This is a genomic window from Coleofasciculus sp. G3-WIS-01 (assembly GCF_040223135.1).
GTDB lineage: Bacteria > Cyanobacteriota > Cyanobacteriia > Cyanobacteriales > Coleofasciculaceae > Coleofasciculus.
Genome location: NZ_JAVJZI010000251.1, coordinates 1 through 42,340 on the forward strand (window position 1 = coordinate 1; position 42,340 = coordinate 42,340).

General features: G+C 45.3%; 33 protein-coding genes and 1 pseudogene. 21 read left to right on the forward strand and 13 right to left on the reverse strand.

Annotation, left to right across the window (positions count from 1 at the left end; all coding sequences use genetic code 11):
- The first annotated feature begins 565 nt into the window (after positions 1-565).
- The 4 genes from RIM23_RS26470 to RIM23_RS26485 all read left to right on the forward strand — a co-directional run bounded on the left by RIM23_RS26470 (position 566) and on the right by RIM23_RS26485 (position 5,050).
- On the forward strand, positions 566-1,351 hold the full coding sequence (locus tag RIM23_RS26470; protein WP_446370865.1) for an SGNH/GDSL hydrolase family protein: 786 nt from the start codon (positions 566-568) through the stop codon (positions 1,349-1,351).
- A gap of 309 nt (positions 1,352-1,660) precedes the next feature.
- Positions 1,661-2,968: an RNA-guided endonuclease IscB gene (iscB, locus tag RIM23_RS26475; protein WP_446370867.1), complete on the forward strand. Its 1,308-nt coding sequence runs from the start codon at positions 1,661-1,663 to the stop codon at positions 2,966-2,968.
- 467 nt (positions 2,969-3,435) lie between these two features.
- A complete protein-coding gene (locus tag RIM23_RS26480) occupies positions 3,436-4,746 on the forward strand; it encodes a Glu/Leu/Phe/Val family dehydrogenase (protein ID WP_446370869.1) in 1,311 nt (436 codons plus the stop codon).
- Between the two features lie 88 nt (positions 4,747-4,834).
- Entirely contained in the window at positions 4,835-5,050 is a 216-nt protein-coding gene (locus RIM23_RS26485) for a hypothetical protein (RefSeq protein WP_446370871.1), read from the forward strand.
- A 398-nt stretch (positions 5,051-5,448) separates the two neighbouring features.
- Here the strand turns inward: RIM23_RS26485 and aroF are convergent, their stop codons facing one another.
- On the reverse strand, positions 5,449-6,291 hold the full coding sequence (aroF, locus tag RIM23_RS26490; protein ID WP_446370873.1) for a 3-deoxy-7-phosphoheptulonate synthase: 843 nt from the start codon (positions 6,289-6,291) through the stop codon (positions 5,449-5,451).
- Positions 6,292-7,144: 853 nt separating this feature from the next.
- On the opposite strand from aroF, the gene RIM23_RS26495 reads away from it, so the two are divergent.
- The 8 genes from RIM23_RS26495 to RIM23_RS26530 all read left to right on the forward strand — a co-directional run bounded on the left by RIM23_RS26495 (position 7,145) and on the right by RIM23_RS26530 (position 17,846).
- A complete protein-coding gene (locus RIM23_RS26495; RefSeq protein WP_446370875.1) occupies positions 7,145-7,342 on the forward strand; it encodes a hypothetical protein in 198 nt (65 codons plus the stop codon).
- A 227-nt stretch (positions 7,343-7,569) separates the two neighbouring features.
- Positions 7,570-8,592, forward strand: coding sequence for a type I glyceraldehyde-3-phosphate dehydrogenase (gene gap / locus RIM23_RS26500; protein WP_446339387.1), 1,023 nt, complete (start codon positions 7,570-7,572; stop codon positions 8,590-8,592).
- Positions 8,593-8,876: 284 nt separating this feature from the next.
- The gene (locus RIM23_RS26505) at positions 8,877-12,299 is read left to right on the forward strand and encodes a PAS domain S-box protein (RefSeq protein ID WP_446370877.1); all 3,423 of its coding nucleotides are present in this window, start codon (positions 8,877-8,879) and stop codon (positions 12,297-12,299) included.
- A gap of 31 nt (positions 12,300-12,330) precedes the next feature.
- Positions 12,331-12,723 (forward strand): response regulator, encoded by a 393-nt coding sequence (locus RIM23_RS26510; protein ID WP_446370879.1) that lies wholly within the window; start codon positions 12,331-12,333, stop codon positions 12,721-12,723.
- Between the two features lie 249 nt (positions 12,724-12,972).
- Positions 12,973-13,284 (forward strand): hypothetical protein, encoded by a 312-nt coding sequence (locus RIM23_RS26515; RefSeq protein WP_446370881.1) that lies wholly within the window; start codon positions 12,973-12,975, stop codon positions 13,282-13,284.
- 41 nt (positions 13,285-13,325) lie between these two features.
- Complete coding sequence (locus RIM23_RS26520; RefSeq protein ID WP_446370883.1) at positions 13,326-13,601, forward strand: hypothetical protein; 276 nt, start codon at positions 13,326-13,328, stop codon at positions 13,599-13,601.
- 155 nt (positions 13,602-13,756) lie between these two features.
- On the forward strand, positions 13,757-14,329 hold the full coding sequence (locus tag RIM23_RS26525; protein WP_446370885.1) for a zinc-ribbon domain-containing protein: 573 nt from the start codon (positions 13,757-13,759) through the stop codon (positions 14,327-14,329).
- A 364-nt stretch (positions 14,330-14,693) separates the two neighbouring features.
- The gene (locus RIM23_RS26530) at positions 14,694-17,846 is read left to right on the forward strand and encodes a transglutaminase family protein (protein WP_446370887.1); all 3,153 of its coding nucleotides are present in this window, start codon (positions 14,694-14,696) and stop codon (positions 17,844-17,846) included.
- 194 nt (positions 17,847-18,040) lie between these two features.
- On the opposite strand, the gene RIM23_RS26535 is transcribed toward RIM23_RS26530, so the two are convergent.
- From RIM23_RS26535 to RIM23_RS26560, 6 genes are all read right to left on the reverse strand, one after another.
- Entirely contained in the window at positions 18,041-18,799 is a 759-nt protein-coding gene (locus RIM23_RS26535) for a YbjN domain-containing protein (RefSeq protein ID WP_446370889.1), read from the reverse strand.
- 316 nt (positions 18,800-19,115) lie between these two features.
- Positions 19,116-23,891, reverse strand: a complete 4,776-nt coding sequence (locus RIM23_RS26540) for a hypothetical protein (protein WP_446370891.1) — start codon at positions 23,889-23,891, stop codon at positions 19,116-19,118.
- A 257-nt stretch (positions 23,892-24,148) separates the two neighbouring features.
- Entirely contained in the window at positions 24,149-24,565 is a 417-nt protein-coding gene (locus tag RIM23_RS26545) for a secondary thiamine-phosphate synthase enzyme YjbQ (RefSeq protein ID WP_446370913.1), read from the reverse strand.
- Between the two features lie 45 nt (positions 24,566-24,610).
- Complete coding sequence (locus tag RIM23_RS26550; protein ID WP_446370893.1) at positions 24,611-25,198, reverse strand: hypothetical protein; 588 nt, start codon at positions 25,196-25,198, stop codon at positions 24,611-24,613.
- A gap of 11 nt (positions 25,199-25,209) precedes the next feature.
- Entirely contained in the window at positions 25,210-26,034 is an 825-nt protein-coding gene (locus RIM23_RS26555) for a hypothetical protein (RefSeq protein WP_446370895.1), read from the reverse strand.
- Entirely contained in the window at positions 26,031-27,137 is a 1,107-nt protein-coding gene (locus RIM23_RS26560; RefSeq protein ID WP_446370897.1) for a glycosyl transferase, read from the reverse strand. The genes RIM23_RS26555 and RIM23_RS26560 overlap by 4 nt, the downstream gene beginning before the upstream one ends.
- 167 nt (positions 27,138-27,304) lie before the next feature.
- On the opposite strand from RIM23_RS26560, the gene RIM23_RS26565 reads away from it, so the two are divergent.
- The gene (locus tag RIM23_RS26565; protein WP_446370899.1) at positions 27,305-28,930 is read left to right on the forward strand and encodes a hypothetical protein; all 1,626 of its coding nucleotides are present in this window, start codon (positions 27,305-27,307) and stop codon (positions 28,928-28,930) included.
- Between the two features lie 133 nt (positions 28,931-29,063).
- Entirely contained in the window at positions 29,064-29,471 is a 408-nt protein-coding gene (locus RIM23_RS26570; RefSeq protein ID WP_446334830.1) for a hypothetical protein, read from the forward strand.
- A 34-nt stretch (positions 29,472-29,505) separates the two neighbouring features.
- On the opposite strand, the gene RIM23_RS26575 is transcribed toward RIM23_RS26570, so the two are convergent.
- Positions 29,506-31,023: a diguanylate cyclase domain-containing protein gene (locus tag RIM23_RS26575; protein ID WP_446370901.1), complete on the reverse strand. Its 1,518-nt coding sequence runs from the start codon at positions 31,021-31,023 to the stop codon at positions 29,506-29,508.
- Positions 31,024-31,768: 745 nt separating this feature from the next.
- Here RIM23_RS26575 and RIM23_RS26580 point away from each other — a divergent pair.
- The gene (locus RIM23_RS26580) at positions 31,769-31,912 is read left to right on the forward strand and encodes a hypothetical protein (protein ID WP_446370903.1); all 144 of its coding nucleotides are present in this window, start codon (positions 31,769-31,771) and stop codon (positions 31,910-31,912) included.
- A 5-nt stretch (positions 31,913-31,917) separates the two neighbouring features.
- Here RIM23_RS26580 and RIM23_RS26585 read toward each other — a convergent pair whose 3' ends face one another.
- The 3 genes from RIM23_RS26585 to RIM23_RS26595 form a co-directional block, all read right to left on the reverse strand.
- Positions 31,918-32,997, reverse strand: a complete 1,080-nt coding sequence (locus tag RIM23_RS26585) for an MraY family glycosyltransferase (RefSeq protein WP_446370915.1) — start codon at positions 32,995-32,997, stop codon at positions 31,918-31,920.
- Positions 32,998-33,200: 203 nt separating this feature from the next.
- Positions 33,201-33,464 carry a regulatory protein SipA gene (gene sipA / locus RIM23_RS26590; protein ID WP_446370905.1) on the reverse strand — a complete coding sequence of 88 codons (264 nt, stop codon included), beginning with the start codon at positions 33,462-33,464 and terminating at the stop codon, positions 33,201-33,203.
- Positions 33,465-33,729: 265 nt separating this feature from the next.
- Positions 33,730-34,752 (reverse strand): sirohydrochlorin chelatase, encoded by a 1,023-nt coding sequence (locus tag RIM23_RS26595; RefSeq protein WP_446334833.1) that lies wholly within the window; start codon positions 34,750-34,752, stop codon positions 33,730-33,732.
- Between the two features lie 442 nt (positions 34,753-35,194).
- Here RIM23_RS26595 and RIM23_RS26600 point away from each other — a divergent pair, with 442 nt between their 5' ends.
- Positions 35,195-36,022, forward strand: a complete 828-nt coding sequence (locus RIM23_RS26600; RefSeq protein WP_446370907.1) for a Uma2 family endonuclease — start codon at positions 35,195-35,197, stop codon at positions 36,020-36,022.
- Positions 36,023-36,537: 515 nt separating this feature from the next.
- On the opposite strand, the gene RIM23_RS26605 is transcribed toward RIM23_RS26600, so the two are convergent.
- Both RIM23_RS26605 and RIM23_RS26610 read right to left on the reverse strand, forming a co-directional pair.
- Positions 36,538-37,128 (reverse strand): PEP-CTERM sorting domain-containing protein, encoded by a 591-nt coding sequence (locus RIM23_RS26605; RefSeq protein ID WP_446370909.1) that lies wholly within the window; start codon positions 37,126-37,128, stop codon positions 36,538-36,540.
- A gap of 1,170 nt (positions 37,129-38,298) precedes the next feature.
- Complete coding sequence (locus RIM23_RS26610; RefSeq protein ID WP_446338281.1) at positions 38,299-38,598, reverse strand: RNA recognition motif domain-containing protein; 300 nt, start codon at positions 38,596-38,598, stop codon at positions 38,299-38,301.
- 269 nt (positions 38,599-38,867) lie between these two features.
- Between RIM23_RS26610 and gcvT the strand changes: the two genes are divergently transcribed.
- The 5 genes and pseudogenes from gcvT to RIM23_RS26635 all read left to right on the forward strand — a co-directional run.
- Positions 38,868-39,989 (forward strand): glycine cleavage system aminomethyltransferase GcvT, encoded by a 1,122-nt coding sequence (gene gcvT / locus RIM23_RS26615; RefSeq protein ID WP_446370917.1) that lies wholly within the window; start codon positions 38,868-38,870, stop codon positions 39,987-39,989.
- A gap of 117 nt (positions 39,990-40,106) precedes the next feature.
- Positions 40,107-40,523: a XisH family protein gene (locus RIM23_RS26620; protein WP_446370919.1), complete on the forward strand. Its 417-nt coding sequence runs from the start codon at positions 40,107-40,109 to the stop codon at positions 40,521-40,523.
- The gene (locus RIM23_RS26625; RefSeq protein ID WP_446354967.1) at positions 40,511-40,846 is read left to right on the forward strand and encodes an element excision factor XisI family protein; all 336 of its coding nucleotides are present in this window, start codon (positions 40,511-40,513) and stop codon (positions 40,844-40,846) included. Before RIM23_RS26620 ends, RIM23_RS26625 begins: the two co-directional genes overlap by 13 nt.
- Positions 40,847-41,187: 341 nt before the next feature.
- On the forward strand, positions 41,188-41,778 hold the full coding sequence (locus RIM23_RS26630) for an IS607 family transposase (RefSeq protein WP_446370911.1): 591 nt from the start codon (positions 41,188-41,190) through the stop codon (positions 41,776-41,778).
- A pseudogene (locus tag RIM23_RS26635) lies at positions 41,769-42,340 on the forward strand (RNA-guided endonuclease TnpB family protein); the annotation flags it as partial. The gene RIM23_RS26630 and the pseudogene RIM23_RS26635, both read left to right, overlap by 10 nt.

Consider the following 42,340-nt stretch of genomic DNA (forward strand, 5'->3'; position numbering starts at 1 on the left):
ACTGACTACGTTATCGGCAAGTGTTCAAGAGATGGTGCGTAGATGCTCCCGCTAGTCTACTGCTCTAGAACCGAAAAGTTAAACAGTTTTAAGGTCACTGAAACAGTGCTTTTTGGATAGTTACCGACCGATAACATTGGCGAAGCTAACTTTACCCCAGAAATGGGAGACAATTGGAGGGGCAACCATACCCCTTCACCCCCTAAAAAAGTATGCTTCTTAAACCGCTACCGCGTGTTCCTCCCTGGTCTGAAGACACGGGGTTTCCCACAACGGAGGAGTTCTAATGAAATTCATTGATTAGCACAAGTGCAACCCTTAGTTATTGCCGAAGCGATCTGGGTGTGGGTGGATTTAGTTACGATGCGCCCACAGGGAATTCCTAAAGAAATTTTGAAGGGTTTCGAGCCAATCCAGCCCGATAATAAGCTTTCAAACACTTGATTTGAATGGTACTAACTTAAGCTTAAGCCCAAGATTCAAGTTTTGGTATTATTCAGTAAAGTTTAATTGCCTTTATCTTTAAGTTTTAAATATAGTTACATGGTTTTAATTCTTTGCCAAGATGCAGAAACGACAGCGGTTATTTAGGTTAACGTTTTTATTGAGTTTGGTCGCATTGGTTCTATCGTTGGTTATTAATATATTTCTATTATCCCAAGCAAAATCATACTACCTACAGCTAAATAAAACCAATCTCGATCCCTTCGGACTACAAACATTTAATAACGATTCATTGCCCGATAGTTCATTAACTACATCCCCAGTAACCGTCGTCTTCTTTGGGGATTCGCGAGCGGCTATGTGGGTTTCTCCAGCAAAGCTCAATGGCTTTTCTTTTATTAATCGCGGCATTGGCAATCAAACCTCAACTCAGGTATTGGGACGTTTTGAGCAACATATTTTACCCTTAAAAACCGATATTATCGTTGTCCAAGTGGGAATTAACGACTTAAAAGCAATCCCACTATTTCCTCACCAAAAAGCCACCATTATCAGCAACTGCAAGGCTAATATTAAACAGATTGTCGCTCGTTCCCTAAGCCGTGATGCAACTGTGATATTAACAACCATTTTTCCCATTGGTCCGGTTCCGCTGATTCGTCAACCCTTTTGGTCACCTGATGTCGCCCAAGCGGTTAAAGAAGTCAATGCTTACCTCTACTCGCTAAAAGCCAAAAATGTCTTAATTTTAGATGCCTATTCGCTCCTGGGTGAGAATCAGCAAGTGCAAAGCCAATACGTTTACGATACTTTGCATATCAACCGCAGGGGGTATAAGGTGCTTAATCAGGAGTTGACAAAGATGCTATCGACTTGGTTGATAGATAACAGTATTAATAATTCATAAGTTAATTGTCGGCACAGGTTTAGCTACTGTAGGGACTCTCTCAATTGATCAAGAAAGCAAATCTGACCTGCTCACCTTGAGGATTGGCTTTGATTAGAGAATGGGTAGATCTATCTACGGGCAGATAGCCAGTCTAAGCAAACGCTACGTTATTAGGGTCATGGAATCTATAAGTGCTTGCCAGCTCATAGTCTAAAAGCCGTCTTTCGTTTAAACAGGTGATTTAGGTATAGCCAGTGACGCGAGGATAAACAAGCCTTAATAACATTGACGAGGCACAATTTACCCTAGCAATAGGAGTTTCGTATTATGCGAGTTTTCGTAATTAGTCAAAACCAGGAACCGCTCAACAGTTGTCATCCCGCTAAAGCCAGAAAGCTTCTTTCTTCTGGTAGGGCGGCTGTGTGGAAACGGTATCCCTTCACCATTATTTTGAAACAGGAGGTAAAAAAGCCCATTGTTACGGAACATCGACTAAAAATTGATCCGGGCTCCCGAGTAACTGGACTAGCCATTTTAGAAGGAAACCGAGTCGCATTTGCGGCTGAACTAAGCCATAGAGGAATTGCCATTCAATTGGCTTTGTCCAGTCGAAGTGCGATTCGTCGTAGCCGCCGCAATCGTCATACTCGATACCGACGCCCTAGATTCAACCGCAAACGTCCCGCAGGTTGGTTGGCTCCTAGTCTCCAACATCGGGTAGACACCACTCTAACTTGGGTAAATCGGTTGAGAAAGTTGGCTCCAATTTCCAGTATTTCAATAGAGCTGGTACGGTTTGATACTCAGCGACTCAATAACCCGGAAATAACTGGTATTGAGTATCAGCAAGGAGAACTTTTTGGTTACGAAGTCCGGGAGTATCTATTGGACAAATGGAACCGCAAGTGTGCTTACTGTGGAGTTTCCGGTGTTCCCTTACAGATTGAACATATCTACCCCAAATCCAAAGGAGGCAGCAATCGAATCTCTAATTTATGTCTAGCTTGTGAGTCATGTAACCTGAAAAAAGGAACCCAATCTGTAGAGCAGTTTCTCAAAAAGAAACCGGATGTTCTCCAACGAATATTAGCTCAAGCCAAACGTCCCCTTAAGGATACTGCTGCCGTCAACTCTACCCGATGGGCGTTGCAAGAACAGCTAAGGGCTACGGGTTTGCCTGTTGAAACGGGGACAGGTGGCAGGACAAAGTTTAATCGTACCCGCCTAGGTTTACCGAAAACCCATTGGCTGGATGCTGCAAGCGTAGGACAATCAACAAGAGAGAATTTAATAACTCGCAACATTAATCCTTTGGTAATCAAGGCAACGGGACATGGGCATCGGAAAATGGCACAAATCAATAAATTTGGTTTCCCACGCCGAAAAAAAGATGGCAGTCATAGCGTTAGAACTCGCACCAAAGAGTTTCATGGATTTAAGACAGGTGATATTGTTCGCGCCATTGTCCCCACCGGGAAAAATCAAGGAACGCACATTGGGCGAGTGACAGTGAGAGCTTATCGGGTCTTTGACTTGACTACAGTCAAAGGAAAACTGCAAAGCATCAACTGGAAGTATTTTGAGTCAATCTGGAAAACAGATGGTTATGCTTATGTCCATACATTCCAGAAATGAGAGAGTGAATTAGCGATTAGAGGAATAGCGATCGCGCTGATATTATAAGTCGGAGCTATATACCAGCTTTCGACAGCGCAACTACAAACCGACTAAATGTTAACTTTATCTTAAAAAAGTAACAAAAACTACACTTTATTAACAATTTAATCAAGTCTCGTGAAATAATCATAGTAAGGACAAATCACATCGGCTTTAATCTTTCCTCGAAAAAGGAGAGATTAAAACGCTGCTTTGTTCATCTGTAAGCGCTATCGCTCGCGTCTAATATAAGTTTTGCTTAATCCAAACCAAAAATTACCCCACTGGCGCTGGAGTCTGATCATCAGGAACTTCAATCGTCAACAATGCTGAGGCTAACGCTGGTGATTGAGTTCCCCAGTTCAACCCAACCCCAGGGGGGATTTGCCTTGCTGTGAAATTCTCTCGCGTCGTCAACCCAATAGTCCAATAGGAGGAACAATGGAATGTCTGATTCATTATTAGCCGATGCTGGCACCAGATTGCAAGCCGCGATGAAACATGTTTTAATTTCTGAGGATGCGATCGCACGCTTAAAGCATCCCAAAATGAGCCTAAGTGTGTCCATCCCGGTTCGCATGGATGATGGCTCATTACAAATGGTACAAGGGTATCGGGTGCGATATGATGACACCAGGGGACCCGGAAAAGGTGGTGTACGCTATCATCCCAACGTGTCCCTGGATGAAGTTCAATCCCTCGCCTTTTGGATGACATTTAAATGTGCCGTCTTAAATCTACCCTTCGGTGGTGCTAAAGGGGGAGTGACAGTAAATCCCAAAACCTTATCCAAGCTAGAACTCGAACGCCTCAGTCGCGGTTACATTGACGCTATAGCAGATTTTATCGGACCCGATGTTGATATTCTCGCCCCTGACGTTTACACCAACGCCATGATTATGGGGTGGATGATGGATCAATATAGTATCATCCGCCGTCAAATTAGTCCCGGTGTCGTCACTGGTAAACCCATCACCATGGGTGGAAGTGTGGGACGCGACGGCGCAACGGCGGCTGGGGCTTACTTTGTGATTGAATCCATAGCGCCTAAACTGGATCTAACTCCCCAATATACCACAATCGCGATTCAGGGATTTGGTAAAGCCGGGGCGGTATTGGCAGAATTGTTGGCAAAAGCCGGGTATAAAGTTGTCGCCATCAGTGATTCTCAAGGCGGAATTTATGCCAAAAAAGGCTTAGATATTCCCAGCATTCGTCAGTATAAAACCTCAAGTCAAAGCCTGCAAGCGGTTTACTGTCAAGACACCGTTTGCAATATTGTTGAACATGAACAGTTAACCAATGCGGAACTCTTAGCCTTAGATGTAGACATTCTGATTCCCGCCGCGTTGGAGAATCAAATTACCCTGGATAATGTCAATGATATCCGCGCCCGATATATCTTTGAAGTGGCAAATGGTCCGATTACCTCCGAAGCCGATAAAGTTTTAGATAGCAAAGGTATTCTCGTCTTTCCTGATATTTTAGTCAATGCGGGAGGGGTGACGGTGAGCTATTTTGAATGGGTGCAGAACCGCAGTGGACTCTATTGGACATTGGCAAAAGTGAATGAGCATCTGAAACAGAAAATTGTGGAGGAAAGCCAACAGATCTGGTCAATTGCTAAGGAGTTAGCTGTTTCCCTGCGAACCGCCGCTTACGTTCATGCGTTGAATCGGTTAGGGGAAGCTCTTAATGCTAAAGGAACCCGAAACTACTATATCAATGGTCACATTCCTGTCGTGAATTCCCGGTAATTCAGGTAGTTATCAGTTATCAGTTATCAGTTATCAGTTATCAGTTATCGATCACTGTTTACTGTTCACTGACCACTATGCTGGAAGCATGAGTGACAACAATCCTCAAATTGCCATTGTCGGGGCGGTGTTGGGAGGAATAGTCACAGCGATTGTCAGTTTCAAACTCACAAGTCGGTTAGTCGCCATTGCGATAACAGTGGCGGGAACTCTAGCGGGGTATGGGTTTGCGTTTCTGGTGGGAACGAGTGCGATCGCGTTTTTAAGTGTGCAAAAGCTGATTTTGGGAGTTGTCTGGAGTTAGCAGTTGCAATCCCTCTATCTCTATTGATGGAGGTTGTCATCTGATTTCCAGACTATCCTAAGCAGTATCTCAGGGTACATCCCTGTTCATTAAATCTTTGAGGCTTAGCTATAATTTATGCAATATAGAACAACGATAGGGTGGTCGCTTTTTACTTCGGGAATCGTAACCCTCTTGCTCAAGAGTTTCCCTGGCAACTCTCTTTGGTGGGGAGTTGGTTTTCTAGTTATGGGAATAGTTATACTTCTTGTGCGGAAAGCAGTTTAGCGAATCCAGCTTCAAGCTGACAAAATGACAACATCCCGGAACGGGTTCCGGGATGAGAAGATCGCATTAACCGAAAACTCAACTAAAAAATTAGATCCCTGTTTAGTTTGCGCGATCGCGAAAATTCAACCTCAAGCTGACACAGCCGCTAAACGGGCGGGAATTTTTCGCCCGACGGCGGCGGCGACGGGGTGTAAGCTGTGAACCAACTGCACCATATCATCTAACGATAACGCTTGACGGGCATCAGATACGGATTTTTCCGGTTCTGGATGACACTCAATGATTAATCCATCCGCACCCACTGCGACAGCCGCTTTCGCTAAGGCGGGAATTAATTCCCGTTTGCCCGTCGCATGGGAAGGATCTACAATCACAGGTAATGAGGTCATCTGCTTGAGTGCCACAACTGCCCCTAAATCCAAGACATTCCGGGTATAGGTATCGAAACTACGAATCCCGCGTTCACACAGCACCACCTGAGAATTCCCATGACTGAGAATATATTCAGCTGCCATGACGAATTCTTCTAGAGTCGCCGCTAGTCCCCGCTTCAGCAGAATCGGTTTATTAACTTCACCCAAGGCTTTGAGTAAATCAAAGTTTTGCATATTACGACTACCCACTTGAAGCATATCAGCATGGGCAGCCACTAACTCGATTTGGGAAATGGACATAACTTCCGTCACCACAGGAATCTGATGACGCGATCGCACCTGAGATAATATCTCTAGTCCCTCTATCCCTAACCCTTGGAACGAGTAAGGAGAAGTACGGGGTTTGAAAGCACCGCCGCGTAACCCTTGAACTGGGGCGCGTTGCAATTGAGTCGCAACCGTTTCCATCTGCGATTGACTCTCAACCGTACAAGGACCAGCAATTATCACCAGTTCCTCACCCCCGAACGCGATACGATCCGAAAGATGAACCAGAGTTTTGCGATCGGATTGAGTGGCAAGTGTAGCATTCAACATCAGACGAATTCCTTTATACAATCAGTGGACAACAAAAAAACCCGGTTCCTTGTGGGTTCCGGGTTCTGACAAAATTTAAACGCAGCATCACCTACCCGGAACTGCTTCCGAACCAAAAAAAGTAAAATAAGGTAAACCAGTTATTCAGGTAGGTTGTCATCAGAACGCCTCCGTTGTGGGAAACCCCGTGTCCCTTCGCTTCACTCGAGGGCAAGCTTCAGACCGGGGATAAACGCGCGGTAGCGGTTTTAACCGCCTCTAATATTGAATTCCCCTTTCGGGGTGGAGGGGTATGGTTGCCCCTCCGGTTTTCACCCATTTCTGGGGTAAAGTTAGCCTCGCCAAGGTTATCGGTCGGTAACTGTCCAAAAAGCACTGTTTCAGTGACCTTAAAACTGTTTAACTTTTCGGTTCTAGAGCAGCAAACTGGCTATCGTATCCGCAGGTAGGTCTTTAACACTTGCCGATAACGTAGTGCGCTTAGCACTTAGGCTGGTAAGCACAGCTTTAACTTATTTGGCTAAAGCTCCGTGTCTTTAGACCGGGGTTGCTTACCGCCAGTATGTTGATTCAGGTATCCTGGTAATATTATGACCAGGAGCTACTCCCTTTCATTATTTTTAAAGATAGCATAATTTAAAGTTTTAATCCAGCATTTTTAGTAACTAAATTTAGAATCCCTTTTTCTACTATTTTCATTTTTTATTCATATTTGTCTCATTTTTATGATTAGATAAATTTGGTTTCTAGCAAGGGATTTAGCCTTTTTTGTGAGGTAACAAGCTCCTCGACCCAACCTACCTATCCCATCCTTTGACTTATGCCAAGCTAGCAACTCTCTTCGAGAAGGATAATGGAGCTACTCAACGGCTCAGGGCAAGCTCATCAATCAAGTTTTTCAATCGTAGAGATAGACACAGGCAACATCCGTCTACACCGGATCAGCTTGACTAAATTTTCAGTATCAGTTTTAGCAGATTTAGGTTCAACGTCCTGGAAAATGATTCTCCAAATGCCAATTGACGAATCTTGCCGAAACCTGCAAGCTTGAAAAGAATTGACAATCCGTCTATAAACAGTAGGAGATACCTAACTCTTGAGCAGGGAGCATTCTAAAGAAAACCTAAAGAAGACACGGGTAGAGTTCATGTCAGATGGTCAGACGAATGCTGCTGAGAACGCTGATATTAGCTGATACTTAGTATGCTCCCCTTTGACGCTGTACCCTAGAGCATACCCTGGCATACTTCAGTACAAATTAACCAAAAGGAGAATTTCATGGCACCTATCAAAGTCGGCATTAATGGATTTGGTCGCATCGGACGCCTAGTTTTCCGGGCTGGACTAGCAAACCCCAATATCGAGTTTTGCTGCATTAACGACCTAGTTCCGCCAGAGAGTATCGCCTATTTGTTAAAGTACGACTCAACCCATGGTCGTTTCAACGGTAAGGTAGAAGCCAAACCCGACGCCATTGTCGTCAACGATAAGGTGATCCCCTGCGTCTCAATCAAGAATCCAGAAGAACTACCGTGGGGTAAATATGGCGCTGAGTATGTGGTTGAGTCCACGGGTCTATTTACCGATTATGCTGGTGCATCCAAGCACCTCACCGCAGGGGCGAAGCGAGTCGTCATCTCGGCTCCCACTAAAGAAAAAGACCCAGAAAAAGTCCCCACCCTCTTGATGGGTGTGAATCACAAAAGCTACGATCCCGACAAGCATACTGTCGTATCCAACGCCAGTTGCACCACAAACTGCCTCGCTCCCATTGCCAAAGTCATTCAAGACAACTTCGGTTTGGCAGAAGGTTTGATGACCACCGTTCACGCCATGACCGCAACCCAACCCACTGTAGACGGACCGAGTAAGAAAGACTTGCGGGGTGGACGCAGTGCGACTCAAAACATTATCCCCGCCTCTACAGGTGCAGCCAAAGCCGTCACTTTAGTTCTACCCGAACTCAAAGGCAAACTTACCGGCATGGCATTCCGTGTACCGACTCCCGATGTCTCGGTGGTTGACCTCACCTTCCGTACCGACAAAGCCACCAGCTATCAAGAAATCTGTGACGCGATGAAGAAAGCCTCGGAAGGGGAACTAAAAGGGATTCTGGGATATACGGACGACTCCGTTGTTTCTACAGACTTCACTACCGATCCCCGTTCTAGCATATTTGATGCTGGGGCAGGTATGGAACTCAACTCCAACTTCTTCAAAGTCGTGGCTTGGTATGACAACGAGTGGGGCTATTCTAATCGCATGATTGACCTAATCCTGTCCATGGCAGCACAAGGGTAAGTAGCGGTAAACATCCTGGACAAAATCTATCTTGGGTAGGGGTACAGCAAAGACAAAGGTCCTGCTTTAATTAAACCAAGTTGCTACCCCCAACAAGGGCGGGTGTGAGTAAAGTTATCGGACATCGACAAAACCTTGCTCTGCTCCCGCCCTGTCCCCCTGTTGACAATTGTTTGACAATTCCGAAACTGATTCCGTAAAATCGTATTTTTTCATAGCGCTGTCGAAGACAACCAACCGGGTTGTCTTTACAATTTTTATAGCCAGATTAAGGATAAAGTGGGATGACAGAACCTTTTGCGGATGTCTTTTGGTTGACCTCGGTGAATCGGCATCAGTTATTATATGTCAATGGGGCGGCTGAGCAGATATGGGGTCACACTCCTGAACAATTATTGAGTCATCCGGGAGGGTATCTACAGTGTATCCTCAATGGGATTGAGCCCAGGGATCGAGAGCGAGTGGCGGCGGCTTGGACTCAACAACCCGCGAGTGAAGTGCCGCAAGAGTATCGAATTGTCAAATCTGATGGCTCAATCCGATGGGTGCGATCGCGCTCTTTTATCATCCCTAATCCCTGGGGGGAAAGCCAAACAGGTGTTTCTCAAGTTCTCCTCGCCACGATTACCGAAGATATTACCGAAGACAAACAGATTGCAGACACGCTCAATCAACGGGAACAGGAATTTCGAGTCCTACTGGATCATTCTCCGGATATCGTCGCTCGCTTTGATCGCAATCTGCGTCATGTCTACGTCAATCCAGTCATTGAACAGGAAACAGGTATACCCTATCAGGACTTTCTGGGGAAAACCCACCGGGAATTAAAATTACCAGACTCTGTTATCCCAGTATGGGAGGAATCCTTACAAACTGTGTTCCAGACGGGTGAGGAAAATGAGAGTGAATTCAGTTTCTTGACCCCCCATGGACAACGGTATTACCAATCGCGTCTGGTGCCCGAATTTGCCCCGGATGGTTCCGTCGAATTCGTCCTCAGCGTTTGCCGCGATATTACCGAAATTCAGCAGGCTCAACAAGCTGTGCGTGACAGTGAAGCGCGTTTCCGCACCGTATTTGAGTTGGCGCCGATTGGGATGGCGATCGCGAATGATCAAGGGCGGGTCATGCATACTAATCGGGCGCTGCAAGATCTACTCGGCTACAGCGCTGATCAATTATTAAATAAGTCATTCCATCTGTTTATCCATGCCGATGATCTGACAGAGTGCTATCAAAACTTACAGAAACTGATCACTGGGGAAATTACTCACCTGAACGCCGAAAAACGCTATATTCACAAGCAAGGTCATCTGGTTTGGGTAAATGTGTCGGTGTCAGCCGTTCGTGGCGCTAATGGCTTCTCGGAGTACACGATTGCTCTGATTCAAGATATTAGCGATCGCAAACAGGCTGAATTTCTCCTGCAACAGGCTCATCTCCAATTGGAACAACGAGTTGGCGAACGAACCGCCGAATTAGAACAAGCGAATATCCGCCTCCAGCAAGAAATTACTCACCGTCAGACGATAGAGATACAATTACAACAAGCCAAGGAGCAACTGCAAGCGGTTTTGGATGCGGTGCCAGGGTGCGTCTCCTGGATGAATCGCCAAGGACAATACCTGGGAGTTAATCAGTATTTGGCAGACATGTTCAACATGTCGCCGATAAATTTTGTTGGTCAACCCCTCGGCTTTCTCAACAATAATCCGACCTTTGTCAGCTATATCGAGCAGTTTATAGAGAGTTCGGCTCAAACTGACCAAAATATTCTTGAAATTAATATTAATGGTTCACGTAGATACCACCTGATTGCTGCTCAGAAATACCAGCAAGGAACAAATATTGTTTGTGTGGGAATTGATGTCACTCAAAGTCAAAAAGCTCAGCAAGAATTGCAAAATCAAAAAGATTTTTTGCAAACAATTATTGACACAAATCCGAATTTAATTCATGTTAAAGACAAAATGGGAAATTATATCTTAGCAAATCGCATGTTTGCCGAGCATTGGGGTATTCCGGTAGAGGAATTGCTGGTAAAAACAACAGCACAACTTCATAATAATGCGGCAGAGGTAGAACGCTTCCTCGCTGAAGACCAAGAGATATTGACGACCTTACAGCCGAAGTTAATTCCCGAAGAATTTTCCTGGAATCACAGGGGTGAAATGCGGTGGTATCAAACCATTAAAACTCCCTTAGTTTCTCCAGATGGACAGGTAAATCAAGTTCTCGGTGTGAGTACAGATATCACCGCCCGTAAACTGGCAGAGGAACTCTTACAGCAAAGTGAAGCCCGCTTACGTCTTGCCCTAGATGCCGCACAAATGGCAAAGTGGGATTGGAATTTGCAAACTGGAACCATCACTTGGTCTCATCGCCTCGAACAACTCTATGGATTGGCATTTGATAGTCCAGAAATTCCCTACGAAAAATTTTTAGAAAAGGTTCACCCGGAAGATAAAGAACGGGTGAAAAAAAATATGCAAAATGCAATTCAAACGGGGGATGATTATGATATTGAATACCGGATTATTTGGCCCGATCAGATTGTGCGTTGGATTCAAAGCAAAGGTCAGATTATTTATGACAAAACAGGTCAGCCTATCTGGACAATTGGACTAAATCTGGATGTGACAGAACGTAAGCTCGCCGAAGAACAGCTACGCCAACGTGAAGAGCAATTACGTTTAGCCCTAGATGCGGCTCGTATGGGATTCTGGGATAGAAATCTGGAGACGGAACAAATTACCTGTTCCTATCATCTGCAACATCTGTATGGGTTAGACGCCAAAACTACGCAGATTAGCTACGAAACGTTCCTGGAAATGGTTCATCCCGAAGATCGCGATCGCGTCAACCAGGCGGATCGACTAGCGATTGATCAGCAGGAAGATTGCTATGATATTGAATTTCGCATTCTCAGAAACGAGGGTAACCTGCGTTGGGTGGAAAGCAAATCTCAGGTATTTTACGATGAAACGGGTCAGCCTGTACGGGTGATGGGAATTAATCTGGATATCACGGAGCGCAAGCAAGCTGAAATCCAAATTCAAGCCTCTCTGCGAGAAAAAGAAGTCTTGCTTCAGGAAATTCACCATCGGGTTAAAAATAATTTGCAGGTGATTTCGAGTCTGTTGGATTTACAATCTCAGTACATTACCGATCCAACGACAGTGGAGTTATTCCAGGAAAGTCAGAATCGGGTTAAGTCAATGGCGCTGGTTCATGAAAAATTATATCAATCTCAAGATTTTGCCCGGATTAACTTTGCCGAGTACATAGAGAATCTGACCAGTTATTTGTTTCAAATTTATATTGTCGAATCCAACCAAGTGAATTTAGAATTTTATATCCATGAGGTTAACTTAACCATTGATACAGCCATTCCCTGTGGTTTGATTATTAGTGAATTAGTCTCCAACGCTCTCAAATATGCGTTTCCGGATGACAGAGAAGGGACGATTGAGGTATTTCTTACCGCAGAATCGGGTGATCGATGTCACCTAACGGTCAAAGATAATGGCGTGGGATTTCCACCAAACCTTGAATTTGCTAAACCTAAATCATTAGGATTACAACTCATTAATGTTCTGACTGAACAATTGGAGGGTGATCTAAGCTTTAACCTGGAAAAGGGAACAGAAGTTAATATTACTTTTCCCATTGGAAGTTGTAATTATAGCAATCGCCATAGCGGTTAGGACGCATCATTTTGTATTTTCAACTAAACAAATGGTCAAAGCCAAAATTTTAGTCGTTGAAGATGAGAGGGTTGTCGCTCTCAGTATTCAAAATCGACTAGAAGCCCTCGGATATATCATAACCGCCAATGTGATATCCGCCGAAGTTGCGCTTACTGGAATCCGGCAAAACCCTCCAGACTTAGTGCTGATGGATATCAAGCTCAAGGGCGACATGGATGGAATTGAAGCGGCGGCTCAAATGCGCCAACAGTTCCAACTACCAATAGTATATCTGAGTGCCTATAATGATGCGGAGACTCTGGAGCGGGCTAAACTCACAGAACCTTATGGTTACTTGCTCAAGCCCTTTGAATCCAAAGATTTAGCGACCACGATTGAAGTAGCGCTCTACAAGCATAAAATGGAGCAACAGCTTCTGTAGCGAGAGCAAAGTAGAAACTCAAGCCCGAGAATTTAATCCCACGCCTTTAGGGTAATCTTGCCCGTGGCGGAATCAGTGGGATGAGGAGTGTGGCACACCCAGAAACCGTAAGGGCGCAAAGGATGGTGTCCGATTTAACCGTAAAATCTCTTCCACAATTTTAGTTGTGTCACACCACTAGATTTAGGTGATTCCGTTTCATTGTACTTTAGCGTAAAATCGAAACATAAGTACACACTTAGAACCAACATGCAACAGGGGCATCTGTCAACGATGGAAAGTAGAAGCACTCAAAGTCAGCCAGATATGAAAAAACCCGAAATGCAAATGAGACGGATTACCAGTTATCAGGCACTGTGGAGACCCCTAGACAATAAAGGTCACTTTTGGTTTACCTATTTTGATGGCGATAGAGAACGCACGGAAGATTTAGATGCAGACAATTTCCGAATCATGCTCGATATTTTAGATACAGATAAGCCGATTTTCGGCGATCACTCCACATCGGCTGTTGCCGTACATTGGCCCGATAACGATATCCAGACTGGAGCCTGGGCGTAAATAGGGAAGATGGGGGAGGTGGGGAAGATGGGGAAGATGGGATGAAACGAATTACCAGCTATCAGGCATTGTGGAAATCTCTGGAAAACAAAGGTCACTTTTGGTTTACCTATGCAGATGGTGAGCAAGAACGCACCGTTGATTTAGATGCCAAAAACTTCCAGATGATTCTGGAAATGCTGGGAACCCAGAAGCCAATTTTCGCCGATCGCACCACCTCAACTGTGGCATTACAGGGGGCAGTTCCCCAGAAACGCCTAGAGGTTCCCCTTAACGATGTTACGTTGTGTAAACCTCCCTCAAACCCTTCCCAATGACAAAGAACATAGAGCCAATGACGATCCTCACCGTTCACTTTAACCCGTGCTGACCTACTGATTGGACTTGATCTAACACAATTGTTAAGAAGTTTCATCAATGTTGCCTTTCCCCTCAATAATGATATAAGAAGAATTTTTGGGGAGAGGTTATTATGGCTTACGTATGCGAGATAGGCACGGGCCACAGAGTTTACCTCGATAATCAAGGAACACAGACGGTTGTCACCACTCTCAGTGGTAGTCCCGGACAGCAGCAACAAGCCAGTAACGGGTTTCAAACGGGAAACTGGACATCACCGCCGGAGATATTCCGCACGCCTAACGGTGTGGTGTTAAAGATTTCGACAGCGCAAGGTGACCATTTTATCCAAGTGCAAGGAAGCAGCATGGGCGTAATCAGTGGAACTCCCTCTGTTGGTAGTTCCCAACAAATGCAAGTGCAGCAAGTCGATAGCACACCCGCTTCATCCATGCCTTCGATGCAGCCGATGCAGCCGATGGAACCGATGAAGCCGATGGAACCGATGAAGCCGATGAATATGGGAGACATGCAAATGAACATGAACCCTATGGAAATGCGGATGGGCAATATGGAGATGCGGATGGGATCACCGAAGCCATCTTCGTCTCCGGCTCAAAGCAGCAAACGCTTTTGCCCTCAATGCGGCTCATCCCTGACTCCTAGCGCTCGCTTTTGTTCAAGTTGCGGACATCAGCTCAATTAAATCTGATAGTGGACACTCTACTACCATTTTTCTGTAATCATGCAACGAATACACCCTCCGGGCTATCGCCAGGGGGGGCGGATATGGCGCAACATCATGGAAAATTGGTATAACGTGTCACACCACTGATTTTAAAGGGAACAGGGGAAGCCGCTCACATTTGTAGGTTGGATTGAACCCAGTGACACTCAACAGATTCTTGTCGGGAGTCGTACCTCGCTCGACCCAACCTACCCCCTTAATTTGTCAATCTGCTTTCACTAACATCCTCCCAGAGCAGAAATTGCATTAAATAATAAATTATCAATTATTAATTATCAATTATCAATTTCCTATTTCCAGACCAATGACAAAAGGATGACCAATGTCCATCAAAGTTAACCTAAATCATCAGCTTGCCTATCACTTCGAGCGCCCCGTTATTCTTGGTCCCCACACCCTAGGATTGCGTCCATCACCTCACTGTCGCACACCTATTCAAAGTTATTCTCTAACCATCCAGCCTCAAGAGCATAGCTTGACCTGGCAAAATGATCCCTACGGGAACCGCCTAGCCCGGTTGAATTTTCCTAAGCCTACCGATACTCTCGCTATTGAAGTCGATATTATTGCCCAACTGCAACCCATTAACCCCTTCAATTTCTTGGTGGAACAGTATGCTGAACGCTATCCCTTTAACTATGATCCCCAGCTACAAAAAGAACTAAGTCCTTTTCAAGAAATCAGCGAATCGGAAAAACTCTTATCAGCTTGGGTAGAAACGAATCGAAAAAGTGATATCTATATTACCGAATTTTTAGGAACGCTTAATCAACAGCTTGCCCAGGATATTTCTCATACCATTCGCTTAGAAGCCGGGATTCAATCCTGTGAAGAAACCCTGACCAAAAAAGTTGGTTCCTGTCGCGATACCGCCTGGTTACTGGTGCAAATCTTGCGGCATTATGGTTTAGCGGCGCGATTTGTATCTGGTTATCTGATTCAACTCAAAGAAGACAACCCCCCTATAGATGGACCTCAAGGTATCGAAGCCGATTGTGCCGATTTTCATGCTTGGGCACAAGTGTATCTTCCTGGTGCCGGTTGGATTGGTTTAGATCCCACATCAGGTTACTTGGCGGCGGAAGGACATATTCCCCTTGTCTGTACTCCCAACCCAGAAGCGGCGTCTCCAGTGAGGGGAACCAGTGAATCTTGCCAGTCTCGATTGGAGTTTGCTGTAACGGTGTCGCGCCATGAGAACATCGCCAGCCCCAGTCAACCCTATACGGAAACCCAATGGCAAGAGATTGATACCTTAGGGAAAGCTGTAGAGGAAACCCTACAAGGTGCAGGTGTGGGCTTAACCATGGGCGGTGAACCCACTTTTGTTTCCATTGACGATTTTGAATCTCCCCAATGGCAAATTGCTGCCCTCGGTGATGAGAAACGGAAAATTGCCGGAGAGTTACTCAAACGCTTAGAAGCCCGGTTTTCTAAGGGAGGTGGATTACTCCATTATGGTTTAGGGAAATGGTATCCCGGCGAGATTTTACCCCGTTGGGCATTGGGATGCTATTGGCGCAGTGATGGTATTCCTATTTGGCGTAATCCAGAGTGGTATGCAGAGGAAGGGAAGAATTACAGTCATACACAAAAGCACGGGGAGACATTTATTCAGGCGTTAGCGAAGCATCTAGGTGTTAATCCAACCTGTATTATTCCAGCTTATGAAAATGAAGGGGACATCGGTGGGTATGTTTTACCGATATTACCGGTATTAAAAGATGAGCAATTGTATTGGAGTACCTGTCATTGGCGATTCCCGGATGAGAAGTTGAATCTTCTGGTTGGCGACTCCCCCGCCGGGTTCCGTTTACCCCTGAATTCCATAGATTGGTCTGCGGAATTGGTACAGGAAGGAATTGTACCGTTGGACGCTAACCCAGCCATACCAAGTCCTGAATTTATTGATTCGCCCGATAATGCAATTCGTATTGCTTTAAGTGTAGAAGCTCGACAAGGAATTCTGCATATCTTTCTACCGCCTCTGACTTCAGCGCGAAGTTTCTTAGATTTAATCACCGCGATTGAACAGACAGCCGCAAAGGTCAAAACCCCGGTGTTAATTGAAGGCTATACGCCTCCCGGTAATGCGGGAATTGAAGGGTTTCAAATTACGCCTGATCCGGGTGTGATTGAGGTGAATATTCATCCGGCAGGAAATTGGCAGGAATTGGTTGATATTACCACAACGCTGTATGAAGAGGCGCGGCTTTGTCGTTTGGGGACAGAAAAATATACGTTAGATGGACGGCGAGTGAGTACGGGGGGCGGTGCTCATATTACGATTGGCGGCAAAACTCCATTAGAGAGTCCTCTATTACGGCGTCCCGATTTATTAAGAAGTTTGATTAGTTATTGGCAAAATCACCCCAGTTTGTCCTATTTGTTTGCTGGGTTATTTGTTGGACCAACCAGTCAGTCACCCCGTGTTGATGAGGCGCGACATGAGAGTTTGTATGAGTTAGAGATTGTCTTTCAAAGGTTACAACCGGGTGAGGAGGTATCGCCGGAATTAGTAGACCGATTGTTACGCAATCTCTTAGTTGATGTGACCGGAAATACCCACCGCACCGCCTTCTGTATTGATAAGCTTTATCCGGTGGAAAATTACCGAAATCAGTTGGGCTTACTTGAGTTTCGGGCGTTTGCGATGCCTCCCCATCTGAGAATGAGTTTACTGCAAATGCTGCTGATTCGGGCCCTGGTGGCGTGGTTCTGGGATCATCCCTATACCCAGAATTTAATTCGCTGGGGGACGATGTTGCACGATCGCTTTCTGTTACCGTACTACATCGGCGAGGATTTGCGGCAGGTAGTCAGCGAGTTACAGGAGGCGGGGTATCCGTTTAAATGGGAGTGGTTTGAGCCGTTTTTTGAGTTCCGTTTCCCGCGCTATGGCGAGATTAGCCGAGAGGGAATTGAGTTAGAATTACGACACGCGATCGAACCCTGGCATGTTTTAGGGGAAGAAACGGGTACTGGCGGAACGGCTCGTTATGTGGATTCTTCCATGGAAAGGATGCAGGTGAGATTGCGGGGAGCGATGGGACATTCGCCAAATCGAGATATTTTTTCATCCCGTTATCAGGTTACTTGTAATGGTTATCCGGTGCCGTTAAAGTCTACAGGGATACCGGGAGATTATGTGGGTGGGGTACGCTTCCGCGCCAGGGAATATGCGGCGTTATTACATCCCTCGATTAATTCTCATTCTCCATTAGTATTTGACATTGTAGATACCTGGATTCAACGGTCAATTGGCGGATGTCGCTATGACGTGAATCCTCCCAATGGCATCGTTTATGATAAATTTCCTGTTAATCACCGGGAAGCGGAGTCACGTATGTTGGAACGGTTTATTCCCCAGGATCATACACCAGGGATAATTTCGATTCCACCATTATCATTGAGTCCGGAGTATCCGTTAACATTAGATTTGCGACGGGTTAATTCGTTTAATCAAGAGACATAACTTGAATGGCACTGAAATAAGCATTTTTGTATCACCGAAACCTTTGATCTACCGTAGGGTGGGCATTGCCCACCAGCTTTAAGTCAGTGGCATTCGACATAACTTGATACAATCCTGTTTGTCGTAGGCGAGAGAAGCGCCTGTGACAAGAGGACTAAAGTCCTCACTACAAACATACCACTTGATTATCGTTCTTATGACAATGGCTGTTCGTTGGTTTCGAGTTGTTTCTCAACCAGCTCAAGCGCATCTTTGGCTGTTAAATTCTGTTCGAGGATAGCCAGAATACCAGGTAGGTATTGATCCATTGTCATGACATTGGTATAGACGAGATTTTGCACCAGGGTAGGGGTGAGCCTGTCTCCCTCAACATCTATGCTGGTTTTATAGCGAATTTCACCATCATCGAAGTCGAGTTCAAAATTGCCGAGAATCATGCCATAGTTGGCACGGGTGATAAATTCGGCAAGGGTTAAGCGTTTATCTTCGGGAACAGCTTCAGGATAAAGGGAGTAAAATACACATTGGTCTTCTGCTTCTCCCGCCTTAGCAAGGCAGTGCCATTGACCATTTTCACCCTGGAAGTTCATGTATAGAATAGGTTCATCTTCATCTTCAACGAGGGGCCAATCGTCAGCTTCAAAGAAGTTGAGCATAGCTTTATAAATGACTTGGTTCCCCGCACCGTCGGGATCAAGTTCCTCGCGAGCCGTTTTTGCCCAGTCTTGAAAGGTGGCTTCGATAGCATCAATGAATTGGCCAGTGGCGTCTTGGGTAATTGCTTCAAATTCAGTGTCTGCTAGTTGCTCAAGGGATTTGGTGATTTCTTCAAGGGTTTCAGTCGAGGTGTCTTCGCTGAGTTCGTTAAAGTCAGGCAGGTTTTCCTTCGCCCAGTTTTCCAGGTAGTTGCGAAGGGTTTGTTGGAGTTCTTCTTCGGAGGGAGGATTTTGCATAGACTATGTCAGTACAATTCAGATTTTACTCTTATGGCGTTCTAGATAGAATTAGCTGTACTTTTAGGATATGCTAGTGCCAATATAAGGGAGCATCCCATTTGGAAAACAACATCACCTAAAACAACAGTATTTCAATGGTTTCAGACCTCCAAAAAGAGCTAACGTGCAAAATGGGGATGCTCCCCAATATAACGCATTACAGCACTTTTCACCTTAATAGAAGACAAAATTGTCTCCACTTGCTTTTCGGATAAAGGATGGTGTGTCGTTAACTAACCTGAAAACCACTGTAATTCAATCATAATTAACGGCTTCACAACTCAAGAGTTGAGATTAAATCAAGTTCAGCTTTCCGTTCTGATTCAAGAATATCTAAAAATTCCTGAGCAGCTTTTACTGTCTTCCCTCTAGGTACATCTAAACGTGCTGAATGCAACTTATTTACAATCGCCTCAATTTCTTTTGTAACATTGTCTCCTTGTTTCTTAAGTTCAGCTATTTCTTTCTTAGATCTTCCTTTACTTTTAAGAGCTTGAGATTGTCTTTGAATAGACTTTAATTTGTTTTGCTGATTCCTTAGAGAACTCAAATGCTTACTAATTTCCCGCCCTAGCTTTTCATTCTCTTCTGCATCACCTATCCAGACATTATCTGGAGCGTTGAATTTGTCACGCAGATATCGCTTACTTGCCGAGACAATTTCTTTATTATAGGCTTTACTAGGTGGATAACCAATCTGCGCTAAGATTTGTTTAGCTTCTTTGTATGGTTTTCCTTCTAACTTTCGTTTTAAATCTTTGACAATAGCTTCAAAAGAGACCTTATGTCTCCTGTGAACTTTATTTTTTTTCTTTAGCTTGGGTTTACCATTTTTAATGTAAAAATATTGACGGTTTTTGGGATTATTGGCTAATTCTCTATCAGTGCTAACTCGCCAATTCGGTCTCCAACCATCAAGGAGGCTAAGGTTTACCTCGCCCTTTTTAGGCTTTCCAGTCCCTTGTACAGGGTCTTTGGATCTAAATATGTATTTATAATCCCAGCTATCGCCACCATCAACTACACTGATTGATTTAAATACTGGATGTTTACGCTTTACTTTTGCGGCAACTTTACGAGCTGATTTCTGATCGACCGTACCATCTTTAGCAACAGATCTGTCTGTGCTTTCAATTGCTGCCAGACCAGCCAACTTATCTTTTTGAGTAAACTTCTTCTTATCTTTTTCTTTTTCCTTATTTTTCTTCCCCTTCTTGCCTTTCTTACCTTTTCCCTTAAACCGCTTCATCAAACTCTTCGCCAAGCCCTTCAGCTTACCTGCCACCTTCCGCGCTGCCTTGGCAATCTTAGCGATGATAAAGTTAGTAATGAAGTCCAGCAACACAATCCCCGATGAAGCCAACAATGCCCCAAACTGAGGACCGGCTGCCCCTGTCTTAATCGCCTTCAAGAACTCGATGAAGCGTCCAAAGGCTTGAATAATCTGACTAACCGTGCCCCAAGCCGCCTGTAATCCCTGGATAATCGCCAATACTGCCCCAGCCGCAGGCACAATCATTGAGACGAGACGCTCCAGCAAAACCCCAATAATAATCGTCGGTAACGCCTGCTTAACCGCCGTCCAAGCCATCTTACCCACTTCTGCCATGGCGATACCGCCTTGGGTCAAGATCTTCCAAACGGCTGAACCTAAACCGAGAACTGCTTCTAATTTTTGATTGAACCAGGTTTGTACCTGTTCTTTGAAAGCACTCCAGAGGTGATTGCGGATACCATCAGATACTGCCGCCCCTAAGTTACTAATCCATTGTCCGGGATTGGCAGCTATATCCTTCGCCAACACCGCAAAAGCACCCAAAGCTTTGGCAATCCCTTCACCCAACTTAATCGCCCCCATGACAACGCCTTGGTAGACGCTGACGACAGCTAACATCCCTTTCTCCAGCAAACCTAGGGCGGCATCTAGGGCGCTACCCAACACATCCAGGGCTTTCTGAATTCCCTGATTCAGGTTTTTGGCTAGCTGATTAACCGCATCTTCTGCCTGCTGAACTTTTTTCGCGATCGCGCTACGCCATTTATCTCGCAATCCGGGCCATTTTGCCAGAAGAGTATCGCCCAAGGCAATCAACGCATCTCCCACCCGACGGATAACTGCCACAATCCCTTGGCGTGCCTTTTCAATCGCGGCGGCTGCCAGCTTTTTAGCGGCTTCAATCGCTTTTCGCATCGCCGCACGAGCCGCTTCAAAGGCTTTTTTGATTGCTTTCTTAATCCCGTCAAAGAAGGCTTTTGCCTTACTCGCTAACCAGCCAAATAACCCACTTGACTCTTCTTCCCCTTTCTGCTTCTCCTCAGCCGCCTTTGCTTCACCCTTGTGACGCTCGGTTTCTGCCTCCGTTTCACCTTTTTCTATTTCCTTAGCCGCTTCAGTATCCCCTTCTGCTTGTTTAGTTTCTACCTCTTGCAATCCTTCACTCACCAGTTTGTCGCCCTCTTGGCGCGACTGGCTGACGAGATCATCCTGTTCTTTGCTCCATTGACCTTGTAACTCAGCCACTTCGCCCTTTGCCTTTGTCCGCTCTTGGGCTTGTTGGGCGATATTGTCTTGTTTGAGTTGTTCAACCTCTTGCTGGGCAGTGGCTTGTTCCTCTGTTACTTTCGTGGCATGGTCTTGTTTCTTCGCCGCTAAATCACTTTGGGCTTGAGCAGCAGCCGCTTGAATTTCGCCCCCTTTCTCTTGTTGGGCAAAGATAGACGCGGCATCTCCCATACCATCTCCCCCGGCTCCGGTTGCCAGGGCAGCCCCAGCCCCAGCAGCACCCCCTGCGGCTCCCCCACCCGCGCCTCCAGTAATCTGCGCTTTCAGGGTCTTTTGCGGTATCGTTGGTTGAATGTTTTCTACGCCCGTGGGTTTAGCCAGTTCTTGCTGCCCTTTGGCTTGGGCTTCCGTTAAACTGGTTTCCAATTCAGCCCGTTGTTCCTGGGCTTTTTGCGGATCAGCATTGCCCTCCAGCGCCAGTTTCGGCGGGGGTCCTGCGGACACTTGATTTGCCCCTGGATCACTGACTGGCAATCGCGTCACTGATGCCTTCATGTTGCTGATATCAGCATCTGACAGTTTGCCTTCTTCATTCCCCTGCACAGTTGGTGCTGGTGTAGATACCTGGGGCGGGGCTTTTTCTGTGGGTAAGGGTTTAGGTTCGGGGACGGGTTTTTCTTGACCCTCGGCTTTTTTGGCAACGGGTTTAGGTTTGTCGCCGCCTGAATCTGCTTTAACTACCGCTGATTTCCCGGTTCCTGGTAAGGTATCGGCGGTAGGCGGATTGGCGGCGAGTTCAGATTTTTGTTTGCCAACATCATTAGACACGGCTGCGGTAACACCCCCCAACGCGGATACCAATTGGGCAGGGGGCAAGCCACTCACCGCACCTAGGGCAGCCGCCGGATCAGCTTGGGAAACATCCGGTGGTGCTGGGGGAGGTGCAGATTCCGCGATCGCACCACCGCCTCCACCGCCTCCCGCCGGGAGACTGCCTGTAGCGGGTTCTTCTCCCAGGGCGGCGAGAGCCACGTCTTTTTCTGCGGATGAGAGCTGCTGACTTTCGGTATTTGTTTCTGGAGCCACTTCAGCCAATCGTTCCTCCATGGCATTGGCTTGGGCATCTTCATCAACAGTCGCGGCTTCAACGTCACCCCCGCCAGCACTGGCTCCCCCTGCTGCTGCGGCGCCACCACCTCCTCCGGCGGCGGCAGCGCTACTGATGACAGCTACGGGGGCGGCAACAGTATTTGTCTTCGTCTCAGGAGATTGAACTGAACCTGCATCAGGTTGGACCGCTGATTCGGGGGCTGCATCTTGTCCCGATTTTTCCGGGCTTGCCCCAGGCGGTGGAGTCGGTGTATCAGCCTTTGTTGATGTTGCCGAGGTTGGGCTGTCTGTTGCTACTTCGGCTGGTGTCGTCTGATCGCTCTCAGCATTGCCTTCCGTTGAGGGTGGGGTTACTGTTTCCATAGATTTGCCCACCGCTTCTGCCTGTGACTTGTCTGAGGGTTGCCCGGAAACGGTTTCATCTGCACCAGCTTCCTTCCCTTGAGAGGGTTCTTGGGGTTGAGAATTAGGAATTCCCCCAGCATCGTTGGCACTAGAGGGAACTCCCTTGGCTTCGGCAGTATCACCACGTTTTATTGAAGGATCATCTTGATCGACTTCACTGGGTTTAAATATCTGCGGTAAGGAAGCAGGTATATTCGTTTTCTGCGATGTGAATGGTTTTTTGACCGTGCCTACCTTTGCGGGTAAGTTCGCGAATTGCTTCGCCTTGGCTAAAGGATTTTTATGATTCTCAACTACCGATGAGGATTGCTGATCACTGTCAACATTCTTGGAAAACTTAGGAGTTTTCTTCGTGTCATCCTGGGATTCTGGAAACAGCTTTCGCCTTAGCTGCGCCTTCGTTTGAGGAGAAAAAGTTTTGGCACCACTGACCGATTTAGGTTTAATTGTCTCTGTCTTCGGTGGTGGAGTTGGCGTCTCTTTATCTTCAGGTTCAGCAATTTCCTGCGGTTGAATCCTCCTACCTGAAATCGGTTGTGTGTCTGATTCCTGTAATCGTTGTACCACCGCCGCTTCTGGCGACGCCTCTTGCTCTTCTAGCTCAGAAACATCTTCAGGTTCTTCTGTCTGCCTTTGACTGAGTTGCTGATCCCGCCACAAATTCAACCGATTCTTTACCGGATCGACTCTCTGAATCGGTGGTGGATTCCACCCGCCAAACTGCCCCACTTTCGTCTGAATCGGTAACTGGGATCTTTCCGGTGCATAAGCGGGGATATTCGCCGCATTATAACCAAATTGCTCTGCTCCTTCCTTTTGTTCTTGTTGTTCTTGAAGAGAATGGGTTTCCTGGGTTTGGGATAAGGCTGGGTTCGGAGAGCCAAAGGGACGTGTCTGTAACGGATTGCCATGAGGTAGCTGGGCATTTCTTGCCTGGATGCCTTTACCGAACCCCCGGGTTCTCAACGGATTGACTGGAGTGGTTTTAGGCTGCAAGGATGCTCTTTTGCGAGCCTGCCGTTGGCTACTCATTGCCCACCTGGTATCAGTTGCTCTAAAATCTGGCGCTTTTATTTTAGCATTTTTTCTGCTTGCTGAATCAAATTAAATGTAACATAATATGACAATTTATTCAGCCGTAAACTATTAAGAATAGTCATCAATAGTTAAAACCCCAAAATAACGCTGCGCCATTACGAATTCAGAGATTCGGTTTATTTGGGTCTGTTCTTTACTGTGATGCCGCAACAGCTAGTTGCAAATGGGAAAAAACTTAGACCATTCCAGAATTAATCTCCAGAAATATGAACCACAACCTCCCGATGATGACTACGCTGGCGATGCTCCCAAATATAAATCCCTTGCCATGTCCCTAACATCAATCTACCATTGCCAATAGGAATCTGTTCTGAGGTTTTGGTTAAAGCCGTCCGGATGTGGGCGGGCATATCATCGGGTCCTTCGGTATCGTGGATGTAGCTGCCATCTTCGGGCACTAATTTGGCAAAGAAATTCAATAAATCAGTTAGAACATCGGGGTCAGCATTTTCTTGAATCACCAGACTGGCTGAAGTGTGGCGCAAAAATACGGTACAAAGTCCGGTGCCAATTCCTGACTCCTCAACGATGTCTTTGACGTTTGAGGTGATTCTGGTGAAGGATTTTCCCGTTGTCTTGATTGTAAATTTCTGTTGATAATGGGTCATCGATTCATCAAATAGGACAGAGGTTCTCAATTGTTGGCTAGAAGGCTAACCCAGTTGCTTGAGTTCGTGTTCTTCGTGTTCTTCATCTTCTGGTAATTCTTCAGCATCCTCCTCATCGTCTTCGCGATCGCCAATTCCCAATTTCTCCGATAAGTGTGCGACTAAAGAGTCCTCCTCATCTACGTTTTCCACTTGATCAGATTCTACTTCCAATGGGTTAATGTTGGGTGCTTCAGGTTCTACCTCGGCGGATTCCACCTTTTCTAAAGCTTCTGTTTCACCGCATTCCTGGTTAAGTTCCCTGGTTTGTGATTTTTCGACGCACTCGGTAACAACTTCTAGACATTGTGTCTCACCCGCTTTATCTTCAACGTCATCCGCTAATTCCTCTAGAGTGTCAGCCATAACCTGTTCGGCGATGTCATCGGTATCCGATACCTCATCGGTATCTAATACCTCAGACTCATCCGCCTGTTCCACCTCAGGATCACGCCAAGGAGAATCATAACGATTCCACGGTAGAATTGGCTTGTTGGGCAGGTTGCGCGTCAACACCGTGATGTTGTCTGGGTCGGGTTCTGGTAAATTTAACTGTTTCCCAGAAGAGTTGTTGTGAACGTGTTGAGAAGTCATAATCGCAAGACCTAGCCAAAACTACTCAGGTCAATCAACGGCACAAAGTAAATCCCTACAACATGCAAGGTAATAACCAAGGCTAACCCCCAGGTCACATAGGCAGAATATTGTAAGGATGATGAGACATCCTCCAATCGCTGCTTGTTTGCATTATAGGTCTCTACTAGGTTAACAATCATTCGCAGTTGATATTCCTCCGGTGACAGGACAAGATAACGTTCCAGAAATTTTTTATCGCCCAAATTGGGGCTAACGGCTAACTGGCGCGGTAAGAAGGCGTTGATCAGCAGAGTGAAATTTATCAGAAATCCTAGAAGTTCGGCAAGGCTAAACCCATTGGGAAAAAATAACAACCGTGATATGGTTAAGCTAGTGAACAGGGCGCCGTTGGTAACAAATAGGATATTTAACTTAGTGGTTAGGGTTTGGCTTTGCTCCCGTTGCTGATCAATGACCAAGCGTACATCATGAGCCGCTAATTCCAGGGTAGACGATGTGGAAATCTCTTTGTTGGGGTCTGAGGGTTTGGTCGTCTTGGTGGCTTTAGTCGTCTTGGTTGTCTTTGTCTTATTCGTTTCAGTCGTTTTGGGGGTTTGAGTCGGTTTGAGAGTTTCGGTGGTTTCTGAACTTTTCGGGTTCTTTGAGGTTTCTGAGGTTTCCGTTGTCTTGGACGTTTTAGCTGTCTTCCCCCTCTCTGCAATCTCTGGCGTTTTCGGCTTGTCTGACGTTTCAGTCAGTTCTGGAGTATTGGTTGTTTTAGGCGTTTCCGGTGTATCTGAGGTTTTCGGGGTAGGTGCGGTTTTGTCTAGCAGAGAATTCACAGTAGCTATCATGTCAGGTTAGGGAACTTTGATGAGTGAGTTTGCAAATAATGGACAACAGCTTGAGCGATCGCGTCAGCCCCATCTTTGGCGATAGGCTGGGATTGTTTGGGAGGATTTGGGGATTGGTGCAAAAAGTCCCAGCTACCTAGGAAAAATTCTTTGGGGGTCACAATTTGATGGTACCCATAATTTTGAATACCTTCCAGTAGGAAGGATGATTCGGCAAAATCTTCGCGGGTGAGAGAGACAATGGGAATGTCTAGGCGTAGCGCTTCTGCAAAGGTACTGTATCCCGGCTTAGACACCACTCGTCCGCACAAGGGCATAATATCTACAGGGCGATAGTCTCGACCCAAAAGTTTCAGTAAATTGGGTAAATTGGGGGCATTGGCGTCAAAGGTGATGAATTGCCAGTCGGGAAACTGGGACAGTGTATTGTAGGGAATTGCTTGTAAACCGAGTCCACCAAAGCTGAGTAATACCGTTTTGTCTGGAGGTGAGGTTAAACCTAACCTTTCCCGCAACTGGCTTTTTGGATAACTGGGTGTCCCACCTGTGAGTCCCACATCGGTAATATGGGGGAATGCTGTCATCGGTTCGTGTAAGGGAAGACGAAACAAGCGATCGCATAAGCTATAACACTCGCCAATCCAATCCGAAATCTCCACAAATTCTCCACCCCACGCCCGGTAAATAAAGTCCCAGCCGAAGTTACTCAGCATCCAACCCGGAATCCCCGCCGTTTGGGCTATTTTCGCAGCTAAGGGTGGAATATCAGCTAGCACAAGTTCTACACGATTGGTTTTGATAAAATTAACTTCACTGGCAATTATTGAATTTTCGGATGCCCGAATTTGCTTGAGTTTTGCCAATGTCGCTGCTTTATCCATGGTCAAGCTATCGGACTGAATCACGCCAATATCAAAGGCGCGGGGGCGATGAATAAAATCTCCGGGAATATAAGAGTCCAACAACCAACGTGGGGCTGTGGTTACCAGCATCAGTAAGATGTCTGGACAGAGCTTTTGGATTGCGGCGGCGACACAAGCCGCACGCACCCCATGACCAAAGCCATGGTTGGTTATCGCAATGTATACAGTAGGTCGAGACATATTCAGGTGTTTAAAAATAAGGAACTCTTAACATGGAACAAGCAATATGTAATTTAGATAAGTCTTCGCTGAATTAATTCCGTTATTTATTTTATGGGTGTTTTTTGTCCTGATCCAGAAAGAAATTTCTGTAGAACAAAACAAAACCCTTGGAAGGATTGAATACTGTGACAGCCGGACTTAACTCGAATGTTCGTCATCAAAATTTACATCCTGCTAATAAATTTTACACAAAGGAACATCAACCTGTTCCGCAAACTTTAGATAAAAGATGCGATAATTGTCTGGATTCATCTCTACAGAATGTTTCCAGCCTTGCCCTCTATACCATAGCGGCAATTGCTGCCCAAGGTTTTCCTCATCCCGCTTGGGCAAAGTCTTCTGTTAAGACGACATATCAGCCAGACATTTTTGCCTTAACCACGATTGAGCCAACTCAAATGCAGTCAGGACAATCGGCAACGTCAGCAACTCATTCTCAAGCCTTGGCATCACCAGAATCTATTGTTGTCCAAGAATTTGCGCCAGAATCCTTTTTGAAGGCAGAGGACAGAGGGCAGAAGGTAGAAGGGAAGGAACAAGGGTTTGATGAACATGACATAACCTCTGATATTCAGGTTGGGTTAGCTGTGCAAGATGATCAGAAAAATAGGGGAGATGGGGGAGATGGGGAGATGGGGAGATGGGGAGAATTTCCTAGTCACCACTCACCAATTACTCATCACCAATCACCAATACAGGAAGATAGGGGAGGGCTTGAGTTTTCTGGGAAATCAGAATTAAGATTGCCAACCCTAGACGCATCTGAGTTGGAGAGTTCCAACCAAATTGTGCCAATCGTGGTTAGTGCTAGACAGACAGAGGAAAATCGCCAACCTAGAGTGAGTATAGATCCACAAGATGACCCTCATGTCAATAGTCTTGCCGTAGATAGGGAAAACAAGGAAGTCAAGGAAAAAATACAATCTGTTGCCATTAATCCGAAAAAGCCGTGTAGTGCGACTCAACAGACGATGTTGGCACAATCACCAAATCAACCGACACAACCAGCACCCTGTCTGGAAGTCAACCGCTTGCAGGAGGAGTTGCGATCGCTAGAAGATATAGACACTCAAGCTCAATTACGTGCATCCCCATCCCTGAGTATTGTCATTCCCACAGCCTATGGCGCTCATCGCAATACGGGGTTTGTCAGCGCCACTTATCAAGAACGCACCCGCTATAGTGATGTTGATGATGGGGCTTTAGGCATTGGCATTGGTTTGGGCGATGCGGAAAAGTCTGTGGGGGTAGAACTTTCATACACACTTGCCAGTTTCGGTTCTAATCGGGATTTTGGCAGTGGCGGTTTTAATGCCAAAGTTCATCGCCGCTTACCCCAAGGTTGGGCGGTTGCGGCGGGTTGGAATGGCTTGATTAACCTGGGTGATGACAATGACTTTGAGCATTCGGTTTATGGCGTGGTGAGTAAGATTATTCGGACGCGAGAGGATATTACTCAGCCGTTTAGTCGTGTGGCAATAACGGCTGGAATTGGCAATGGACAGTTTCGCACGGAGGAGGCGGTAGATGATGATAATGGAACGATTAATGTGTTTGGTAATGTTGCGGTGCGAGTGGCTGAACCGGTGAGTTTAATTGCTGAATGGACTGGACAAGACTTGGGCGTGGGTGTGTCCATTGCTCCCTTTAAAAATATCCCTTTGGTAATTACCCCAGCATTACGAGACATTACGGGGGCTGGAGATGGTACGCGGTTTGTCTTGGGTGCGGGTTTCGCGTTTAAGTTTTGACCCAACGCTAGGCTTAAGGGAACGACGCCTGTTTAGGGGCTCTTTTCACGACTATCATTTCCTTTTCACAACAGATGTAACTCGCGCCCGCCCAGACTAAGTTTTGCATGAATTGAAATGTGGAGTAAATGTGATGAAAGTAAGGCAATGGATGGGTTGGACTATAACTACTGTATTAATGGGTAGTGGTTTGATCGCAATGTCTGCTAATGCTCAACCACCAAACCAGTCAGATATTACCGGAACAAATATCTGGAACAATACTGCACCCATTTTTGATCAGGATGGAAAATTAGATCCAGCTATATTAGAGAATGCCCGTCGTCTTGATCAAGCCTTAGAAGAGGCTTCAGAGCGTTGCTGTGATGCAGTTGCTCCAGTACGTCCGCGTCGATTTGCTAGAGAACCCGGAAATCCTAATCCAGCTTGTGCAGATTGTCTGGAGTTGAATCGTTTGGTTGAGGAAACCGAGATATTTTTGGATGAAGTCAATCGCACTCAGGTAGAGGGAGTCAACGCGAGTCGCAACCGTCTTTGGTAAATTTATAGGTTAGGACTTACGCACCAATCCCCAATCACCAATCAGGGTCAGAGTTAGCTGAGAAAATGCGATCGCGTCCTAAGGCTTTGGCTTTATAGAGAGCGCGATCGGCTTTTTCGACTAACTCAGTGGGTGATAGTTGAACCGATGAAGTCGTCGTGGCGATTCCTAAACTGAGCGTTACCCAAGGATGAATGGGAGATTTGGCATGGGGACGCTTGAGTTTATCCATTTGGTAACGGATTTTTTGAGCAACGACAAAAGCGCCTGCAGTATCTGTATTGGCGAGAATCACGGCAAATTCTTCACCGCCATAGCGAGCAACTAAATCAGTCGGTCGTTGAGCCCCTTGGCAGATCGCTTCAGCAACTTGCTTTAAACAATCATCCCCAACTAAATGACCATAGGTATCGTTGTAGGCTTTAAAAAAGTCAATATCACACAAGATCAAGGATAGCGGATTTAAGTTACGTCGAGAATTGAGTAATTCGTCGGCTAAGACTTGATCGAATCTACGGCGATTGGCAATTTGGGTTAAACTATCTATTTTGACGAGTTGCTGTAGGTGTTGGTTATCTGTTTTTACCTTTTGATAAAGTTCTGACTGTTGAATGGCAATAGCCACCTGTTTGGTTAACTGGTTTAAACAGTCAATTTCCCAAGTTTCCCATTGACGATAATGGGTGCAATGATGAGCGATTATTACACCCCATAATCGATGATAAATAGATTGAGGATTTTTCAGGTCAGACTCACTGTTTTTAATTGGTATGGCAAGAACAGATTGTTCATGAAAGGTGAAGGATTTTGGCTCTAGGTTAGATTCTCTCCTATTATTGCTTAATTGAAGAAAATTATCATTTATAGACATTTTTTTTGGTAAATTAAGAAGTTCATTAATTGCCGCAATATCCGGATAACCATGACTATAATCAGCCGCTTCTAAAAGCAAACTTTTGGATTTTTCTGCCTGATAGCGATAGATAAGAACACGATCTGTTTTCAGGAATTGACGGACTTGGGTTACAGTGGTATGCAAAATTTCTTCGAGATCCAATGAGCGTCGGATCTGCTCAACCATGCGCTCTAAGATCCGCTCTCGTTTAGCCTGCTGTCGAATTGCCTCGCGATCGCGCTCACGTTCAATAGCGTAGCGTATGGCACGCACCAAGCCTTCCCCAGCAAACTGTCCCTTAACTAAATAATCTTGAGCGCCTTTACGAACGACCTCAATCGCCATCTTTTGATCGTTGAGAGAGGTTAACACAACAATAGGAGTAGTTGGCGCTTGTGCTTTGACTTTAACAACAGTATTCAATCCTTGACTATCCGGCAGAGACAAATCTAATAAAATAATGTCAAAGGTAAACTCTAACAAATATTTTAAACCATGGCTTAAGCGCTGAGCGTGAGTTAGAATAAATTCAGTTGTCTTGATCTGTAAAAACAATTCTTTTAGCAATTCGGCTTCAACGACATTATCCTCAACTAACAGTATTTTTATGATTTGATTATCTTGTAAAATACCTGAGCTGCATTTTAATTCATTCATGATTGTGATCCTATTACTTTCTGAAATTTAAATTTTAGCTTAAGGATTAGGTTTTAGTATATTTTTATTAAATTGCTCATTGAGTCGTCTTAAAAGAATTTATTTATTCTAGCTATTAGCTAAATCAAAGCGGCTGTATAGGCACATCAAGCAATTTGAGATATAATTAAATAATTTAGCTAATGCTCATATCTTTCAGACTATTCCAATTAAAAGTTGAGAGATAAAGGTTGGAGCTTCAGTAAACCCCAGCTCCTCAAATACCAGAGTAACATATAAGTTGTATAAATTGTTACTAACTTAAGATATAAATTTGGTAGAAGCTAAGAGGGATTTAAATTACGTATTCTTTGTTCCCTATTCCCTATTCACTGTTCTCTTTGCTCAAATCATGATCGGCAGTTTGAATACCCAACAGCTTAGTGAATGACTGTGATAATTTTCTCCTATCTTTGGGTTGAATTAGTTAAGTTAAGTTCCTGACCTTTAGGTGGATGATCAGATGAGAACACCAGTAAGTGTGCCAGTTCAGTAATATCATTGCTTCCAATACCCTGCTCCCCCAACCAAGGCGGGTGCAGTTAGGGGTTGCTGAATAAGTCTTGTGGTGGGGGTAGGTAGCAGGGGGAGCTCTTGAAGCAGGGGAAGCAGGGGGAGCAGGGGGAGCTACAGTACATTTGCCCTGATAGCGATGCAAGGGTATGAAAAGGTTTGACCCTCTTTCCTTGAAGATTAGCCAATATCAATGCCACTTAAAGCCTTGATAGCTAAGGGTTTCGGCTTTGTGCAGCAATCCCCAGTTAGGGATTATCCCCAAAACATTATCGGTAAAACCCGCCCCGGACAGAACTGGCAAAGAGAACGTCTGGGAAGTGCAGTGAAGGTCTAGTCCAGTCATTTCGTCCGTAGTCTTTGCCAAAGGGTAAAGCCCAGAAGAAACACTATACTACCACTAGTAACAACAATCACCGTTGATGTCATACCTTGGAGTTTCATCGCTAGTCCGTTGGATGCCAACGTAACACCCCAAAGGGTCAAAGCAGCATGACGTTGGGACAAACCCCAAGCTAGTAAGCGGTGATGTAAGTGATCTTTGCCTGGAGTTTTCAGCGGGTTTTTTCCCGCCATGAGTCGTCGGACAAATACCTGAGTTGTATCCAGTACAGGCAATAATAAAAAGAAAGCTGGCGGCACCAGAGCAAATACCGTCGTCACTTTTAGGTTACCTAAAATACTGGTTGCGGCTAGTACATAGCCAAAAAAGTAAGCGCCTGCATCTCCCATAATGATCCGTGAGGGATGAAAGTTGTGCCGCAAAAATCCTAGTGCTGCACCTCCTAAGGCGGCTAAAAGTAAGGTGGCGGCTGCTCTAGTTTCAAACTGCGCCGAAACTGCCAACAAACTCATGGCTGTGATAAAACTGATCCCACCCGCTAAACCATCCATTCCATCCATTAAATTAATGGCATTGGTAATTCCTACCACCCACAACCAAGTCAACACAATTGAGAATATCGGATCAATGGGAGTCCCAAATGGGGTCTCGATACGGATATCGCTGGCAATCAGCAATAGTGCGGTAAGCGTTTGACTAAAGAGGCGTACATAAGGGGGTAGACCAAATTGGTCATCAATAAAGCCTACGAGGACTAAGATTGAACCACCGAGTAAAATCGTCAGCACTTGGGCTAAGACGCCTTCAATCACAATCGGTCTTAATAGAGTAGCCAGGACTAGCGCCGCCACGACTCCGGCGTAAATTGCCAATCCACCAGCATTAGGTAGGGGTTCTTGGTTAAGTCGTCGAGCATTAGGTTGGTCAGCCCAACCCACTTGCAGGGCAAACGCACGTACTGCAGGAATCAAACACCACGTTACCCCCCAAGCTAACCCGAAGGTGAATATAACCGCTAACCAGCCACTGCCATTGGGGTTGGCAATGCCGAGAGACTCTAGGAAGCTGTACAAATCTATCTCCCACTTCACGCTCAGACTGCCAATTATTATTATTCTCAACTGTACAGGAATCAATTCGGTAAAGTGCTACTGCAGTTTTGGATATTGATTCGGTGTAGTAGTACTTACCGGACACCATTGTATTGATCCGGGTTGTTGTAGCTCATACTAAATTCAGGTTAACAAGGCTCCAGGGTAGAAGGCAGAAGGCTCGGAGCCGATTATTCGGGAGAGGATGAGGGCGGATTGGGATCAGAATGCTGATGACTCTCTACTGTCTCAAGGTATTGACTATCCAGTAAAAAAGCGCCCTTAGAAAAGCGAACTCCCCAAAATCCGCCTGGACGTCTATCCAGAATCACGCCTTCTTCACCAATACGCACCACATCAGGGGGTCGCAGCATGGGCATGGGTTCTGCTGTTTTAACATAGCGGGGTAGAGCAATTAGACGAACGCGATCGCCTACTTTAAATTCTTTGGACATATTACTCGGTATGGGTCAGTGCTGATCAGTTCTTAGCTTATGGTAATCAATCTCAAGTTACCCTCCCAGGATCGCGATCGCTCCTCTGATCAACTAAACAAACCTCCGTCATTCTTATGTAGGGGCGACCCGCCTCCACAAATCAACAACTGTATCTACTCAATTGGATCGGGTCGCCCTTTCCTCAACCGTTGGTGTCAAAACATGACCGATCATGAATCATTAGCAAAAACCAATGACATAAGACATAAGACATAAGACCAATTTAAGGAACTTGCCAAATGCGCTGATGGTAAGCTTCGGGATCAGCGTAAGGATCAGGGGGATGCTCCGAGTGATTGTGGTTGTGGTGGTGGTGATGATGATCATGAGTGTGATCATGATCATGAGTGTGACCTGTATTATCCCCCACTGCCGCTAACCGGAACTTACACAGTTCACAATTCATTTTCACCTGTCCCAGTTGCGTTTCGATTTCTCGTTCCCGCAATACTGAAAGCAGTTCAGGTTGAATACCCATTTCCGGTAAACAGGTCATAGAAATGTCCGGATATTGCTCTTGCTGCTGCGCCGTGATATCAAATATCTTTTTCACCAGTACCCCAGTAAATAGGAAGTAAGGCAGAACGATAATCCGCTTAGGCTGGAAAAGTCGAGCGCGATGGAAGCCTTCCTCTAAACGGGGATGAGTAATCCCAATAAAGCAGATTTCAACCGTTTTGTAGCCACTGCCTTCCCAGAGCAGACGCGCTAATTTGTAAACATCACTATTGGCATCGGGATCACTAGAACCGCGACCGACGATGAGTAAAACAGTGTCGCTTCTGTTAATTGAGGAAACCGTTGAACTATCCCCTGATGGTTGATCCAATTTAGCCAGTCGCCGGTGCCATAATTCTAGGATTGCTGGGGTAATGCCAAAATGACGCCCATAATGGAATTGGATTTGGGGATGTCTGGCTTTAGCGCGGTCTAACTCGTTGGTGACATCAAATTTATTATGTCGTGCGGCAAACAGCAAAATCGGCAGGACAGAGAATTCTGTATATCCTTGTGCCACACATTGGTCTACGCCTTCCTGAATACTGGGAGTGGTTAATTCCAGAAAACAAGGTACAACTGGGCGAGAGGAGTCTAACCCTTGATAGGCGTGGGCAAAGTCCAAAAACCCCTGACGCCCGTCCATATCTCGGCTACCGTGACCAATCATTAACAGGGGGCGGTTAAGGGGGAGTGGGGGTAAGGAGAGTGAATCTGGAGTGAAATGAGTAAGTTCTACAGTCGGCATTAAAATTAAGCTCCCTTCCCGTGCAAGGCGGGAATATAGAGTGGATAAGCAACAGCTAGGTATTCTGGCTTAGGTGGAACGTCACCTGGGTTCGTCGTTGCGATGTGAGCGCCATAAACACTCAAGCACCGACGACAAACCCTGAAAGAGTGTGCCATTTCATCCTTGACAGTTGCCGCACAGCCCCGGATTTACACCGGAGTTTCCCCAAGCGGTTGCCATTTATTTGTGCTTTGATATCTTATCCGATCCGATGACGAGTCAAAATCCAGGGTAGGGGGTTTTTCTCGGCTAACCTGAACTGAGATCTGGCAGTAGGGTGGGCAATGCCCACCCTACCTTATCTATCTAATCGATTTGCAGTAGCAGAATTTGAGACAGTATCCCAGCGTTCTAGGCTAACCTAACACTATTATTACAGCCAGCTCAAGGAAATTCTCCTATGTCAACCTCTACAACTGGAGACATACAATCAACTCCTATATCGGCTGTGGACGGGGGAACCCCTGTACCACCAACAAACTTGATTTTTGATGATGGAGAACCTTTGGAAACCAACCGTCACCGCATCGCGATGAATGCCTTAATCCGGTCAATGCTAGTAGCAATGGCTAATCGCCGTGACTATTTTGTCGGTGGCAATATGTTTATATACTACAGTAGCCAGCAGATTCGCAATCGAGATTTTAGAGGACCAGATTTCTTTGTGGTTTTGAATGTGGATGGTGAGCGAGAACGGCAAGGCTGGGTTGTTTGGGAAGAAAATGGTCGCTATCCTGATGTAATTATCGAACTTATTTCACCGTCTACCGCTGCGATGGACACAGGTGTGAAAAAAGATATCTATGAGCAAACTTTTCGCACTCCTGATTATTATGTGTTTAATCCATTTGATCCCGATTCTTTGCAGGGTTGGCGCTTAGATTTAGAGCGAGGCTACCAGGCTTTGAATCCTAACCCTCATGGGTGGCTGTGGTGTCAGCGCCTCGGTTTATGGTTGGGAACTTGGCAGGGAACTATTGAGGATAAACCAGGAATATGGCTACGATTTTATGACCAACAGGGTAATTTAGTGCTGTTACCTGAAGAAGCGGCTTTTCGAGAAGGCGCGTTGCAGCAGTTGTTGCGTTTACTTACTGTTCGGTTTGGTCAGGTTCCGGTTGAGGTAGAGACAATGTTAAGAACACAGGATATTCATCAATTGGAACGTTTAGTGGAAGTGGTTCTAGATGTGGAGTCCTTGGAGCAATTCGTCAACCAGTTATCTTAATTGGTGTATCAATGTATTCTTAGAGAGTAGATTCTTTATAGTGGTGTGACCCAGCTAAAATAGGACTGTGTTTGTAGTGAGAACTTTAGTTCTCGCTCCGCCTAGCTCGAGAGGGTTCGCATCCCTCACTACGAAGCCAATCTATTGCACCATTTTAGCTGTGTCAGTCCAGTAGTGGCGTGGCACACCTTAATTGGTGGATTAGCATTGTAGGGGCGCAAGGCTTGCGCCCGGTTTAAACGTCAAATCTATTCCACAATTTTAGCTGTGTCAGTCCAGTACGTTACGCTTTGCTAACGCACCATTCGTAACGCATCATTGCTCAAGGCATTGGTGGGTTACGGCGGATACTTTATTGAACAGTTATTATCTTCATTAAACTCCCGCCTAACCCACCCTACAGGACTCATGACAAAGGACAAATGACAAATCACAAAAAAATAACTCCTTCTGACTCTACAGAAGGAGTTTACTGGGCTTCTAAGTAAACTCGGAAGGAATTATTTGAGGCTCAATTAAGCCTTGTTGTTCTTTTTGGACTGTTGGCGCTTGAGCAAACCGCCGATTCCTAAAGCAGTAGCGGAACCTAAGATGGTGAGGGGTTCGGGAACATCTTGAGGATCTTGAACAGGTTTGGGTGCTTGATACACGGTGAAGTGAGATAAACCAGGACCGGGACGACCGTTACCTTTGACAACCCCATCAGTATTCCATGAGCCGCTAGTCGCACCATCAAGTAAATAGCTACTGAAGGATGGACCACCTTTGAGGACAACCATTATATTAGATGTGTTGAAATCGATGCCTGTCAGACTCCAACCTCCTGATGTACCGCCACCAGTAACATTCAAGCCACCATTAGTGCCACTATCATTATCTACTTTAAATAGTTGTGACCATGCATCGACACCAAATAGACCACCTAGGTCTTGATTAGCATCATTACCAGCAAAAGTACCTTCACAAGCTACAGAGCCAGTTAGGTCTGAAGTGCTACACGAATTTGATAAAGATGTTAAGGCGGCTTGAGCAGGAGAGAAAGCTGAGGATGCAACAGCGATTCCAGCAGCGGCTAAAACAGAGGGAACGAGAGAAGAAAGTTTCATGTTGGTACTCTTTAGGACTAATTAACTCATTTGCTGAAGCGTTTGGACTTATTTGCTTCGGCTTGTTTGCTTTTCTATATTCACACTATAAGAGACTTCACTTGGGTGTTGGGTAAAGTAGCGATAAAGAATCAGTGGAATTGTGTAAACTTTCTATGAAGATTAATTCACATAAGTCTATAAGCTATATTTGGCAAGGATTTGAGAGTTTGAGTCAATTCTCTAAAGTTCTGCCATCTTGAGGAAAAATCACGACAAATAAGACCCCCAGTATGTTTTTTTGACGCCGGAAAAATATTGGGGGTCAAGCTTTTTATGATATTGGCTAAGTAGAGACGTTGCATGCAACGTCTGGAACCATAAGATGTGTCCTAACCGCTATGGCGGTTGCTATACTTGTTTAATTTTTTGTCAGGTGGCTTGAACAAAATGAAACTCAATAGATTCTTGTTGAGTCTCGTACATCAACCAAACCTACCGTACTTGCTCAACAAAGCAAAAGACAGAGAAGACAGGTTGGAATGTTTGTTCTGATAACGTATGACTGATGAATAATGGCGAGTTTTGTTGCTCAGTTACTAGTGGCAAGCTAGCTTGAATCCCTAAACCCGCCCCTACAATAGGCTTATGATTTATTACTCACGACTTACGCACAGTCTCTATATATAGGTGGGCAATGCCCACCCTACCACTATAGGATTTGAATCCTCAAATTGTGTAAGTCCTGATTACTTCTAGACATGGCGACGGCTGCGCCAGTAGCCGCTATAACCGAGGGAACAAGAGCAGAACGTTTCATGTCAGTCTTTTTTAGGACTAGTGAACTCAATTCAAGACTAAATAATTTCAAGATTTGACGCTCTACCTCCTAGAAGAAGGGAGATTCTATGGAAATTTCGTTCCATATATCCCGGTAAACGGGTTCCCAGGCACACGATATTCGCCATCTAGGGCATCGTGTTATCTCCTAACACCCTGTCGATTCAGGGCTGGGCGTTTCAAACCTTTGCGGTTTGGGTTCCGCCGAGTCCCGGCGTACCTGATAAGTTGACTTCGACTTTGCCGCCGCAAGCCAACTGCATTGTATCATAATATCCTGGGGTGTTTATCCGGATAAAAGCCGTCCTAGAAGGACGGGGCTTCAGACCCTTTATTTCCGGTGAATGAGAATTAGTAACGACGCGAAAAGTTACCGTTTTTGCGGTTACCGCCTGAACCCCCCTTGTTTTCGCGAGGTCTGGCTTTATTCACTTTCAGATTGCGCCCCATCCATTCAGCCCCATCGAGTGCCTCAATAGCGGCTGTTTCTTCGTCGTCTGTCTCCATCTCTACAAAACCAAAACCCCGGGGACGTCCGGTTTCCCGATCAGTGGGTAATTGCACCCGCTTGACAGCACCATAATCTGCAAAGACAGCATTCAGGTCTTCTGCAGTAACGTCGTAGGATAGATTGCCTACGTAAATTGACATGATTGTCTCCAAACTCAAAGTTGTATAAAGATGTGGGTATCGGAGACAAGTCTGTCAAGTCGAAAGGAAAAAAGCCCATCTGTACTAAGCACAAACACTGAAACCGAACACATTCTCAATGATTAAGCTAGCACAGGCTTGAAGGTTTGGGTACGGAACGTCTAAATTACACTCTATCAGTGCCGTGGCGCGATCGCAATTTTCCAGATCAGGTGTTGACGCCTGCCAACTGGGTAGAATATGAAAGACCCTGTAACTCAAGACTATCTGTGGCTCAGTCAAAACCAACTGTTGCAAGAACTCCCCTATTTGACCTCGCGGTTGAACAAAATGCCCGCTTCACTGGCTTTTCGGGTTGGGAAATGCCCGTCCAATACAGCAGTATCGGACAAGAACACGAAGCAGTACGCACCAATGCGGGTATGTTCGATATCTCCCACATGGGAAAATTTGCCTTTACCGGAAAGCCGCTCTGGCAAGAGTTACAGCGATTAGTCCCCTCAGATTTGAGTCGATTACAACCCGGTCAAGCTCAATATACGGTGTTATTAAATCCTCAAGGGGGCATCATTGATGATGTGATTGTTTACCACCAAGGGGAGGATGAAACAGGCGCACCCCAGGCGATGATGATTGTTAATGCGGCAACCTGTCAGAAGGATAAAGATTGGTTGTTAGCGCAACTGGAAAACACCGGGGTAAAATTACTAGATCTTTCTAGGGAAAACGTCTTAATTGCTTTGCAAGGACCCCAAGCTGAGACTTATCTACAATCCTTTGTCCAGGAAGACTTAACCGCCCTGAAATCCTTCGGACATCTTAAGGTAACGATTCTAGATCAACCCGGATTTATCGCCAGGACAGGGTACACTGGCGAAGATGGGTTTGAGGTGATGGTCAAACCAGAGGTTGGAGTTGAACTGTGGCGTTGTCTGTTCCAAGCGGGAGTGACTTCCTGTGGCTTGGGGGCGAGGGATACGTTGCGATTGGAAGCAGGGTTGGCACTTTATGGGCAAGATATTGATGATACGACGACTCCCCTAGAAGCAGGTTTAAATTGGCTGGTGCATTTGGATAGTAAAGGGGATTTTATCGGACGTTCTGTATTAGAAGCCCAAAAAGCCAAGGGCGTGGAACGTCGGTTAGTGGGGATTGAAATGCAGGGGCGACATATCGCTCGTCACGGTTACTCGGTGCTATCCGATGGACAAGTTGTGGGAGAGGTGACGAGTGGTACTTATTCACCAACATTAGGGAGAGCGATCGCGCTTGCTTATTGTCCCACATCCCTAGCCAAGATAGGTCAACCGTTAGAGGTGGAAATTCGCGGTAAGACTTATCCCGGTGTTGTTGTGAAAAAACCTTTTTATCGCACCAAAAAACGTTTTTAAACCCAATAGTATTGTCTTGATCCGCTTCTTGGCATCGTTCTGACTTTTCACGGCAAGTCGGGATGGTATTCGTGCTAAAATAAAAACTAAAAACACTAATTTTACCTATTAGTTTGGATAGTGGCTAAAGATATTTTTCATGATTCAGTTAGAAACGGATTGGAAAAAGAAGGTTGGGTGATTACCGATGACCCCCTGAGAATTCGAGCAGGTAGGGTTGATATGCAAATCGACTTGGGTGCAGAAAGAATCATAGCGGCTGAGAAAGGAGAAGAAAAGATAGCCGTTGAAATTAAAAGCTTTATTACGCCGTCGAATATTTCTGAATTTCATACGGCTGTTGGTCAATTTCTTAACTATCGTGTTGCTTTGGAAGAACAACAGCCGGACAGAGTTTTATACTTAGCTGTTCCCCTAGGGGCTTATAAAACATTTTTTAATCTGCCATTTGTGGAAACTGTTATTGATCGCTTTCAACTTAGTTTGCTGGTGTATGAGCCTAAAGATGAGGTGATTTTAGAATGGAAACGGTAGAGCAATATCGTACCTATATCCAACAGTTATTACGTGACTATGCGAAAGGAAGTCCATCGGATGATGAAGTGGAAACAGAACTGATTTTTGACACAGAACGGGATCATTATCAGGTTGTTTATACAGGTTGGAAAAATCGTCAACCGATGTATGGGTGCGTATTGCATCTGGATATTAAAAATGGGAAGATTTGGATACAGCATGATGGAACAGAAATTGGTATAGCCAATGAATTGGTCAAGTTGGGCGTACCCAAAGAGGATATTGTTTTGGCGTTTCATGAACCTTTTGTGAGGCAATATACAGGGTTTGCTGTGGGTTGATTTAACCTGTAGGGACGGGTTTTAACTATCTTTTCGGTTTCACCAAGATGTGACTAAACCCGCCCTGGGGGAGCAGGGGAAGCTGGGGGAGCGGGGGGAGCGGGGGGAGCTGGGGGAGCTGTTAACTGTTCACAGGACTTACGCAAAGACTCTATGAGTAGGGTGTGTTAGCCAAGCGTAACGCACCTTTACCACCATCTGTGGTGTAGCTGCGTAAGTCCTGTGTTCAGTTATTTCTGCCTTCTTGCACTAGGGAAGATGGGGAAGGTGGGGAATAGGGAGTATTGTAAAGTTTCAATAAGAATATAGTCAGATGTAGTCATGCTGTGTAATATATAGACATGAAACTTTCAGACTATGCCAAAAAAGCAGGAATCAGTTATCGAACTGCCTGGAGGTGGTGGAAACAAGGAAATTTGAAAGGTCATCAATTGCCGTCTGGTACGATTATCATAACTTCGGAGGCGATTGAGGACAACTTGAAACCTGACTTGATAGCTTGTATTTATGCAAGAGTTTCCAGCGCCCAAAACAAAGATAATCTAGATCGACAAGCGGAGCGATTAAAAGATTATGCAATTGCGAGAGGCTACAAAATCTATAAAATTGTCAAAGAGATTGGGAGTGGATTAAATGATAATCGGAAACAATTGGCTAAAAATTTAGTCGATCCAAACTACAATATTTTGATTGTAGAACATAAAGACCGTTTGGCTAGATTTGGAACGAATTATCTAGAAATTCTCCTAAAAGAATTAGATAAAGAGATTGAAATTGTTAATCAGAGTGAGGAGAAACAAGATGAATTAATGGAGGACTTAATAGCGATTATTACCTCTTTTTGCTCGCGGATTTACGGATTAAGAAGGTCGAAACGAAAAACCGAAAAGATTTGGCCCGAGTTAAAATATAACGGACAAGAATGCGACTAGCGGAAAGACATATTATTAAAAAAGGGCATCGTTTTTGGAGGGAGATAGATAGCTTGTCTTGGCCGTCTAAAAATCTTTACAACTCAGCCAATTATCTCATCCGTCAAAACTGGATTTATGGTCATGGGTATTTGACTTATAATCAGATGGCTTCTCTGATGAAAAACACAGAGCCATACAAAGCCTTACCCGCGAAAGTATCGCAGCAAGTTTTAAGAGGATTAGATCGGAACTGGAGATCTTTTTTCGCCGCGAACTCTGAATTTAAAAAGCATCCAGATAAATTTATAGGTAGACCGAAAATCCCTGGCTATAAAGATACTAAAAAAGGACGAAATCTTCTAATTTATACAATTCAAGCGATAAGTCAAGTAGCCAGAAGAAAAGGATTAGTCAAGCTATCAGGAACTAATATTGAGTTGACCAGTAAAGTGGCTAACCGTATAGCAGAAGTAAGAATCATTCCGAAATGTGATTGTTATGTAATCGAGGTAATTTATGAAGAAAAAGAAGAGTTTTTAACCCCAAATGAAAAGATAGCAGCGATAGATTTAGGTATAGA

Bases quoted from the DNA above. Each gene is read 5' to 3' on its own strand.
- RIM23_RS26470 (WP_446370865.1), top strand. From the start codon at position 566: ATGCAGAAACGACAGCGGTTATTTAGGTTAACGTTTTTATTGAGTTTG.
- iscB (WP_446370867.1), top strand. From the start codon at position 1,661: ATGCGAGTTTTCGTAATTAGTCAAAACCAGGAACCGCTCAACAGTTGT.
- RIM23_RS26480 (WP_446370869.1), top strand. From the start codon at position 3,436: ATGTCTGATTCATTATTAGCCGATGCTGGCACCAGATTGCAAGCCGCG.
- RIM23_RS26485 (WP_446370871.1), top strand. From the start codon at position 4,835: ATGAGTGACAACAATCCTCAAATTGCCATTGTCGGGGCGGTGTTGGGA.
- aroF (WP_446370873.1), bottom strand. From the start codon at position 6,291: ATGTTGAATGCTACACTTGCCACTCAATCCGATCGCAAAACTCTGGTT.
- RIM23_RS26495 (WP_446370875.1), top strand. From the start codon at position 7,145: ATGGAGCTACTCAACGGCTCAGGGCAAGCTCATCAATCAAGTTTTTCA.
- gap (WP_446339387.1), top strand. From the start codon at position 7,570: ATGGCACCTATCAAAGTCGGCATTAATGGATTTGGTCGCATCGGACGC.
- RIM23_RS26505 (WP_446370877.1), top strand. From the start codon at position 8,877: ATGACAGAACCTTTTGCGGATGTCTTTTGGTTGACCTCGGTGAATCGG.
- RIM23_RS26510 (WP_446370879.1), top strand. From the start codon at position 12,331: ATGGTCAAAGCCAAAATTTTAGTCGTTGAAGATGAGAGGGTTGTCGCT.
- RIM23_RS26515 (WP_446370881.1), top strand. From the start codon at position 12,973: ATGCAACAGGGGCATCTGTCAACGATGGAAAGTAGAAGCACTCAAAGT.
- RIM23_RS26520 (WP_446370883.1), top strand. From the start codon at position 13,326: ATGAAACGAATTACCAGCTATCAGGCATTGTGGAAATCTCTGGAAAAC.
- RIM23_RS26525 (WP_446370885.1), top strand. From the start codon at position 13,757: ATGGCTTACGTATGCGAGATAGGCACGGGCCACAGAGTTTACCTCGAT.
- RIM23_RS26530 (WP_446370887.1), top strand. From the start codon at position 14,694: ATGTCCATCAAAGTTAACCTAAATCATCAGCTTGCCTATCACTTCGAG.
- RIM23_RS26535 (WP_446370889.1), bottom strand. From the start codon at position 18,799: ATGCAAAATCCTCCCTCCGAAGAAGAACTCCAACAAACCCTTCGCAAC.
- RIM23_RS26540 (WP_446370891.1), bottom strand. From the start codon at position 23,891: ATGAGTAGCCAACGGCAGGCTCGCAAAAGAGCATCCTTGCAGCCTAAA.
- RIM23_RS26545 (WP_446370913.1), bottom strand. From the start codon at position 24,565: ATGACCCATTATCAACAGAAATTTACAATCAAGACAACGGGAAAATCC.
- RIM23_RS26550 (WP_446370893.1), bottom strand. From the start codon at position 25,198: ATGACTTCTCAACACGTTCACAACAACTCTTCTGGGAAACAGTTAAAT.
- RIM23_RS26555 (WP_446370895.1), bottom strand. From the start codon at position 26,034: ATGATAGCTACTGTGAATTCTCTGCTAGACAAAACCGCACCTACCCCG.
- RIM23_RS26560 (WP_446370897.1), bottom strand. From the start codon at position 27,137: ATGTCTCGACCTACTGTATACATTGCGATAACCAACCATGGCTTTGGT.
- RIM23_RS26570 (WP_446334830.1), top strand. From the start codon at position 29,064: ATGAAAGTAAGGCAATGGATGGGTTGGACTATAACTACTGTATTAATG.
- RIM23_RS26575 (WP_446370901.1), bottom strand. From the start codon at position 31,023: ATGAATGAATTAAAATGCAGCTCAGGTATTTTACAAGATAATCAAATC.
- RIM23_RS26580 (WP_446370903.1), top strand. From the start codon at position 31,769: ATGCCACTTAAAGCCTTGATAGCTAAGGGTTTCGGCTTTGTGCAGCAA.
- sipA (WP_446370905.1), bottom strand. From the start codon at position 33,464: ATGTCCAAAGAATTTAAAGTAGGCGATCGCGTTCGTCTAATTGCTCTA.
- RIM23_RS26595 (WP_446334833.1), bottom strand. From the start codon at position 34,752: ATGCCGACTGTAGAACTTACTCATTTCACTCCAGATTCACTCTCCTTA.
- RIM23_RS26600 (WP_446370907.1), top strand. From the start codon at position 35,195: ATGTCAACCTCTACAACTGGAGACATACAATCAACTCCTATATCGGCT.
- RIM23_RS26605 (WP_446370909.1), bottom strand. From the start codon at position 37,128: ATGAAACTTTCTTCTCTCGTTCCCTCTGTTTTAGCCGCTGCTGGAATC.
- RIM23_RS26610 (WP_446338281.1), bottom strand. From the start codon at position 38,598: ATGTCAATTTACGTAGGCAATCTATCCTACGACGTTACTGCAGAAGAC.
- RIM23_RS26625 (WP_446354967.1), top strand. From the start codon at position 40,511: ATGGAAACGGTAGAGCAATATCGTACCTATATCCAACAGTTATTACGT.
- RIM23_RS26630 (WP_446370911.1), top strand. From the start codon at position 41,188: ATGAAACTTTCAGACTATGCCAAAAAAGCAGGAATCAGTTATCGAACT.